The 57671-nt window shown below is 49.7% G+C and carries 53 protein-coding genes (2 of these 53 cut by a window edge); 9 read left to right on the forward strand and 44 right to left on the reverse strand.

Going from position 1 to position 57671, the window contains the following annotated elements:
• The 3 genes from BFJ94_RS07485 to BFJ94_RS07495 all read right to left on the reverse strand — a co-directional run.
• Positions 1-18, reverse strand: the start of a protein-coding gene (locus BFJ94_RS07485) for a hypothetical protein (RefSeq protein WP_240431899.1). Its footprint begins 1239 nt before the window's first position; the window shows 18 of its 1257 coding nt (coding positions 1-18); its start codon is at positions 16-18; its stop codon lies off the left edge, out of view.
• 8 nt (positions 19-26) lie between these two features.
• A complete protein-coding gene (locus BFJ94_RS07490) occupies positions 27-761 on the reverse strand; it encodes a phosphonate ABC transporter ATP-binding protein (RefSeq protein ID WP_120462094.1) in 735 nt (244 codons plus the stop codon).
• Between the two features lie 87 nt (positions 762-848).
• Positions 849-2033, reverse strand: coding sequence for an MFS transporter (locus tag BFJ94_RS07495; RefSeq protein ID WP_229716902.1), 1185 nt, complete (start codon positions 2031-2033; stop codon positions 849-851).
• Positions 2034-2226: 193 nt separating this feature from the next.
• Between BFJ94_RS07495 and BFJ94_RS07500 the strand changes: the two genes are divergently transcribed.
• Together BFJ94_RS07500 and BFJ94_RS07505 are read left to right on the forward strand one after the other, a co-directional pair.
• A complete protein-coding gene (locus BFJ94_RS07500) occupies positions 2227-3144 on the forward strand; it encodes an ArsR/SmtB family transcription factor (protein ID WP_120462096.1) in 918 nt (305 codons plus the stop codon).
• Between the two features lie 143 nt (positions 3145-3287).
• Positions 3288-4067: an HAD family hydrolase gene (locus tag BFJ94_RS07505; protein WP_120462097.1), complete on the forward strand. Its 780-nt coding sequence runs from the start codon at positions 3288-3290 to the stop codon at positions 4065-4067.
• Positions 4068-4929: 862 nt separating this feature from the next.
• Here the strand turns inward: BFJ94_RS07505 and BFJ94_RS07510 are convergent.
• From BFJ94_RS07510 to BFJ94_RS07535, 6 genes are all read right to left on the reverse strand, one after another.
• Positions 4930-7323 (reverse strand): type IA DNA topoisomerase, encoded by a 2394-nt coding sequence (locus BFJ94_RS07510; RefSeq protein WP_120462098.1) that lies wholly within the window; start codon positions 7321-7323, stop codon positions 4930-4932.
• A 362-nt stretch (positions 7324-7685) separates the two neighbouring features.
• Complete coding sequence (locus BFJ94_RS07515; protein WP_120462099.1) at positions 7686-9176, reverse strand: glutamate synthase subunit beta; 1491 nt, start codon at positions 9174-9176, stop codon at positions 7686-7688.
• 176 nt (positions 9177-9352) lie between these two features.
• On the reverse strand, positions 9353-9853 hold the full coding sequence (locus BFJ94_RS07520) for a dihydrofolate reductase (protein WP_120462100.1): 501 nt from the start codon (positions 9851-9853) through the stop codon (positions 9353-9355).
• A gap of 74 nt (positions 9854-9927) precedes the next feature.
• Positions 9928-10722, reverse strand: a complete 795-nt coding sequence (gene thyA, locus BFJ94_RS07525) for a thymidylate synthase (protein WP_120462101.1) — start codon at positions 10720-10722, stop codon at positions 9928-9930.
• A gap of 107 nt (positions 10723-10829) precedes the next feature.
• Entirely contained in the window at positions 10830-11420 is a 591-nt protein-coding gene (locus tag BFJ94_RS07530; RefSeq protein ID WP_120462102.1) for an AAA family ATPase, read from the reverse strand.
• Between the two features lie 131 nt (positions 11421-11551).
• Entirely contained in the window at positions 11552-12415 is an 864-nt protein-coding gene (locus tag BFJ94_RS07535; protein WP_120462103.1) for an undecaprenyl-diphosphate phosphatase, read from the reverse strand.
• A 258-nt stretch (positions 12416-12673) separates the two neighbouring features.
• Here BFJ94_RS07535 and BFJ94_RS07540 point away from each other — a divergent pair, with 258 nt between their 5' ends.
• The 3 genes from BFJ94_RS07540 (at position 12674) to BFJ94_RS07550 (ending at position 15941) form a co-directional block, all read left to right on the forward strand.
• Positions 12674-12964, forward strand: a complete 291-nt coding sequence (locus BFJ94_RS07540) for an ArsR/SmtB family transcription factor (protein ID WP_120462104.1) — start codon at positions 12674-12676, stop codon at positions 12962-12964.
• Positions 12961-15480, forward strand: coding sequence for a DsrE/DsrF/DrsH-like family protein (locus tag BFJ94_RS07545; RefSeq protein ID WP_120462105.1), 2520 nt, complete (start codon positions 12961-12963; stop codon positions 15478-15480). Before BFJ94_RS07540 ends, BFJ94_RS07545 begins: the two co-directional genes overlap by 4 nt.
• 191 nt (positions 15481-15671) lie before the next feature.
• Positions 15672-15941 (forward strand): phosphatidylinositol kinase, encoded by a 270-nt coding sequence (locus BFJ94_RS07550; protein WP_120462106.1) that lies wholly within the window; start codon positions 15672-15674, stop codon positions 15939-15941.
• 95 nt (positions 15942-16036) lie between these two features.
• On the opposite strand, the gene BFJ94_RS07555 is transcribed toward BFJ94_RS07550, so the two are convergent.
• The 10 genes from BFJ94_RS07555 to pdhA all read right to left on the reverse strand — a co-directional run bounded on the left by BFJ94_RS07555 (position 16037) and on the right by pdhA (position 27052).
• Positions 16037-16282: a DUF2164 domain-containing protein gene (locus BFJ94_RS07555; protein ID WP_120462107.1), complete on the reverse strand. Its 246-nt coding sequence runs from the start codon at positions 16280-16282 to the stop codon at positions 16037-16039.
• A 114-nt stretch (positions 16283-16396) separates the two neighbouring features.
• On the reverse strand, positions 16397-17443 hold the full coding sequence (locus BFJ94_RS07560) for a Gfo/Idh/MocA family protein (protein WP_120462108.1): 1047 nt from the start codon (positions 17441-17443) through the stop codon (positions 16397-16399).
• Positions 17444-17464: 21 nt separating this feature from the next.
• On the reverse strand, positions 17465-18025 hold the full coding sequence (locus BFJ94_RS07565) for an AAA family ATPase (protein WP_120462109.1): 561 nt from the start codon (positions 18023-18025) through the stop codon (positions 17465-17467).
• A 630-nt stretch (positions 18026-18655) separates the two neighbouring features.
• Positions 18656-18934: a GNAT family N-acetyltransferase gene (locus BFJ94_RS07570; protein WP_120462110.1), complete on the reverse strand. Its 279-nt coding sequence runs from the start codon at positions 18932-18934 to the stop codon at positions 18656-18658.
• Positions 18935-18939: 5 nt separating this feature from the next.
• On the reverse strand, positions 18940-19176 hold the full coding sequence (locus BFJ94_RS07575; protein ID WP_188831402.1) for a (4Fe-4S)-binding protein: 237 nt from the start codon (positions 19174-19176) through the stop codon (positions 18940-18942).
• A gap of 216 nt (positions 19177-19392) precedes the next feature.
• Positions 19393-21600: a penicillin-binding protein gene (locus BFJ94_RS07580; RefSeq protein ID WP_120462111.1), complete on the reverse strand. Its 2208-nt coding sequence runs from the start codon at positions 21598-21600 to the stop codon at positions 19393-19395.
• 603 nt (positions 21601-22203) lie between these two features.
• Positions 22204-23622 carry a dihydrolipoyl dehydrogenase gene (gene lpdA / locus BFJ94_RS07590; protein WP_120462113.1) on the reverse strand — a complete coding sequence of 473 codons (1419 nt, stop codon included), beginning with the start codon at positions 23620-23622 and terminating at the stop codon, positions 22204-22206.
• A 4-nt stretch (positions 23623-23626) separates the two neighbouring features.
• Positions 23627-24901, reverse strand: a complete 1275-nt coding sequence (locus tag BFJ94_RS07595; RefSeq protein ID WP_120462114.1) for a dihydrolipoamide acetyltransferase family protein — start codon at positions 24899-24901, stop codon at positions 23627-23629.
• A 29-nt stretch (positions 24902-24930) separates the two neighbouring features.
• Positions 24931-25908, reverse strand: coding sequence for an alpha-ketoacid dehydrogenase subunit beta (locus BFJ94_RS07600; RefSeq protein ID WP_120462115.1), 978 nt, complete (start codon positions 25906-25908; stop codon positions 24931-24933).
• A 73-nt stretch (positions 25909-25981) separates the two neighbouring features.
• Entirely contained in the window at positions 25982-27052 is a 1071-nt protein-coding gene (gene pdhA / locus BFJ94_RS07605; protein WP_120462116.1) for a pyruvate dehydrogenase (acetyl-transferring) E1 component subunit alpha, read from the reverse strand.
• Positions 27053-27307: 255 nt separating this feature from the next.
• Here pdhA and BFJ94_RS07610 point away from each other — a divergent pair, with 255 nt between their 5' ends.
• A complete protein-coding gene (locus BFJ94_RS07610) occupies positions 27308-28036 on the forward strand; it encodes an alpha/beta hydrolase (RefSeq protein ID WP_120462117.1) in 729 nt (242 codons plus the stop codon).
• Positions 28037-28091: 55 nt separating this feature from the next.
• Here BFJ94_RS07610 and BFJ94_RS07615 read toward each other — a convergent pair whose 3' ends face one another.
• Entirely contained in the window at positions 28092-28754 is a 663-nt protein-coding gene (locus BFJ94_RS07615; RefSeq protein ID WP_120462118.1) for a trimeric intracellular cation channel family protein, read from the reverse strand.
• A 141-nt stretch (positions 28755-28895) separates the two neighbouring features.
• Between BFJ94_RS07615 and BFJ94_RS07620 the strand changes: the two genes are divergently transcribed.
• Together BFJ94_RS07620 and BFJ94_RS07625 are read left to right on the forward strand one after the other, a co-directional pair.
• Complete coding sequence (locus BFJ94_RS07620) at positions 28896-29537, forward strand: thiamine diphosphokinase (RefSeq protein WP_120462119.1); 642 nt, start codon at positions 28896-28898, stop codon at positions 29535-29537.
• Between the two features lie 288 nt (positions 29538-29825).
• On the forward strand, positions 29826-30347 hold the full coding sequence (locus BFJ94_RS07625; RefSeq protein WP_120462120.1) for a C40 family peptidase: 522 nt from the start codon (positions 29826-29828) through the stop codon (positions 30345-30347).
• 66 nt (positions 30348-30413) lie between these two features.
• On the opposite strand, the gene BFJ94_RS07630 is transcribed toward BFJ94_RS07625, so the two are convergent.
• The 4 genes from BFJ94_RS07630 to BFJ94_RS07645 form a co-directional block, all read right to left on the reverse strand.
• The gene (locus BFJ94_RS07630; RefSeq protein WP_120462121.1) at positions 30414-31088 is read right to left on the reverse strand and encodes a winged helix-turn-helix transcriptional regulator; all 675 of its coding nucleotides are present in this window, start codon (positions 31086-31088) and stop codon (positions 30414-30416) included.
• Positions 31089-31210: 122 nt separating this feature from the next.
• Complete coding sequence (locus BFJ94_RS07635; RefSeq protein WP_120462122.1) at positions 31211-32263, reverse strand: MoeB/ThiF family adenylyltransferase; 1053 nt, start codon at positions 32261-32263, stop codon at positions 31211-31213.
• A 116-nt stretch (positions 32264-32379) separates the two neighbouring features.
• The gene (locus tag BFJ94_RS07640) at positions 32380-33927 is read right to left on the reverse strand and encodes an ABC-F family ATP-binding cassette domain-containing protein (RefSeq protein WP_120462123.1); all 1548 of its coding nucleotides are present in this window, start codon (positions 33925-33927) and stop codon (positions 32380-32382) included.
• 250 nt (positions 33928-34177) lie between these two features.
• A complete protein-coding gene (locus BFJ94_RS07645; RefSeq protein ID WP_120462124.1) occupies positions 34178-35059 on the reverse strand; it encodes a LysR family transcriptional regulator in 882 nt (293 codons plus the stop codon).
• A 167-nt stretch (positions 35060-35226) separates the two neighbouring features.
• On the opposite strand from BFJ94_RS07645, the gene BFJ94_RS07650 reads away from it, so the two are divergent.
• A complete protein-coding gene (locus BFJ94_RS07650) occupies positions 35227-35976 on the forward strand; it encodes an SDR family NAD(P)-dependent oxidoreductase (protein WP_120462125.1) in 750 nt (249 codons plus the stop codon).
• Positions 35977-36032: 56 nt separating this feature from the next.
• On the opposite strand, the gene BFJ94_RS07655 is transcribed toward BFJ94_RS07650, so the two are convergent.
• The 20 genes from BFJ94_RS07655 to BFJ94_RS07750 form a co-directional block, all read right to left on the reverse strand.
• Positions 36033-37013, reverse strand: coding sequence for a hypothetical protein (locus BFJ94_RS07655; protein ID WP_120462126.1), 981 nt, complete (start codon positions 37011-37013; stop codon positions 36033-36035).
• Positions 37000-37566, reverse strand: a complete 567-nt coding sequence (locus tag BFJ94_RS07660; RefSeq protein ID WP_120462127.1) for a hypothetical protein — start codon at positions 37564-37566, stop codon at positions 37000-37002. Before BFJ94_RS07660 ends, BFJ94_RS07655 begins: the two co-directional genes overlap by 14 nt.
• 13 nt (positions 37567-37579) lie before the next feature.
• Positions 37580-37957 (reverse strand): hypothetical protein, encoded by a 378-nt coding sequence (locus BFJ94_RS07665; protein WP_162944216.1) that lies wholly within the window; start codon positions 37955-37957, stop codon positions 37580-37582.
• A gap of 20 nt (positions 37958-37977) precedes the next feature.
• The gene (locus BFJ94_RS07670) at positions 37978-38463 is read right to left on the reverse strand and encodes an ABC transporter permease (RefSeq protein WP_120462129.1); all 486 of its coding nucleotides are present in this window, start codon (positions 38461-38463) and stop codon (positions 37978-37980) included.
• 20 nt (positions 38464-38483) lie between these two features.
• Complete coding sequence (locus BFJ94_RS07675; RefSeq protein WP_120462130.1) at positions 38484-40580, reverse strand: hypothetical protein; 2097 nt, start codon at positions 40578-40580, stop codon at positions 38484-38486.
• Entirely contained in the window at positions 40570-42453 is a 1884-nt protein-coding gene (locus tag BFJ94_RS07680) for an ATPase, T2SS/T4P/T4SS family (protein WP_120462131.1), read from the reverse strand. Before BFJ94_RS07680 ends, BFJ94_RS07675 begins: the two co-directional genes overlap by 11 nt.
• Positions 42454-42455: 2 nt before the next feature.
• Complete coding sequence (locus tag BFJ94_RS07685) at positions 42456-43286, reverse strand: hypothetical protein (protein ID WP_120462132.1); 831 nt, start codon at positions 43284-43286, stop codon at positions 42456-42458.
• Entirely contained in the window at positions 43283-44047 is a 765-nt protein-coding gene (locus BFJ94_RS07690) for a hypothetical protein (protein ID WP_120462133.1), read from the reverse strand. Before BFJ94_RS07690 ends, BFJ94_RS07685 begins: the two co-directional genes overlap by 4 nt.
• Positions 44048-44051: 4 nt before the next feature.
• A complete protein-coding gene (locus BFJ94_RS07695; protein WP_229716901.1) occupies positions 44052-44951 on the reverse strand; it encodes an SAF domain-containing protein in 900 nt (299 codons plus the stop codon).
• Between the two features lie 23 nt (positions 44952-44974).
• Positions 44975-46486 carry a serine/threonine-protein kinase gene (locus tag BFJ94_RS07700; protein ID WP_120462135.1) on the reverse strand — a complete coding sequence of 504 codons (1512 nt, stop codon included), beginning with the start codon at positions 46484-46486 and terminating at the stop codon, positions 44975-44977.
• Positions 46487-46653: 167 nt separating this feature from the next.
• Complete coding sequence (locus BFJ94_RS07705) at positions 46654-47682, reverse strand: SAM-dependent methyltransferase (RefSeq protein ID WP_120465142.1); 1029 nt, start codon at positions 47680-47682, stop codon at positions 46654-46656.
• Between the two features lie 60 nt (positions 47683-47742).
• Complete coding sequence (locus tag BFJ94_RS07710; protein WP_120462136.1) at positions 47743-48096, reverse strand: cyclic-phosphate processing receiver domain-containing protein; 354 nt, start codon at positions 48094-48096, stop codon at positions 47743-47745.
• A 31-nt stretch (positions 48097-48127) separates the two neighbouring features.
• A complete protein-coding gene (locus tag BFJ94_RS07715; protein WP_120462137.1) occupies positions 48128-48982 on the reverse strand; it encodes a deoxyribonuclease IV in 855 nt (284 codons plus the stop codon).
• Positions 48972-49790, reverse strand: coding sequence for an Fpg/Nei family DNA glycosylase (locus BFJ94_RS07720; protein WP_120462138.1), 819 nt, complete (start codon positions 49788-49790; stop codon positions 48972-48974). The genes BFJ94_RS07715 and BFJ94_RS07720 overlap by 11 nt, the downstream gene beginning before the upstream one ends.
• 14 nt (positions 49791-49804) lie before the next feature.
• Entirely contained in the window at positions 49805-50614 is an 810-nt protein-coding gene (locus BFJ94_RS07725) for a TIGR01457 family HAD-type hydrolase (RefSeq protein WP_120462139.1), read from the reverse strand.
• Between the two features lie 257 nt (positions 50615-50871).
• On the reverse strand, positions 50872-51810 hold the full coding sequence (gene rnz / locus BFJ94_RS07730) for a ribonuclease Z (RefSeq protein ID WP_120462140.1): 939 nt from the start codon (positions 51808-51810) through the stop codon (positions 50872-50874).
• 85 nt (positions 51811-51895) lie between these two features.
• Positions 51896-55333 carry a methionine synthase gene (gene metH / locus BFJ94_RS07735; RefSeq protein WP_120462141.1) on the reverse strand — a complete coding sequence of 1146 codons (3438 nt, stop codon included), beginning with the start codon at positions 55331-55333 and terminating at the stop codon, positions 51896-51898.
• Positions 55334-55885: 552 nt separating this feature from the next.
• The gene (locus BFJ94_RS07740) at positions 55886-56170 is read right to left on the reverse strand and encodes a hypothetical protein (RefSeq protein WP_120462142.1); all 285 of its coding nucleotides are present in this window, start codon (positions 56168-56170) and stop codon (positions 55886-55888) included.
• Between the two features lie 255 nt (positions 56171-56425).
• Positions 56426-56839: a FixH family protein gene (locus BFJ94_RS07745; protein ID WP_120462143.1), complete on the reverse strand. Its 414-nt coding sequence runs from the start codon at positions 56837-56839 to the stop codon at positions 56426-56428.
• Positions 56840-56891: 52 nt separating this feature from the next.
• Positions 56892-57671, reverse strand: partial view of an HAD family hydrolase gene (locus BFJ94_RS07750; RefSeq protein WP_120462144.1) — the 3' portion only. It continues 15 nt past the right edge of the window; the window shows 780 of its 795 coding nt (coding positions 16-795); its start codon lies beyond the right edge, outside the window — the gene reads right to left on this strand; the stop codon is at positions 56892-56894.

The following is a 57671-nucleotide window of genomic DNA, read 5'->3' on the forward strand; positions in this document are numbered from 1 at the left end:
ATTACCTTTCAAACTCATCACTCTCTTCATGCCAGATCAATTAATCGTTTCTCCCCGGAAGTCAGCCTTCTCCCCACGATATCCAATTTAAGTTCCCCGGAATGGATGCCCCAAATTCTCGTACAGTATTTCTCAGCCAGTTCTATCGGGAGCGCAGTCACGATCGTCGTCTTCTGCGTCTTGCATAGCTGACCCAGCGTTTCCATCACCCGCTCCGCCGATTTCGGATCCAGTCCCATCGTCGGCTCATCGGCCGCTATAAATTTCGCGCCGTGGACCAGCGCACGGCAGATCGCTACACGCTGCTTCTCACCGCCGCTAAGCTTGCCCGCTTTGACATGGGCTTTGTCGAGCAGACCGAACTTTTCCAGCTCATCCATCGCCCCCATATAATCATCCGAACGAACCATACCAGTGAAGCGGCGGATCGCCGAGACTTGGCCGACTTGACCAATCAGTACATTCTTGAGCGCCGTGCGCTCGGGATACAGAGAAGGGTTCTGTTCCAAATATGCAAATCTGGAGCGCAATTTATACGTTCCTTTGCCGCCGCCCTGGATCAGCTTGTCCTCATTCCAGATATAATCCCCACTATCCCATGGTTCACGAAGCGCCAAGCAGCGTAGCAGCATACTTTTGCCACTGCCGCTAGGTCCCACAATACCGATCAACTCCCCCTGGGCGAATTCCGTGTTAATATCGCGAAGCACTTGCTTCTTATTTCCATCCACCGATTTTTTTAAGTGGCTAACCTTGATCATGTCTGATTCTCCTTTGTAGCGGTAGTTCACTCTACTTTATAGTTTATTGGAAATAGAGATGAAAATCCATTACAGCCTGTTCATATTTCAGGATTTTTCGAGAGAGCGCTTCTTAAAACCAAAGCCTGTCAGTGTAAATAGCATATATAAGCTGCCTAACAGAATAAATAACCAACCCGGTCCAACGCTCTCCATCACCGCCCCGCCAGCATTCGGACCGAGAATACTGCCGATGCTGAAATGGAAAGAGGCGATGACATTGGCGGCCGGAAGCAGCGCAATCGGAAGCAGGTCCGCGGCATAGGCCAGCCCGAGGGAGAAGAAAGAGCCGACCAAGCCCCCCGCCCCCATGAATAGGAGCAAAAGTCCCCAGAAAGAATTCCCGACGAGCGGAACGGACAGGAACAAGAGACCGCCGCTCAGCCCCGCGATCATCAGTACGACCTTACGGTTATAACGGTCACTGAGCATCCCTAGTGGAAGCTGCAGGATCAGTCCGCCGATTCCGAAGAACGGCAGCAGTGTCGCGATCTGCTCTGCGCTTAGTCCAATCCGCAGGCCATAGATCGGGAAGTTGCTGTTCATCGTCGATTCCATATAACCGTATAGGAGTGACGTGAACAGAGCAAACCAGGCCAATCTGTAGATTTGACCATATTTACGAGTTTCCTTCACACTGCGCGCGGTCCTCTCAGGATACATATTCGGCAGCCGGATCAGAACGAGGACGATGGCCACAGCAGTCAGAATAGACAGCAGCACAAAAGGAAGCAGCTGACTGTAATTCAACAGCCTGATGCCAAAAGGACCAAAGCTGAAGCCTAGTCCATAGGACATGCCATATAATGATAGATTACGTCCGCGCCGCTCTCTTGGCGATAACAACAGCAGCCAGAGCTGCGAAGTGAAGTGGATCGCGCTGTCGCCAACCCCTACGAGCAAACGCAGCACAAACCAGATCGATAAATTAGAAACGAGCGGAAATATCGGCAGAGCGATCATCACGGCAACCATCCCGCCCAGCAGCAGCTTCTTGAAGCCTGTGTATCCGAGCACCCGCTCGGCCACGAGCGTCATGGCAAATGAACCGACATACAGAGCAGCAGCGTGCATCCCGTTCACCGAGGAAGGAATCCCCCGCTCCTCCATGAAGATAGCGAGAACTGGCAAGAGCAGTCCTTGGCTTAATCCCGATATAATAATGACCAGGGTCAATAGGAAAAATGGCGATAAACGAATCGGAAATTTACTAGATTTTGTAGTAAGTGTCAAGTTGTCTCCTCCTGCATAACAAAGAAAACCGTCAATACGATATGACGATTTCCTTCCAAGATGTCATATGTAATATGATGCCAACCGGTCCACGGCAGCTGAGCGATTCCTCAAACATTATAGTAGACAAGCCCTATTCCCACAAGCATAATTAAGATGTATAAATTTAAGTTTTTTCTGGGAGGCCTCAATAATGGCTTATGATGTAAAAGTCGACGTTTCGCCGATTTATGAGTTGCTAAGCAGCTTCATGATATATACGACCCGAAAATGGATTAATAATCTGGATGTCGGGCGCGAATGGATTCAGGATATTCAGCAAAGCCTGAGCGAGGACGCAAGACAAGCCTTTGCCGAAGCAGCGGATTATCCGTTCAGTGATTATGATCTGCTCTATGCGCTGGCATTAGAACGCGATGCAGCGGCTGATATCAGCCGCTTCCTGCAGAATTTGGCACATGGAAATGCTTCCGACTTGCTCGCCCAGGTGAACCTTTATATACCGAGTGCAACATTAGAAGATATGAAGCGAATGCAGACCGATTATGCTCCGCTGCTCCATATCTGGCAGCAAAATTATTTCAGCAGCATTGAAGAGCCGTATTCCGTTATGCTGGAAGAGGACGCCTTGGAGAAGCAGGGCCTGCTTGAGAAGATGGACCACGAACCCTTGATCGAATTGGCTTCAGGCGGTCTCGTACTGGAGCAGGAGCTGCCCGTTCAGCATATCATTCTGGTTCCATCGATTCATTTTAGACCTGTCAATACGTATTGCTTCTATGAAAATGCTCTGCTGATCCAATATCCGATCGACATTCCCGAGGTGGATGAGGACGAGCCGCCGATTTGCCTACTGCGCCTGACACAGGCCTTATCCAAGCCGGAGCGCCTGCACCTGTTGCGTTATTTGGCAAATGAGCCCAAATCGATGCAGGAGCTGATTCGCGACACGAATGAGTCGAGAGCGCAATTGCAGCATGAACTGATGATTCTCAGATCCGCTGGCTTGCTTCGCGTACATTTACCGGACCGCACGACAGAGAAATTCAGCATCCGGCCCGATGGTGTATCCGAGCTGCAGATGTTCCTGGAATCCTATATTCGCATATAAAGCTGTAGTCACAAGATTCTATTCGCATAATTCTATCCGCATGATTCTATTTGCTTAATTCGCATATTTGCATTTTCGCTGCCGCTTCTGCTAAGTTAGGATAAATATGATAGTAGCGTCAGGTGTAAGAAGGAGTGATAGAGATGAAACAGACTATGCGGCAACAAATTATTTTTGATCTGGACGATACTTTGATCTATTGCAATAAATACTTTGATCTGATTCTCAGCCAGTTTGCCGATCTCGTCTCGGAATGGTTCAGCGAGCATCAGTTAGCGATTCAGGAGATTCGCGACAAGCAGATCGAAATCGATGTAGCCGGAGTGCAGCAGGTCGGATTCGCCAGCCAGCATTTCCCGGAATCTCTGATCGACACATACCGCTATTTCTGCCAGAGATTCGGTCAGCGGCGCGATGAGTTCAAGGAGAAGCAATTGATGAAGCTTGGACTCAGCGTATATGAACAATCCGTCGAGCCCTACCCGGGCATGGTGGATACCCTGGATTTCCTGCAAAGACGGCAGCACGAGCTATATTTGTACACCGGTGGCGAGACCGTAATCCAGCAACGTAAAATCGAGGAAATGAGGCTGGCTGATTATTTTCAGGACCGGATCTATATCCGTCAGCATAAAAATATCGAGGCCCTGGAGGAAATTCTCTCCTCCCGCTCGTTCGACCGCCTGAACACCTGGATGATCGGGAACAGCCTACGCACTGATATTTCACCGGCCTTGTCGGCAGGAATCCACGCCATCCATATCAAGCATCCCGATGAATGGTCCTATAATCTCGTCGAGCTGGCACCACGAAGAGATTCCCACTTATATACCGTCGCTTCGCTCGACGAAGTGCCCGGCATCATCGTCGGCTCTGGCCAAGCACACAGACGCTCCGCCAGAGTATCGCATCGCTCTTTATGACCTCGTAGCTGGCATGTATTTACGAACAGTCTCGCGATCTGCTCAGACTGTTGAGCAGCCTGCTACGAACGTCGAGGGGTTGATCATTGTTCTATTGTTCTAACGAAACACAGAACGTTATTGGCTTCAAAACAAGGGCTCTGCGAATCTAACGAAACTCCATAGCGCTATTTGAGCTAAAAGACAGCTTTCAGCAGCTATTTTAGCGATATAACGTTACCCTGTTTCGTTACATTTTCCGCAGGCCCTTTTGGGTCTGAATAGCGTTACCACGTTTCGTTAGAGCTCGCTTGTGATCCTATATAGCACAAATCCCCGTCTCCAACCTGCATTTGCCCCATGACAACTAGTTCCTTCTATCTGCTTTCTACCCTCACTCGACCTATAATAGTAGAATAATACATATTTGCACAACACGCCCGGTTTATCAACCTATATCCGACCTGCCATAGCAAATTCCTGCGTTTATGCAGGAATTTCACCTCCGTTCCAGTCTGGAATGATAAATTCCTGCAATAATGCAGGAATTCTCTCCAGATTGGCTTGATTCGAAGGAAAATGGAGGAAAATCCTGCACTTTTTGCAGGAATTGGTGTAGAATAGGTGACTTTAGGCGATAAAGCCTGCATATTTGCAGTTTTCGTTGCGTGCCGGGTAGGAGTTGGTGCGAGAGTCATTACTAGTTTCGTGGATGTAAGATCTGGCCGCCAGTTGCAAGGCCATATTCTCACACCGCACGTAGTACACAGTAAGCAGCACGCAGTAAGCAACTCCCAGCGCGGTGTTTCGCCGTATGACAGGGGCCACGGTCGACCATAATGCGACTGAGTGCTCCAACCGTCATAGACTGAGCAGACCACCGCTAACTATCCGTCCTTTCCACGCCCAGCTTGCCGCTCATACGATCGAGCAGGACAATCCGGCCCTTGTAATCGCCGGACGCATGCTTGAACGATAGGAGCTGGGTATGGCCCTTCTCCAGCAAGGAGAGCAGCATCGTCCGAGAGATCTTCTTGCCGGCATGCTCCTTCCAAATGACAAAGCCGCAGCCCTGCTTGTAATGCGTGCAGCCGTAGCCTTTGCGGCCCTCGATCAATTGGCCGCCGCAGCCGCTGCGCGGGCATGGGGCGAGCGCTTCGAAGCCGCCGATGGCGCCGGACGCGCGGGATGCACTAGACGTGCTGGATGAACCTCCAGCACTGCTGGCTTGTCCGGCGGCCGCTTGCCCGGAAGCCCGGCCGCTGCCGGACTTCCCGCCGCCCGATGCCTCGGCAGTCCCAGCGGACCTGCCGGTTCTGCCCGAGCTGCTTCCCTGCCTCACGGCCGTCGCAGCTCCCGAAGCAGAGCCGCCCCCTCCCTTGGAGCGTGAGCGGCTGCCCCGCTTGCTCTTCTCCTTCTCCTCGGGCCCGCCAGCAAACAAGGAAGCGTCCGCCTTCGGCTGCACACGCACCTTCTCGATAATCGAGATCGTAAATCGCTTCACGTTCTCCATGAACTTCTCGCCGGTCGCCTCGCCCTTCGAGATCTGATGCAGCCGTCTCTCCCATTGTCCGGTCATCTCCGGCGAAGTTAACAGCTCTACTCCGGCATGCCTGATCAATTCGATGGCTGTACGCCCCTTCTGCGTGACTGTGATCCTCTTGCCCTGCATCGTAATATATCCGACGCTCTTCAGCCGCTCGATTGTCGCCGCCCGGGTCGCTGGCGTACCGAGACCGGATTCCTTCATCGCCTCGCGGAGCTCATCGTTCTCCAACTGCTTGCCCGCACTCTCCATCGCCTTCAACAGAGTCCCCTCTGTATAGGGCTTCGGCGGCTGTGTAGCCTTCTCCTTGGCCTCGGCCTCCTTGCATAGCACCGCCTGATTGCGATCCACCGAGAATGGCTCGCTCACCAGCTCCGCCTGCTCTTCCTCTTCATCCTTCTTGCCGCGGCGCTTGCCCGATTTATGATCATCGCCGGGCAGACACACCTTCCAGCCTAGTGAGAGCAGTTCCTTGACATTCGTCTTGAACAATTCCTGCTCCACTTCCGTCATCACCGTATGCTGCTTATATTCCGCTGCCGGATAGAAATGCGACAGGAAACGGCGGACGACGAGATCATAAATATTTCCCTCTTCCTTGCTGAGCGTTCCCGGTCTTCTCAAGGTCGGTAGAATCGCATGGTGATCCTCGACACGGGAAGGATTGCAAACCGATTTATTATTCACATGCACCAGCTTCTGATTTCCGCCCTCGGCCAAATCCTTGTAATCGGTAGATTTCAGCATATGCAGCGTCTTGTGCATACCCTCAATATTTTGCTCCGTCACATAATTGGAATTTGTACGCGGGTAAGTAATCAGCTTATGGCGTTCGTATAAAGCCTGGGCGAGATCCAGCGTCTTCTTGGCGGAATAGCCGAACTTCGCGTTCGCATCACGCTGCAGCAGAGTCAGATCATACAGCTTATAAGGATACTCCCTCGTCTCCTTAACCTCATATTCCGCGATCCGCCCCACTTTGCCCCGCACTTTATCGGCCAAGGCCCGCGCCTTCTCCGCATCCGTCAGGCGGTCGCCTTGCCAGGTTCCGACGTAAGAGCGCTCCGCCTGCTCAAATTCAGCCTTGATCTCGTAATAGGTCAGTGAATCGAAGCTCTCGATTTCCTTCTGACGATCATAGATCAGTGCAAGTACAGGCGTCTGCACACGTCCGACCGACAGCAATGTATTATGCTTGGTCGTGAAGGCTCGCGAAGCATTCATGCCGATAAGCCAATCCGCCTCGCTTCTCGCCCTCGCCGCCTTCGTCAAATTGGCGAACTCCGCACTATCCCGCAGCTCAGCAAACCCCTTGGCAATGCTCTCTGAGGTCAGATCGGAGATCCATAGCCGCCGCACCGGCTGCATCAGCTTCAGCTGCTGCTGGATCAGCGCGAAGATATACTGGCCTTCGCGCCCGGCATCGCAGGCGTTGACAATAGCGTTACACCGCTTGGACAACTCCCCGATCGTCTTCAATTGATCCTTCGTCTTCGGGTTCGGCACTATTTTGAATTGCTCCGGCATAATCGGCAGATCATAGAAATTCCATCTTTTATACTTGTCATCATAGGCGTCAGGCTCTGCCAATCCAAGCAGATGTCCAATCGCCCAAGTAATAATATATTGCTCTCCTTCCAGATAGGAACGATTATTCTTCGCTCGCGGCTCAATCACCGCAGCAATAGTCCGCCCCATATCCGGTTTCTCAGCAATTACGAGCGTTTTCATATTTCAAGCGCCCCTCTTTCCTAGCATTGCAGTTTTACAAGTTTCACAGATAAAAAGGGCCGCGCTCCGCGCAGCCCTGTAGCTAACTCATATTATAACATATTTTCACTCGTCCTCGTAAGTGCGTCGTATTTCTCAGGACAGATCGTCCCTCTCCGCCTAACGAAACTACTAATCGTTATTTCATCAAAAACAACGCTATTTCAAATCTAACGAAACTCCATATCGTTATTTGAGCGAAATCCCCCCATAACACCCCAAATCAGCTGCAATAGCGATACCCAGTTTCGTTAAAATCTACAGAAGTCCATTTGCCCCTAAATAACGATACCACGTTTCGTTAGCGCTTAAAGCGATTAAAATCAAGGAAGCAGCGAGCTTCCCGTCAACAAATACTTATCGACTTCTCTGGCGGCATCGCGGCCCTCCTGAATCGCCCAGACGACCAGGCTCTGACCCCGGCGCATGTCACCGGCGGTGAATACTTTGTCAACACTAGTGCTATATTGGCCGTAGCGCGCTTTGACATTGCTGCGTCGGTCCGTCTCTAGCCCCAACTCATCGATTAGCGTCGCCTCCGGGCCATCAAACCCGATGGCGATCAGCGCCAGCTGAGCCGGGAATACCCGCTCCGTTCCGGGAACAGGCTCATAGCTTTTGCGGCCTGCTGCATCCACCGAACGCTGGATCTGGACCGTATGCAGCTCTTGCAGATTCCCCTGCTCATCACCGACGAACCTTGTCGTCATGATCGAGAACTCCCGTGGATCATGACCATACAGCGCTTTGGCTTCCTGCTGAGCATAATCAAGCGTGTAGACATTCGGGAATTGCGGCCACGGATTGACTAGCGAATCGCGCTCCAGCGGAGCCTTGGCATGGGTGCCAAATTGCGTAATGCTACGGCAGCCGTGACGCAGCGCAGTAGCGACACAGTCCGAGCCGGTATCACCGCCGCCGATCACGATCACATCCTTACCTGCCGCTGAAATATATTGCCCATCCCGCAGCCCCGAATCCAGATAGCTCTTGATCGTGCCGTTCAGATAAGGCATCGCATAATGCACTCCCTGCAAATGACTGCCTTCAATCTCGAACTGACGCGGCTTGGTCGCCCCGCCGCACAGAACGACGGCATCATATTGCTCGACCAGCTGCTGCGCCATGATATCCTTACCGATCTCCGTACTCGTTACGAACTTCACGCCTTCTGCCGCGAGCAAATCAACACGGCGCTGCACGACCGCTTTATCCAGCTTCATCGTCGGAATCCCGTACATCAGCAGACCGCCGATCCGATCCGAGCGCTCATACACGGTAACTTCATGTCCCGCCTTATTCAATTGCGCTGCACAGGCGAGCCCGGCCGGGCCAGAGCCGACAACAGCAACTCTACGGCCTGTGCGCCGCGCAGGCGGCTCCGGGACGATCCAGCCCTCGTCGAAGCCCCTGTCAACGATCGCTTGCTCGATCGTCTTGATCGTCACCGGCTGGCCGATGAGGCCCACCGTACAAGAGCCCTCGCAAGGAGCCGGACAGACTCGTCCGGTGAACTCCGGGAAATTATTCGTTCTGTGCAAGCGGTCCAGCGCTTCTCTCCATAAGCCGCGGTAGACGAGATGATTCCATTCGGGGATCAAGTTATGAAGCGGACAGCCCGACGTGCCCCCACTCATCTCCATCCCTGTATGACAATAAGGAGTTCCGCAATCCATACAACGGGCTCCCTGCCTCTGCAATTCCTGATCCGTCAAGTGCTTGTGGAACTCCTGCCAGTCCTGCACCCGCTCCAGCGGACTGCGATCTCCTGGTAGCTGACGGGTAAACTCCATAAATCCAGTTGGTGTAGACATTTTATTTCCCCCATCCGTTGCCAACAAGAGCATTCAAGCCGGATCGGCTGATCCGGCTTGTCTATGCGGTGCATATCCACAATGCGACCGCTTAGCGAACCCTCCCGTTTTTGTGTAACTTGATGTTAGCACTCCGGGGGAACGTTATTAATGGATTTATAAATTGATATTTTGTACTATTCTGCACTCGGATGTTGTCTTACATAGGTCATAAACCGATAGTGATAAGGGTTCTTCTCATCACGAATCCCTTCCGTCTCCTGCTCCAGCCGGAACTGGCTCCAGTCGATCTCCGGGAAGTACGTATCCCCTTCGATCTCCTCATCGATCTTCGTGACATGCAGGCGGTCCGCATAAGGAATCAGCAGCTTATAGATCCCGGCTCCGCCGATTACCATCAATTCCTCGCCAGCCGCAAGAGCTAATACTTGCTCCTCCGAGTGCACCACTTCCGCGCCCTCAGCATGATACCCGCGATCATTCGTCATGACGATATTGCGGCGATTAGGCAGCGGACGACTGCGCATGGACTCCCAGGTTTTACGGCCCATTAGCACGGTCTTTCCGGTCGTCTGCGCTTTGAAGAAGGCCATATCCGCCGGCAGGCGCCAAGGCAGATCATTGTTGCGGCCGATCACTCCGTTCCTGGCCATGGCCCAAATGAATGTCATTCCCATAGAGCTTCTCCACCTTCCTGGAATTCGTTAGTTATCTTTTCGCTCCTAAGACTAGTCTGTTATTCTGCCCAATTTCATATCGCTACAGGGGCTTTAATTCCAGGGTGATGCTGGTATCCGACGAACTCGAAATCGTCATAGACATAATCGAAGATCGAATCCGGCTTGCGCTTGATCACAAGCTGCGGCAAAGGATATGGCTCCCGCTGCAATTGCGTATTCACTTGCTCCAGATGATTCTTGTATATATGCACATCCCCACCGGACCAGATGAACTCACCAACCTCAAGACCGCATTGCTGGGCTACCATATGAGTCAACAGAGCGTAGCTGGCGATATTGAACGGCAGACCAAGGAAGGTATCGACCGATCGCATCGTCAGCATGCAGGACAGCTTCCCGTCAGCCACATAGAACTGGAATACGAAATGGCAAGGCGGCAGCTTCATCTCATCAATCTCCGCTACATTCCACGCGCTGACCAGATGCCGACGTGAATCCGGATTATTCTTGATCGAGTCAATCACTCTCGAAATCTGATCGATCCTTCTCCCATCCGGCGTTGGCCAGGAACGCCATTGCGAGCCGTATACAGGACCTAAATCCCCGTTCTCATCCGCCCATTCATCCCAAATCGTAACTCCATTTTCCTTCAAGTATTTTATATTAGTGTCCCCTCTCAGGAACCAGAGCAGCTCGTGAATCACCGACTTCAGGTGAATACGCTTAGTCGTCATCAGCGGGAAGCCTTCACTCAGATCAAAACGCAATTGTCTGCCGAATACCGAATAGGTGCCTGTGCCTGTCCGGTCTTCTTTCTCTGTTCCATGGTCCAATACATCCTGCAATAAGTTCAAATAGTTCTTCATCTATCAAACACCTCAATCACTTGTTTAAAATGGCATGTCCTAACCATTATAGCAGACTGTTTTGTACAATGGAGCAGAATATAAATCCGACTTAGCAGCGAGCGGCATCACAGGCGAATATGCTTAATCGTAATCAGCTTACGGTCGAGCGACCTCCTGAAGCGACTTCTCGTATCAGGCGGCAGCGTAATCCCACAGATAGAAGCGATGCGCTCCACGACCTCATCCACATGCATATTATCAGTCTGTATCTGCTCTGCAAAGGTCGGCTCAGACAGGCTGGCAAGGCAACGGTCTATCTGCTGAATCGGCCAGGAATCCGCCCTTTCCCCTCGACTTCTAAGGCGCTTGAACAGAGTTTCCCTGGAGGCAAGTAAGGTCACATGCTTCACTTCAATCCCTTCCCCCCTGAGCCTGCCAACTATTTCTGCAAAATATGAAAAATCAGTTATCGTCATCGGCACAATCACTGTCCCGTCATATTCCTCGCTTAAATGCTTCAGCATCATATAATTGATCTGCCTCCACATCGGGTAATCCTGAAAATCTGCTAGATGTATAGATTTAGGCAGCTGTTTTCTAATGAAGAAGCCAGTATTCTCGGGATCATACACGATGGAATTCAAGATTCTTCCCTGTAATTCATATGCGGTTGTCGTCTTTCCTGAACCGAAGGCTCCATTAATCCACAGAATCATGTTCCACCATCCTGACCTTATTTTGTTAATTATGAGGAATCGCCCGTCGTCTAGGCCATCCACATAAAAAACGAAACCCGAGCCGAAAAAGTTTCTCTTTCGACCCGGGTTCTATGCTTCAAGCTCAAGATTCAGTTCGTGGAAAAGATTCCCGCGATCCCTGCTACAAGCACGAAAATAGCGAAAATCATACGGTAGATCGCAAACACCTTCATCGGCTTCTTCTGTAAATAAGAGATAAATTTCTTAATTACGGCCAGCGCCACAACGAAGGAAACGACAAAGCCGATAATGAGCGAAATGATCTCAGTGCTCGTCAGGCTCGTCAACCCGCCAATCTTCAAAATCTTCAGTAGACTCATACCGACCATCACCGGAATGGCCAGGAAGAAGGAAAATTCCGCAGCCGCGACCGTAGACAACCCTGCGACCCAGCCGCCGATGATCGTCGATGCAGAACGGGACATGCCCGGAATGATCGCCAGACACTGGAAAGCACCGATAATGATCGCTTGCTTCACCGTCACATTAAGCTCATCACCGCCCACTCCCGGCGTGCCATTGTTACGGAATCTCGATTCGGCATACATCATCCAAATCCCGCCAAAGAACAGAGTAATGGCAACTACCACCGGCGTGAATAAGTATTTATCCGACAAGTCATTTAACAGGATACCGAATACCCCGCCTGGAATGCAGGCGATAGCCAGCATCAGCCAGAACCTGAACCCGGACCGTTCAAACCCGACCTTCCGCGGGAAGAAGTTCACCAGGGTGTCCTTGATTTTGGCCCAATAGAGGAAAATAACCGCCAGAATTGCGCCGAGCTGAATGACGTAAGTATACATTTCTACAAAGGAGGGAGTCGTACCCTCAAAGCCCATCAGGTTCTCGAAGATAACAAGGTGACCTGTGGAGGATACCGGCAAGAACTCGGTAATCCCTTCTACAATGCCTAGAATAATCGATTTCAAAAAGTCCAAAATATTGTCCATTTCCTGCCTATTCTCCTTTTCAACACGTTCGTTCTCATCCTATTAACAAATTTGGCACGTTTCAACTTTACCAGTTCACTGTATAAGAAATCAAGCATTGTCTATGATCTGCTATTCTGGCGTGTCGATCGCTTCTATATATACCTCCACCAAATCTATATGCGGGCTTGGCTAGGAAATATGAAATTGACTTATATATCTATATATCGTAATATTACGATATAACGAAATAGATTGAGGATCGAGGTGTTATTCCCTGTGGACAACAATTTCAAAGCCTATCATCAGGCAGCGGAAATATTGAAGGCCCTGGCGCATCCTGTAAGGCTCTGTATCATCCGGGGACTGATGGAGAAGAAGCAGTGCAATGTTTCTTATATGCAGGAATGCCTGGATCTGCCGCAATCGACGGTATCCCAGCATTTGCAGAAGCTGCGCAGCGCCGGGATCGTTGAAGCGGAGCGCAACGGACTGGAGATTCACTACCGAATCGTTGATGAGAAAATTCAACAGCTGATCACTGTATTATTCAAGGAGGAACAAGTATGAGTAGAAAAGTATTAATCGTCGGCGGTGTCGCCGGAGGAGCAACAACTGCAGCCCGCCTGCGGAGACTCGATGAGGATGCGCATATCGTCATGTTCGAACGGGATGCCTATATCTCCTTCGCCAATTGCGGACTGCCTTATTATATCGGGGACTCCATCAAGGAGCGCTCCAAGCTGCTGGTGCAGACACCGGAGGCCATGTACCAACGCTTTAATATCGATATCCGTACGGAGAGTGAAGTGGTAGAGCTGCGCCCGGACACCCAAACAGTGCTCGTCCGCAGCAAGGAACGCGGCGAATACGAGGAGAGCTATGATGCGTTAATCCTCTCCCCGGGTGCCAGACCGATCCGCCCGAATCTGCCGGGGATTGACAGCCCGCGTGTCCATACTCTGCGCAATATCCCCGATACAGACCGCATCAAGGCGCGCGTCGTCCAAGAGAAGGTTCAATCGGCGATCGTCATCGGCGGTGGCTTCATCGGCATAGAGATGGCTGAGAACCTACGTGATATCGGACTGGATGTGACCCTGATTGAAGGCGGGCCGCAAATTCTTGCTCCATTCGATCCGGAGATGTCAGCCGAGCTAGCTAAAGAACTGGAGGAGCAAGGCGTGAAGCTGCTCATGTCCCAGACGGTGACCTCCTTCCAGGACGTAGACAACCGTATCATGGTACAGACCGCAAGCGGCGATGCATTAACCAGCGATATCGTCATTCTCGCCATCGGCGTTGCACCGGACACTGCCTTCCTGAAGGACAGCGGACTGGAGCTTGGGCCGCGCGGCCATATCATTGTCGACGATCATCTGAAGACCAATCTGGATCAAGTGTATGCTGTCGGAGACGCGGTTGAAGTCGTGGATTTCGTGAATGGGAGCAAAACGGCGATTCCACTGGCTGGACCGGCGAATAAGCAAGGGCGTATTGCTGCGGACAATGTCTGCGGTCTTAGCACGAGTTATAAGGGTTCACAGGGCACTTCCATCATCAAAGTATTCGGCCTGACGGGTGCGGCAACGGGCAATAACGAGAAAATTTTGCAGCGACTGGGATTACCCTACCACGTATCCTATATTCATCCGAATTCCCACGCCGCATATTATCCGGGCGCTACCCCGCTATCATTGAAGCTGTTATTCGATGATCAAGGAAAAGTGCTCGGCGCCCAAGCTGTCGGCTATGACGGTGTCGACAAGCGTATTGACGACATCGCAACCGTCATCCGCTTCCGCGGTAATGTCACGGATCTGACAGAGCTGGAGCTGGCCTACGCCCCTCCCTACTCCTCAGCGAAGGACCCGGTTAATATGGCCGGCTATACCGCCGAGAATATTCTCAGCGGCCGAACCCATGTGTTCACCGCACATCAATTAGAGATGCGGGATCAGGCGAGTACGATCCTCGTTGATGTCCGCTCTGAAATCGAGCATGCTAATGGCCATATTCCTGATTCTCTGAACATTCCTGTCGATGAATTACGCAGCCGACTTGGTGAATTGGATTCCTCGAAGGAGATCTGGGTATACTGCCAGGTCGGGTTAAGAGGGTACACCGCTAGCCGTATTTTGCAGCAGAAGGGCTATAAGGTTCGCAATCTGAGCGGCGGCTACAAGACATATCAAATGGCAAATTATAAGCCTGGTAAAATAATCGACACCCCCAAGCAGCCACCAGTCAAGACGGAAGAAGCCAAGCGGGAGGGAACTGAAGCTAAAGCGCAGATCGCTTCTGCTGCTGAACCTGTGATTCAAGCGACAGCCGAGCTGGACGCCTGCGGACTATGCTGCCCGGGACCGTTAATTCAGTTGAAGCGCAAGATGGATGAGCTGAATGATGGCGAGATCCTGCATGTGAAGGCGACGGATGCCGGCTTCTATGAAGACGTTCAAGCCTGGGTCAAAATGTCCGGGAACCAAATCAGACAGGTTAGCAAAAATCCGAATGGTACAGTGGAAGCCTATGTGGAGAAGGGGGCTCCTGCTATTGGCGAGGCTGCTGTCTCCGTCCCGGCGCAAGCCTCCACTTCCCCCACATCTGCATCTGCTGAGGGAAGCTCGATGATCGTCTTCAGCGGCGATCTGGATAAGGCGATCGCTTCGTTCATTATCGCTAACGGAGCCGCTGCGAGCGGGAAGAAAGTGACGATGTTCTTCACCTTTTGGGGATTGAACGTCATCCGCAAGCCAGAGAAGGTCGCGGTCTCCAAGAATATGATCGGTCGCATGTTCGGCGCGATGATGCCGCGCGGCAGTAAGAAGCTGTCCCTATCCAGAATGAACATGATGGGGATGGGCGCGAAGATGATCCGCTCCGTGATGAACAATAACAATGTCTCCTCCCTGGAAGAATTGATTCAATCGGCGATTCAGCAAGGCGTTGAGATCGTAGCCTGTCAAATGTCGATGGACGTGATGGGCATCAAGCAGGAGGAGCTGATCGACGGCGTTAAAGTCGCTGGCGTTGGCTACTATCTCGGCAAAGCCGATCAATCGGGCATCAATTTATTTATATAAAATCAAGCAAAAGGCTATCCCGGTCTTTCCTAGTGAAAGTGGGATAGCCTCTTTGCTATAATCCAACTTATGTAAATCTTGCTCGACTCACAGCATAGTTATTTATCTTCAAGATAGGCAAATGTCGTGAGCACTCTGGGTCAACATCCATAGACTATAGTTGAGACCATCCCTGAGTAAGGAGGATAGCTATGGATTATCAACAAATTTGCTGGAACTGTATGAATAAATATGTTGGCATTACGACGAATGACGGGCAGAATTATGACGGCTTCATCGCCCATGTCGATAATGACTTCGTCACTCTGGCCATACCAACCGATGAGATGATGGCGGGGATGCCCGCGAATAAACGACAGTTCGGATTCCATCCCGGCTTCTTCCCGCGGCGTCGCTTCTTCCGCAGACGGATACCGTTTTACGCTATTAACAGTATATTTCTGCTCCCCTTCTTCTTATAGAGAAAGTTGTAAGGATAAGACTGTATGTGTGGCCCTGATTAAGGGATGTGGAATTTCCATATCCCTTTCTTGTAAGTCTAGCGGCCAGCCAACGATTAACGCAGTGGCTTCTTTAAGGAATACAGTTCCTCCTCGATCGATGCCCATTTTTGCTCCACAGCTTGCCGTGCATCCTCTACCGCCTTGTTATAGACATAGGGCGCCAGTTCTTTGAGCATGAAATCGAGCAACTGCTCCGCCGCGATATCCCCGATGCTCTCCGAACGCTCTAGCTCAAAATACTCCTTCACCCGCTCCACAATCTCCTGCTTCTGCTCTCTTGGCAGCTTAATCGGTATCATAATGCTACTTCTCCTCTCCCATGTTTAATGCTTCAATAACTGACTGATTCATTTCTCCGCCTCTGAGCTATCTGTCTGCAGGCCCGCCTCCGAGAATAATCCACTTCCATATCTTCATAGGCATTTCCCCTCTCCTGATGGGTTCAATATCCGATCGATGAGCTTCTGATTCTCATGCCCATCCTTAACAGTCGGCAGGTCAGGGTCTAACCGATCTTCCGCCACATATTGATAGACCTTTTCCACGAACGGATAGAGGGCCGGGTAATAAGCTCTTGCTTCCATAGATAATAGTGCCGGGATAGGATCAGACTTGGGGAGATGCAATTCTTCGAGCAATCCGTTTTCTTTTCCAAGACAAAGCACTCGGTCATCCGTCAATTGGATAGTTCCAGCGCTGCCGAACAACCTTAATTGCGAGCCAAAACTATGATGAATTCCCGATAACAACTGTATGGAGAAGGTAAAGCTGTCCCTCATCCTCCCGTGGATCAAAAAAGCATCCTCCGCATCTCTTACTTCTGAAGCTCCTTCAGGCACATGCGTATGAATTAGACCGTTCAGCTTCTCTATTTCGCCTCGGCCGCCGATCCATAGCAAACAATCAATCATATGCGTACCCAACGCACCTAACATACCACCGAAGCATTGCCTTTTCCCCATCCAGCCGATCGCTGTTGAACGAAGTCGCTGATATTGGGCACTGGATATATGGTATTCAAAATGAAGAAGCCGGCCGATCTCGCGATTTCTTACCAATTTTTGTACTTTCTGACGTAAAGGGTGGAATCGCCACTCGAAATCAACAACTACCTTGGCATTATATTGCTCGGTAAGCCTTAGCAGCTCCGCAGATTCATTACTGTTCATTGTAAATGGCTTTTCACATACAACATGAATTCCTTTGCATATTGCATACTTAACCATTTCAAAGTGATAGACTGGCAAAGTGCTAACAAATAATAACTCCAAATCCTCATACTCAAGCATATCCTTCCAAGCGGTGTAATGGATAGGGGTGCACTCCCAGCTCGACATTTCTTCAGGGATCACATGACGGGTCATTGTGCTGACCGCGACCACTTCCAGATCTGGATGGGCTTGAATGATTGGAGTCTGAACCTTTAGGCCAAAACCGCCCCCAATGATTCCAACTCGCATTCGATCTTCCCCCTTTGATGATCATAGTTTGAAATGTTCTTTAATCATCTTGGCGACATCTTCTGCATGAATCGCTGAATTGTTAATACGTAAATAGTTGTCCTTCTGGATTTCTCCGTCGTAGGAGTTCAATCTGTGCCTCTCCAGCGTCTTTTTTAGTTCCTGTTCAGACCATTCGGTATTGCGCTTAGAAGGCTTATGCTCCAGTCGATGCGGTGTCTTATTGCGCTCCAGCCGCTGTTCCAGATCCGCTTCCAGCTCAACATAATAGACCTCGGCTCCACGGGACTCGAACATCTCACTAATTCGCTCGATATATGCCCAATCATCTGCTTGATCAAAGGCCCATACATATGTAAAAATCATGCCGGGTAAATCACTCTTGGACACTTCCTCAAAGATTTCTTCACGGAATAGATTAACTAATCTCTTGCCTGGCTTGCTTCCATAGCTGAAAAAGGGCGTCACCAGTTCGATCGTCATATGGTTATGAAACAGCTTCAGATCCGTGATCTTCTCAAGCTCATGTCCGACGGTCATCTTGCCGACAGCCTGCGGCCCGAACAAAATTATCAGTTTCACCAGACTCCCCTCCCCCATATGAATTTCAAAGAATATATCAACAAAATAGAGTCAGGTCAACCCTTTTAAAACTAGAGTCTTCACTCTTTTTCGTGCCCAAAGATGTGAACATCCCCCTGTTCTGGCCAGATCACTCGGACACGGACATAAATGTCCGTTAGCGTTGATTCTGTGGCATCCCGCCCTTGTAATGGACATTATTGTCCGTTACAAGGGAAATTGTCGTGAAAAATGGCATTTTGTGCTTCTAAGGGTCAAAAGTGTCCGTTAGAAGCGGGTAGTGGTCGTTTTCAGGCTCTAACGGACATTTTTGACCGCTAGAGTCCTGACCGTCCGTGTTTGTCTCTTGCGCTACGCAAGCTTAATAGATGGTACAAGGATCGAAGCCGACGCGAATAAATACTGAGTTTGGGATTTTGGGATTGTGGCTTTGGTCCACAAAAAAGTTGGACGAAGAACATGACGTTTCCCCACCCAACTTTTTATTTTGGAGGCTTATTGGACAGCCCCATCATTTAGATCAACGAGATTATTCCCGCAGCTGATCGATCTTATCGGGAGTGAAGACTGTGGCAGCTGCGATGACTGAAGCATCTCCTTTCACATTATTAGAGCCTGCCCCAGCACACTTTAATATTTCACATCTGCGTATTCTGACCGAGTATCCAGTTGCCTCTTGGCAAATGGACATAGTCCGAATAGCTTGATCTCATGCTGTCTTGCATAATCAACCACGGTGGACATCAAATCCTCAGCCAGTCCTTGTCCACGGTAATTATCATCCACATAAGTATGATCAATAATATACAGGGTTTCGCTCGACACACTATAGGTCATTTCAGCGATGACATCCCCATTATTTTGAATGAAAAATTGATGTTCCTGCGCATTATGCTCAACTTTACTCATTAATCTCACTCCTTATCCGTCTTGTTCTCAGAAGTTTTCAGCTTGTAAGTCAATGCTCCACTAGGGCAAGTATCGATATGGGCAGCGATCTTATCTGCCGGAGCGCCAGCCGTATTGACCCATGGCCGCTTCTTCAGATCAAAGACCTCCGGCATTCCCTTCACGCATACACCCGAATGAATACATTTCTCCGCGTCAAAATACACTTCAATTTCCTCACCTTTATACACTTTCTTACTCATGATGAACACAACCTTCCCCTAATGAAAATGTCAAAAATGCCAAACTTCACACTCATTACAGATCATAATGATCATACTGGAATGTAAATATAGTTACTGCGTAAAGTATAGCTGTCGAGATTAAGTTTGCCTATATTCTACATTATGGCATGGTTGCGCGACATGGTTGTATATAAGCATTTATCGCCTGGACAAATCGCCACTATACACGACGACTCATCCTCCCTGCTCCACATCTTCTGCGTTTTCAGCTTCCTCAGTCTCTTCACGCTCGCGGCTTGCCACGCCTGGTGGTTCGAGCATGAGCTTTACCTGTTTATTGCCGCTATCCTCAAAGACCGTCTGTGAGACGACGAAGCCTTCCCCCTCAAAGGTGACAAAAATATTCAGCGCAGACAGCAGTTCAAGTGCGTCTCGCAGAGACTGTCCCTTGAGATCCGGAATCTCAATATGTTCCGCCTCCTCTGTCAGCAGATACACCTGCTGCCCTTGGATCAGCGAACTGCCTGGCTTCGGAAATTGCGACACTAGCTCCTGCCCGTTCCCTAGCAAGGCATAGGGGATATTCTTATTGCGAAGCTCGGTCAATGCCTGCTTCAGAGAGAGCTCGCTTAAATCCGGGGTTCTGAGCATGGGGGTACCTTGGAGCGGATCTTTGTTCCCGGACTGGGTTACTTTCTTCCGTACGCCCATATATTGGAGCGTCTGATTCATAATTTTCTTGAAGACCGGGGCTGCCGCCTTGCCTCCGCCCAATTCGGAGTCTCTCGGTTCATCGATCAGAACCAATAGCGCCACCTTAGGATCGTCAACCGGAGCATATCCGATAAAAGATACAACCTGCTTGTTGTAATCGTATTTGCCTTTGACAGGCTTAACAGCCGTACCCGTCTTGCCGGCCACCCGGTAACCTTCAATATAAGCCCTGCGCCCGGTTCCATACTCACTGTCGGATACAACCTGCTCCAAATATTTCCCGACCTCTTTGGCCTTATCCGCGGATAATACTTGACGGATCGGCTCGGGCTTCGTCTGAATGACTTCTCCAGACTGCGGATCTGTCAGCGATTTAACGATATGCGGCTTAAGCAGTGTTCCTCCGTTAGCTACAGCGCCTACCGCAGCTAGCTGCTGCAGAGGCGTAACCATTAATTTACCGTGTCCATAAGCCACGGTCGCATATTCAGAGGGCTGTTCTGGATTTACTACCCCTGCGGCTTCACCGGGCAGCTCGATGCCTGTCTTTTTGCCAAATCCGAAGTCATCCACGTACTGCTTCAAACGCTCTGGACCGAGCATCTCATAGCCCAGCTTGACGAAAGCCACGTTACTGGAGAGCTTGACCCCTTTCAGATAGCTGATCTCCCCCCAGCCTGAACGCTTGATGTCATGTAATGTCTCGCCCGGCACCCGGATACTTCCCGACATATATGTAGCCTCTGGATTGAACAGCTTCTCCTGGACTGCTCCGGCCAACGTTACAATTTTGAAGGTCGAGCCCGGTTCATACACCGACATGATCGCATGATTGTAGAAATTCCCTAGGTCTTCCTCCATCCAGTATTCATTCGGATTATAGGTGGGCAAGTTCGCCATGCCCAGTATTTCCATCGTCTGCGGATCTGCGGCAATCACCGTCATGCTGATCGGATTCAGTTCCCCGAAGGCCTCTCTCATCGCTTCTTCAATATAATATTGAATCGTATGATCAATCGTCAGCTTGATATTCAATCCGTTCTTGGCAGGGTTATAGATCTCATCCGCGCGCGTAACCGCAATTCCTCGGCCATCACTTTTATATTCAAAAGATCCATCCTGACCCTTCAATTCCTCATCGTACAACGCCTCAAGGCCAGACACCGCAGCTCCATCACGATTCACATAGCCGAGAACATGCGCCGCCAGGCTCTTCCTCGGATAAAAGCGCTTCTGCTCCTTCGTTAGATAGATGCCCACATCATCCACTTTATGCTTGTCCTTCAATTGCTGGACAAATGCCTCCACTTGATCACGAAGCTCCTGATCGATCTTATAGCCCTCATAGCGCACCTCGCGCTGTACGTAGTAATTCCCATCCTTGCTCTTCGCACTCATCAGCTTGACCAGATCAGTTCTGTTCTTGCCAAGCACTTTACTAAGACCGTCCGCTACTTCATCCTGCAGCTCCAGATTGTGAATCAGCCTCGGATTCACCACTACCGTATAAGCAGGGACCGTCATAGCCAGAACCTCCCCGCCCCGATCCGTGATCGTCCCCCGAGTCGCAGTCAGTACCTGTCGTCTAGACCATTGCTTCTCCGCATAGGCCTGCCAGAAATCTGTCTCTATCACCTGCACCCAGAACACCCGGAACATTAATACAAGAAAGGCAACAGTAATACATCCGCCGATCACCAGCGTTCGTAATCTCAATCTCTTGATCATACCCGTACCTCTTACATTGAATTAATAGTTGCGATCACATACATTATATTTCATAAAAATCCACAATCAAACCGTTTTTCGAAGATTGAGAGATAATCCGATGACGATGCGACTAGTCAACATAATGATTAGGATGAAATAATTAGGAACTCACACCCACTATAGATTAGAAAGAGAATATGTCCGTGTGGAGCGGGGCTAAGTGCCAAGGTTCCAGAAAAGCCTGCGTTTATGCAGGAATTTCGTAAAAAATTTGGCCCGGAGAGGGTAAATTCCTGCGATAATGCAGGTTTTTTCTAAAAATCAGCCTGATTCGATAGGAAAAGATGGAAAAGCCTGCATATTTGCAGGAATTTCCTCTGAACAGGTGGTTTTGGGACAAAAAGCCTGCATATTTGCAGTTTTTCGAAGTTTGCACGGGGGAGTTGCGGGTGGCTCCCGCCATTAAGCAAGTTATCACGGACGGTTTATGCGAATACGCAGGTAACGAGTGGTTCCGCCGACCATAAAAAGAAGGCAAGACCGCGGACGGTCTTGCCTTAAAATAAGCTTAGGAGAAATCCTGCTAGAGGATTTTGAGTTGATGAATGTTAGAACTTCGTATTAACGAGAAATCATGTGAATTGGATGGCCCTCAACGAGTTCAGCTGTCTCCATAACAATCTCACCAAGGGTTGGGTGAGCATGAACCGTCAGGGAGATATCTTCGAGCGTTGCACCCATTTCAACCGCAAGACCAAGCTCAGCGATGAGGTTGGAAGCTTCGATACCGACGATTTGCGCGCCGATTACAACGTCGTTCTCTGCGTTAGCTACAATTTTGATGAAGCCATCTGGAGCATTCACGGAAGTAGCACGTCCGTTAGCTGCAAATGGGAATTTGCCGGCTTTAACCTTGAAGCCTTTTTCCTTAGCTTCTTTTTCAGTGTAGCCCACGCTTGCGCATTCAGGATCTGAGAATACTACCGCTGGCATACCCTTGTAATCAATTACAGATGGCAAGCCAGAGATTGCTTCTGCAGCAACCTTACCTTCGTACGAAGCTTTATGAGCCAGTGCAAGCCCTGGAACGATATCGCCGATAGCGAATACTTTAGGGTTGCTTACACTGCGACCTTGATGGTCTACTTTCACCATACCACGATCTGTTAATTCGATGTTCGCCAGATCAAGACCAAGATCACCGTCTGTATTAGGACGACGGCCTACAGTTACAAGCAGGTAGTCCGCGGTAATTTCTTTGGATTCACCATTAACAGCGTATTTAACCGTAACGTTCTTATCCGTTTGCTCAGCACTTTCAGCTAAAGCATTTGTTACAATTTCAATACCTGTCTTCTCCATGCCCTTCGCAACAAGACGAGTCATGTCCTTATCAAGGCCAGGAAGAATAGCGTCAGTGCCTTCGATGATCGTTACTTTCGTACCAAATTTCGAGAACATTTGGCCGAGCTCAGCACCGATAACGCCGCCACCGATAACAACAAGGCTACCAGGGACTTCTTGCAGGTTCAAGGCTTCTGTCGAGGACAGGATGCGTCCGCCGAATGGGAATGGCTTCAATTCGATAGGACGGGAACCTGTTGCCAGGATGCAGTGCTTGAAGCGATAGCGCAAGGATTCATGATCATTGAAAGCGCGAGCTTCCGAATCATTGATGAACATGATTTCGCCCTTGAACACTTCAACTTTGTTGCCTTTCAGCAAGCCCGTAACACCTTGAGTCATTTTGCTAACGACGCCGTTCTTGAATTCTTGTGTCTTGGCGAAGTCTACAGTTACATTCTCAGCAGTAACACCAAAAACGTCAGCATGCTTAGCAGACTCATAAGCGTGAGCAGCAGCGATCAATGCCTTGGAAGGGATACAGCCGCGGTTCAAGCACACGCCGCCGAGTTCCGATTTATCAGCGATAATTACCTTTTGTCCCAGCTGGGCGGCACGAATTGCCGCCACATATCCACCAGGACCAGCACCTACAACCAATGTATCTATATCAATTGAAGCGTCTCCTACTACCATGCTGTTACACCTCCATAACAAGCAGCTCAGGATTGCCAAGCAGTTGTTTAATGTAGTTCATAAAGTTTTGAGCTGTTGCACCGTCGATCAGACGATGGTCGAAGCTAAGAGACAGAGCCATTACCGGAGCAACGACAATTTCGCCGTCCTTAACAACCGGTTTCTCAGTTATACGACCAGTACCCAGAATAGCTACTTCAGGGTAGTTGATGATCGGAGTAAAGAACATACCTCCAGCAGAACCGATATTCGTGATCGAGATCGTGCTGCCCTTCATCTCTGCAGCAGACAATTTACCTTCACGACCGCGAGTTGCCAGATCTGTGATAGCTTCAGCGATCATCCAGATGCTCTTACGATCCGCTTCTTTGATAACAGGAACGATCAAGCCGTTGTCTGTATCCGTAGCGATACCGATGTCATAATGCTTCTTGTATACAATTTCATTATTAGCTTCATCAATTGTAGCATTGAGAGCCGGGAATTTACGGGAAGCTGCAACGAGTGCCTTCACGATAAATGGCAGGTAAGTTACCTTAATGCCCTTCTTCTCAGCTACTGGTTTCATACGTTTGCGGAAAGCAACGAGATCCGTTACGTCCACTTCGTCCATAATCGTAACATGTGGAGCGGTGTAAGCCGATTTAACCATCGCATTAGCGATTGCCTTACGGATTCCTTTAAACGGAACGCGCTCTTCTTCACCAGCAACAGTCGATACGGCTGCCGGAGCGGATGCTGCTGCTTGACCAGCGTCTGCGGATGCTGCTGCAGGTGCTGCGCCGCCATTCTTGAATGCTTCAACATCTTCGCGAGTAATCTTGCCAGCTTTGCCTGTGCCTGTTACTTGCGCAATATCGATACCTTGTTCGCGAGCGAACTTGCGAACGCTAGGAGTAGCCAATACTTCACGGTTCGGAGCTGCTGGAGCTTCTACCGATACAGCCGCAGGTGCTGCTGCAGAGGCAGGAGCCGCTTCGGCCGCAGGTGCTGGAGCTGCTTCTTCTTCAGCCGGAGTATCTTGCTCAGGGATATCGCCAGTTGCATCGATGATCGCCACGACTTGACCCACGCGGAAAATCGCGCCGTCCGTACCGAATACTTCTTGAACTGTTCCTTCTACCGGACAAGGAACTTCAACGACCGCTTTGTCGTTCTGTACTTCCATGATAATATCTTCATCAGTTACTTTATCGCCAGGCTTGATGTGCATTTTAATAATTTCGCCTTCATGCAACCCTTCACCAAGCTCTGGGAACCGATATTCAAATTTTGCCACCTGGAGGACCTCCTATAACTTACGTTTTATTAAAATTCGAGTACTTTATTAACACCTTCGATAATACGGGCAGGTGTTGGAAGCCATTGATCTTCAATTTGTGCGAACGGATATACTGTATCTGGAGCAGTTACGCGAAGCACTGGAGCTTCCAAATGCAGAATCGCATGCTCATTGATTTGAGCGATTACTTCTGCAGCAATACCCGCAGATTTCTGAGCTTCCTGAACGATAATGACGCGATTCGTCTTCTTCACGGAAGCAAGAATCGTATCGATATCGAGCGGTACCAGGGTGCGCAGGTCGATAACTTCAGCTTTCACGCCGTTCTTCTCCAGCTCATCAGCCGCTTTAACAGCAGTATGAACCATCAAGCCGTAAGCAAGAATCGTTACATCGGAACCTTCGCGAACCACATTAGCTTTGCCAAGCTCAACCGTATATTCACCTTCAGGAACTTCATCACGGAACGCATGATACAGGTTCAAGTGCTCCATGAAAAAGACGGGGTCGTTATCACGGATCGCCGAAATCAGCAGACCTTTTGCATCATAAGGATTCGAAGGAATGACCAGTTTAATACCTGGAGTTTGTGCGATCAACCCTTCCAGGGAGTCTGTGTGTAGCTCAGCTGCTTTTACCCCGCCACCAAAAGGTGTACGGAACACGATCGGCGAATGATAACGGCCGCCGGAACGATAACGCATCCGTGCAGCTTGAACAAGAATCTGATCAAGTGCTTCAAAGATAAAGCCTACGAACTGGATTTCCGCGATCGGGCGGAAGCCTTGAACGCCAAGACCTACCGCCATACCACCGATAGCAGACTCAGCGAGCGGAGTATCGATTACACGTTGCTCTCCGAATTCTTTTTGCAAACCTTCTGTTACCCGGAATACGCCGCCGGCATGACCAACGTCTTCGCCGAAAATAAGTACGTTCGGATCCCGTTTCATCTCTACGCGCATCGCATCGCGAATTGCTTCTTTCATATTCATTTGTGCCATTGCTTCATTTCCTCCTCACTAGAACTAGAACAATCAATCAGCATTTATTCAAGATCAAAATTCATTATTATTTTTATTTTTGAAAATCAGCCTTTTGAGCTTCCAAATGTTTAGGAGTTGTCTCGAACATGCTGTCGATCAAACCAGGAATTGTCATTTTCTCAGTTTGTTCCGCTTTCTTGATTTGTTCGTTAACCTTCGCCTTCGCTTCGTCTTTTACGCGAGCTGTATCTTCTTCAGTCCAAAGACCTTTCTTCTCCAGATATTTAGCCAGACGAGCGATCGGGTCCTTCTCGCTCCATTGTCCTTCTTCTTCCTTCGTACGATATTTCGAAGTATCGTCAGACAGGGAGTGTGGACGGAAACGATAAGTTACTGCTTCGATCAGAGTTGCCCCTTCTCCATTCCGAGCGCGTTCAGCAGCTTCACGTACCGCACTGATAACTGCGAATACGTCCATGCCGTCAACCTTAACACCGCGGATGCCGGCAGCCACTGCTTTATGGGCGATCGACTTAGCTGCAGTCTGTTTAGCAAAAGGAGTTGTAATGGCATAGCCATTATTTTGCACAAAGAAAATAACCGGCAGATTGAATACACCAGCGTAGTTCAACGCCTCGTAGAAGTCACCTTCGGAAGAACCGCCGTCACCTGTGTAAGTGATAGCAACATGCTTCTGCTGCTTCAATTTGAAGCCCATCGCAATACCCATAGCATGAAGCACTTGAGCACCGATGATAATTTGCGGCATCAATACATTAACGCCTTCAGGGATTTGTCCACCGTGTTGATGTCCACGGGAATACAGGAATGCTTGATACAGTGGAAGTCCGTGCCATACAAGCTGCGGCATATCACGGTAGCCCGGGCAGACGAAGTCTTCCTTGTCCAGAGCGAATTCACTACCTACCATCGTAGCTTCTTGACCAGAGACAGGCGCATAGAATCCCAGGCGTCCTTGACGGCCCAGGTTAACTGCACGGTCGTCCCAAGTACGGGTAAATACCATGCGATACATAAGTTCTTTCAATTGATCATCGGTTAAGTCAGGAGCTTTCGCTTTGTTTATGATTTCACCGTCAGGCGACAATACAGTCAAAGCTTCGACATCCTCCGTATATACTTCATAAGGAATCTTGCTCATTTTTTTCACCTCGACAAAAGATTTGAATATCTTGGTTCTCTGTTATAGAATTATTATACAACTGTTTTAGTCGTTAAGTCAAAGGAAATGCGCTTAAATAACTAAAATATTTATTTTTGTTTGTATAACAGGATGCTGATATTTGTATAACAGAGAGCCTTATTTGCAGATGTATGTAACCCTTGTCCTCATGGTTATGATACCTTAAATACATCAGCAAAGCCAAACCAACAATAAGGAGCGAAACATGTAAAAATGACAGATTCACGTTATCTGAAACGGACCATTGTTAAAGAAGAAATCGCTAGTAGCTATCTGGGAGAGAAACGGTCTCTGCGCATCTACCTGCCTCCCGGCTATAATGAAGTCATTAGTTATCCGGTAGTCTATTGCCAGGATGGAGAAGAGTTCTTCAACTTCGGACGTATTGCTACGACAGCGAATCGACTGATTCTAGAAGAGGATGTAGACCCTTTCATCATTGTCGGGGTAGAAGTAGACACCTCCATTCGTACTGCGGAATATTCTCCTGAAGGAGATCGGTTTGAAGCCTATACGTCTTGTTTCACTGAAGAAATTATTCCCTTTGTAGAACGCAATTATCCCGTTCGCCGTACGGCTCAGGAACGGATTCTCGCAGGAGACTCGCTCGGTGGTTCCGTCTCTTTGCATATCGCTATGAAAAACCGCACACTGTTTTCCAAAATCATCAGCTTGTCCGGTGCATACTATGAACCGTCCCTGAAATTGATCGCCGCTGAACAGGATTTATCGTATCTTTCCCTATATATGATTATCGGCTTACAGGAGGACAAGTTTACTAATTCCTTCGGAACTTATAATTTCGTGGAGTTAAATCGCGAAGCGAAGAAGCTGCTTGAAGAGCGCGGTGCTAAAGTGGAGTATTTCGAGAAGGATGGCCAGCATTTATGGGGATTTTGGCAGAAGGAGCTGCCTGAGGCGTTGATGTATTTTTTGAAGTAGATATTTAGAAAAAGAGCGGACCGCGCGTGGTGATTATCTGCGATCCGCTCTAACTTTACATTTTCATCTGTTCATTCGTGTTGTCCTCATCCGCCGAAACGCCGGAGGTCGTCCCCAGCTTCAACGAGCGGCGCGGCAGCTTCCATTTATAATATACGGACAGCATCCGGAAGCATACAACCAGAACGAATAGCACCAGCAGGCTTGCCGTTGATTTGGCGATACCGAGCCCAATAGCCAGTCCAGCTACGATAGACCATACGGCATAGATCTCCTCACGCAGCACCAGCGGCTTGCGTCCAGCCAGCAAATCGCGAATAATCCCCCCGCCGATCCCTGTCAGCATCGCAGCGACGACCACAGCAAGGATAGGATGCTTCATACCGGTCGCATAGAGTGCGCCTTGAATCGCAAACGCCGCCAGACCGATCGCATCGAACCAGGCCTCCGTCTTCTTCCAATGACGAATCCATGATAATGGCAATATAAATACGACGACAATCGATGTGATCGCCAGCAGCAGCAGCCCACCCTGAGACCATATGGTTGTAACCGGGACACCGATCACGATGTTGCGGACGATCCCTCCGCCGAACGCCGTAACCAAGCCTAATACTAGCACGCCAAGAATATCGTACTCCTCTTCCATCGCCACATAAGCTCCGGACAATGCAAAAGCAACCGTTCCTATGACGCTAAAGATTTCAAATAGTTCCATGCCCCGTATTTCACTGCCCTTTCTTTATGCTCTGATCGCTTAATTCATTGTAGTCCCGCTTCCTTTAATTGTGCAAGACCAAAATTTAAATTATACTGAACAAGGGCGCTCTAGCGAGGGTAGAGAAAGGAAGAATAGAAGATGAGAGCAAAACGGATACTCATTTTTGCCGGAGGATCGATCGATCCTTCTATAATAGAAGAAATAAAATCAGAGGACATCATTATCGGTGCAGATAAAGGGGCTTTATTCCTGGTTGAGCACGGGATCAGGCCGCATTATGCCGTCGGTGATTTCGACTCTGTAGATGCGGCTGAACTGGAGATAATCGAGAAGCACAGTGAACAACTGCTCGCTTGCGACGCAATAAATAAAGACTTAACGGATACCGAGCTGGCCTTCGATATCGCACTGGAGCAGCAGCCTGAGCAGATTCTACTGCTCGGCGTTACCGGATCGAGGCTCGACCATACGCTGGCTAATATCCACCTATTAGTAAGAGCTCTGGAACAGCAGATTCCATGTGCAATTCGAGATCATAACAACTATGTAACCTTGACGGATTCCACCAGTACTATTCAAGACCAGGGCTTCACCTATATCTCCCTACTGCCAGTCACCGCAGAGGTTACTGGGATTGATCTGCAAGGGTTCCAATATCCATTACATAACGCCACCTTAAAAATGGGACAATCTCTTGCGGTCAGCAATCGTCTGGATGAACCAGAAGGGATCATTTCCATCCGCAGCGGCTTGTTATTAATCATTCAAAGTAAAGACTGAAACTTAAATAATACAATTTTGTAACCTTCTAAAACTGCATATAATCATGTATAAAAGCCTTGATATTCAAGGCTTTTTCATGTTTTTCATAGGTTTATAATTGTCAATATATTAATTTTTTGTAACTTTAATCGTATTTTAATAATTAGTCCTGAAGTCCTGTCGCCCTTCATCCTAAGCACCCTTTGCCAATTATTAGGATATTAAAATTCTGTTATAGTTTATCTCGAGCCGGTTAACAAATATCCGGTCAGCAAAACAATCTAGCATTTTGGAGGTAACTACAACATGAAAATGAACAACATATCCAAAAAAATACTGGCTGTCGGCCTTGCTTCTACTATTGGTTTTGGAGCTTTGATGGTAACTGGCGTTGATGCCGCTTCCGCATCCTCTTCCAATACTACAGCAGAGAGCGTAGCCGTTTCCAAAGGAACACAGGTTGTAAACTACGGTAAAACATTCATGGGAACACCTTATAAATTCGGCGCTTCCACTTCAACTACAAAAGTATTTGACTGCTCTTCCTTCATGAAGCATATCTTCAAGAAATACGGCGTGACTCTTCCGCGTACTTCTGCAGCACAAGCGAAGGTCGGTAAAGCCATATCCAAGAGCAATCTTAAAGCCGGCGATCTGGTCTTCTTCTCTAGCGGCAGCCGGGCCACTGGCAGCAACGTAACTCACGTTGCGGTTTATATGGGCAATGGCAAGATTCTGCATACTTACGGTAAACCAGGAGTAACGATCTCCGATCTGAACTCCGGCAACTGGAAGAAAACTTACCTGAAAGCTCGTCGCGTACTCTAGTAATATATAGGCACAACCCAGGGCTGCTCCCGCAAATGCCATTTACGGCGAGGGAGCAGCCCTTTTTCATTGGATCATATACCCTGTCCCTCGCACGGTGTGAATCAATTTACGCCCATGGCCCTTATCAATCTTCTTGCGCAGATGGCGTATATAAACATCTACCACATTCGTGCCCGTGGCAAAATCATAGCCCCATACCTCCTGCAGAATCGAATCTCTTTGGCAAACCTCACCTACTCTTCTCAGTAAATGCCGCAGCAGATCATATTCCTTCGGTGTCAAGCGGACCAATTCTCCCGCGCGGAACACTTTGCGGCTCTTGAGTTCAATACGTAAATCTTCAAACGACAGCTCATCCGAGTGTACCTCCATAATGCGCCGAAACAGCCTGATGAAGCTGACGATCCGAGCATTAAGCTCTTCAATGGCAATATTGTCACATACGACATCCGTCGCACCATGCTGGAAGGCCGCCACTACATCTGCGGTTCTAGCTGATCTCTGCAGGGCAATGACAGGAAATACCGATTCATCCCCACCAAGCATCGGCATAATCCCAGTGAAATAAGCTAATTCCCCGGTAACCAGAACGACTTCAGGCGTCTCGCCAGTAATTTCCCGTAAAATATCTTCAGTATCGAGACATAATTGCACTCCGAAGCCCATTTTTTTCAGAACATTCTGCCATTTCGCCCCAAAGTCCCCATCATCTGCGATCAATAACAGGCTTGCCTTCATGGCTGTCCACCCACCTTTGCGCCGTCAGACTAACTGTATAGTATTAAAGTGGTCAAAACATGGACAAACCATTCCCCTAAATCAGGAATGACTGTCAATGAAGGAATGAATACAGGATTGGCTTAACCAAAATAACGGTCATAAAGAGTTTTGGCTTCCGCCAATTCCTTAGTTCCGTGAACAAGCGCTCTTCCGTCGGCGAACAAGACGATCCGTTTATCCCTCAGCGAGAATGAAAGAAGGAACGGGTTCAGTTCTACCTGCCCTTCGTCCAAACTGTTTAAAGTCTGCGCCACCTCGGACAAATTGAGCTTCCTTGGCTGTGCGGGTCGGATCTGCACCGTATCCCTGCCGCAGAGCACCTCCGCTTTCCTTGTTCCAGCAGCCGTTAAATACGGATACACCGGCTCGGCCCCGCAGGAATCGCAGTCGGTTCGCTTGGCCGAATCCACCTTGATCGATATTTGCTCATTCTTCCATAGATCAAAGGTGAGCAAGGTTCCGCGCAAGGAGTCGCTATTCCCTGTCAACAGCTTGAGCGCTTCCGCCGCCTGGTGTGCCACAACGATCTGCACAGCGGAGGGAATGACTCCGACGGTATCGCAGGTATCCCCACCGAATGGCATCGTGCCGAGCAAACAGTTCAGACAAGGGGTCACTCCAGGAATGATCGTATAGGTGATCCCGTAGCTTCCGACACAGCCGCCATAGATCCAGGGGATGCGATACTTCTGGGACATATCATTGATCAATAGTCGCGTATCGAAATTATCTGTCGCATCTAATATGAGCTGGACGCCAGGAAGCAGTGATTCCAGTTCCTCCTTGGTAACGTCCAGCACATGCGCATCGATTCGCACCTCGGAATTGATCGCCGCCAGCCGCTCTTTTACCGCGATCGCCTTCGGCTGCCTTGAAGCAGCATCCGCCTCCGTGAATAACTGCTGACGCTGGAGATTGCTCCATTCGACATAATCTCGATCCGCAATCACCAGCTGGCCGACTCCGGAACGGACCAAACTCTCGGCCAGCCCCGTTCCTAGCGCACCAGCGCCGATAATGAGCACCTTGGCATCCTGCAGCATCTGCTGGCCTTCCGCACCGATTGGCCGAAACAGTTTCTGTCGCGAATAACGATCTTGCACCGGAATCCCCCTCTTTCTTCTATAGATCATGCGAACATGTTTAAAAAAATGGAACGAAACACCCTATCGTTATCGGGAAGTATCGTGACTATTAGCCCCAAACTTGCCACCATAACGATACCACGTTTCGTTACCATTTCTATCGCTTATTTATTGGACCATGCTTCAACATCCCATACCTTCGTCACCCAATCTTCATAGAAATCAGGTTCATGGGACACGAGCAATACGGTGCCTTTAAATTCCTTCAGCGCCCGTTTCAATTCTTCCTTCGCTACGACATCCAGGTGATTCGTCGGTTCGTCGAATAGAATCCAGTTCGTCTCGCGCATCATCAGCTTGCAGAGCCGTACCTTGGCCTGTTCGCCACCACTGAGTGCCCTAAGCTGTCTCGTAATATGATCATTCTTCAGCCCACAGCGAGCCAGGTGAGCGCGTACCTCATGCTGGTTCAAATGCGGGAACTCATTCCACACATCATCAATCGGCGTCAAATTGCCAGGACGCACCTCCTGCTCGAAATAAGCCGGGAACAGGAAATCACCTTGATAGGTTTTGCCACTAACAGGCGGAATGACACCGAGAATTGTCTTGAGCAAAGTCGATTTACCTACCCCGTTGCAGCCGACGATCGCGATTTTCTCACCGCGTTCAATCGTCATCGACATCTTCGGCAACAGCGGATGGCTATAACCGATCTCGAAATCTATACCTTCAAATACCGTCTTGCCACTCGCTCTGGACTCTTTGAAATTAAAGATAGGCTTAGCGGCCTCTTCCGGCTTATCGATCCGTTCGATACGGTCCAATTGCTTCTCCCGGCTCTTGGCTCGTCCAGAAGTAGAATATCTCGCCTTATTGCGCTGGATGAAATCTTCCTGCTTTTTAATATACTCCTGCTGTTTCTCATAAGCATCAATATGCTGATTCTTGTTGATATCCGCCATCTCCAGGAACTTGTCATAGTTCGCAGAATAACGGGTCAGCTTGGCGAACTCCAGATGATAAATCACATTCACGACCTGGTTCATAAATTCGGTATCATGTGAAATGAGCATGAATGCATACGGATAGTTCTGCAAATAGTTCGTAAGCCACTGGATATGCTCTACGTCCAGGTAGTTGGTCGGCTCATCGAGCAGCAGCACATTCGGCTTCTCCAGCAGCAGCTTGGCGAGCAGCACCTTCGTACGTTGACCACCGCTCAGAGCGGATACGTCGCGATCCAAACCGATCGCGGCCAGGCCCAGCCCGTTAGCCATCTCCTCCACCTTGACATCGATCAGGTAGAAATCACCGATTTCCAGCTGCTCCTGAATATCCCCCATCTGGATCAGTAGTTCCTCCAGTTCCTCCGGAGTGGCATCCGCCATCTTCTCGGTGATCGCCATCATCTCCTGCTCCAATTCAAGCAGCGGCAGGAACGCATCCTTAAGCACATCGCGTACCGTCTTCCCTGGTGTCAGCTTGGAATGCTGATCCAGATAGCCATACCGTACCTTCGGCATCCATTCGACCTTACCCGAATCCCTTAATTGCTGTCCGGTCAGTATGTTCATTAATGTAGATTTTCCAACTCCGTTCGCCCCGACCAGACCTACATGCTCTCCGGCCAGCAAACGAAAGGATACGTTCTTGAATAAAGTGCGATCCCCGAAATTATGGGACACGTTCTCGACTGTTAATAAGCTCATTGAAACTGCATAACTCCTTTATCTAATAGTTCATTATGATTGAATCCATCATTGTCCAACAAGTTCATCCCGAGCGGTTTGTCCCAGGTGGACATTCAAGAATTTATTGTAGCATAACAAGCGTTCGTTCGTAACCTATATAATAAGTACAAATATAATAGGTAAAAATTGAACTAATGATTCTCAAGCAGGAAAACAACATGTTTCGGATATAGGCACCCGACCGAAATGTTCTTCAGATCACTGTCGCTCAGGCATGCTTCAACCGCTGAATGAAGCGTTTGATAATCGGGTTCGCCTGGTTCTGTGCAGAGCTAACCCAGCCGTAGTATACGGGATGCGAATTCTCCAGCTCAATCGGAACAATGTGGGTAGGGAAGTCCTTGTTCTTGAACGAATAATCAAGACCTACCGTCAACGCCAGCCCCCCGAGCACCGCCTTCTGGATCGCCGGAACATTGTTAGAGATGAACAGAATATCCAGTTCGCCGAATTGGGCGACAAATTCCGTCATATACGCCCGGATATATTCATCGTCGTACAAAACGAGGGTATATTTCAGCAGTTCTCTCGGATGGATGGACTTCCGCAAGGCGAGCGGAGAATCGGCTCTGACTCCAACGACCATTTTGCCGGTAAATATTCTCTCGAATCTCAGCATTCGATTCTGATTGATCAGCCGCTCATTCATCGCGATAAAGCCGATGTCGATCTGATTGCTATGAAGCTCATCGAGAATATCCTTCGGCCCCTTCTCTATAATCTGCACCTTCACATACGGATAATCCGTCTTGAAGTCAGCGATCAGCTCCATCAGCAGATGCATGGGCCCAGGGATCGTCCCGATGAACAACTCACCACTTAATTTCTCACTGTAATTCCCCGCTTCATCCCGCAGCCGCTTCACAAGCGTAATAATCTCCCCGGCAATTTCAATCAAAGCCTGTCCCTCTGCCGTCGGAACAGCGCCAATTCCACGCGAGCGATGAAACAACACTACCTCTAGCTCAGATTCAAGCATAGATATCGATTGGCTCACGGCCGACAAAGTAACATGCGCGTGCTGGGCCGTCTTGGTCAGCGATTTCGTCTTGGCCACATCCACTATATACTCCAGTTGCTCCAGATTCATTTACTACTCGCCCCTCGCCACTATTCTCTATCATTATCCCATTTTTTACCGACATTATTAAGTAATATTAAATTGCAGATAAATATATATAAATTTTATTAAACAATGACATTTGTTACAATGGTTTTAGGAATTAATTACAACTTCTAGAAAGGTGGAGTTCTCATATGGATACAAAAAGAGTAGCAGTTATTACAGGTAGTGCAAGCGGGATTGGTAAATCAACCGCTTTCAAATTTGCCGCCGAAGGTGATCGCGTCGTCGTTGCCGATTTCAATGAACAAGCCGGACAAGCTGTAGTCGATGAGATCAAAACAAAAGGCGGAGAAGCTATTTTCGTTAAAACAGATGTTTCGAAGTTCGAAGATGTTGAGGCATTGGTCGAGAAGGCTGTGAAAACTTATGGCAGAATCGATGTTATGTTCAACAACGCCGGGATCGGCCGCCTGACCCCTGTACTGGATCAAAAGCTGGAAGATTACCATGCCGTAATCAATGTCAACCAGCATGGCGTGCTGCACGGAATTATCGCCGCAGGCAAGAAAATGAGAGAACTGGGTACACATGGCGTAATTATTAATACCGCCTCCGTATTCGGTTTCCTCGCTTCGCCAGGAACCTTCGCTTATCATGCCAGCAAGGGCGCTGTCATCATGATGACCAAATCCGCAGCTCTGGAGCTCGCTCCTCATGGCATCCGCGTAGTTGCCGTAGCTCCGGGCGCTGTTGATACGCCGATCATTCAAGGCTATAAGGATCAAGGCTTGACCGATGCGATGAAATCCAAGGTAATGGGCAATAAACTAACTCAACCTGAGCAAATCGCCGACACGGTATACCTTCTGTCCACGCCGGACGCAAGCGCTATCAACGGCAGCGTCGTCATGGCTGATGAAGGATATGCTTCTTTTAAATAAACATAACATACAAAACAAACAGGCGCACTCTTACTCAAGAGTAGCGCCTGCTTCTATTACAGCTCACATCTCGCCTCAAAATATCCCCGGGCCGCCGCTTCCCGCTTGCTGGAGAAGATCTCTTCCCTCCTGTAGGGCAGCTTGCATTCTGCGTAGTAGTAATACTTGATGTTCGTCACTGGATCGACTCCTCCTGTAATCATCTTCTGCCTCGTTAACCGCCCTCCGCCAAGAGCGAAGTTATTATAATAACGGCTGCCGACCGGAATACCTTGCAGAAACACGATTATTCCTACATCATCCAGTGTATTATTCCATTCTTCCTGAGAGATTGTCGGTAAAGTAAAGGTATAAGTATAACCCAGTCTGGCGGTATGTTCATTATGTAATGCGATCACCTGCTCCAGTTCATCTTCAATCTGATGCACGATGACAGACCGTCTGATCTGCTCGAAGACTTCTGCATCTTGCAGCAGCGGAATCGGAACCTGTGAGCTAATATCTGCAAATAAGCCGCGAACTTCCTCTCCGCTAGAAGGAGAGATCACCCGGATCATCTGATCGAGCGTAAAAGCGACGCTATTCCCCGCCGCATCCACATAAACATAAGGCTTCTTCGGCCGCCAATGATGCTTCAGGCTGGGTTCACCATCCGAGCTTACCCCTTCATCCAGGGCATAGACCCAATAACCGTCATAATCAATGACTACAATCGCAGGAATATAATTAAATAAAGTTTCCATAGCCAACGGATCATCGGCAATGCCGAAGTTTAGCGACAGCGTATGCCGCAATACCTCTAACGCCAGTTCCTTATCGGCCCGCATATATTTGTCAGAGCCGTAGCCCGTCTCGAACTGCTGCAATTCATTTCGACTCAGTACGCTGGCTGTATCCTGTACGGCTGTACGCAGCGCTGTGGTATAACGGATCTGCAGCCGATTAACTTCCTGAAGATCCGCAGCATATAGAGCTATGACCCAGAGCAGCGGCCCGGCGATCAGTACAAAAACGACAGCCCAGTCAGTGATCTTCATTCAGTACCATCCCTCCGTAAAGCAGCACTTGCTGGCTCCGTCCCAGCGCAGAACCGGCATATAGGAACCCGGACAATATCTCATATGGAGTAACCGAACGCCTTGTTAATGAGACTGAGAAGAAATCACCCGTTTCGAGCTTGTACAGTCTGTCTGCACTCTGCTGTACACCGTCAGATTCAGGCACGGAGTCAGGGAATAATCGGCTTAACAGATCCGAAGTATAGTAGGAATCATACACGACACTGAAGCGATCCTGAAAGGAAGTACTGTCAGCCGGGTCTCTGTATTCAGGGTGGTATTTCTTGTACCTGTGCTCCAGCTCCACCTCATAGATTCGCCCGGAGACAGCCAAGTCACGCATGAAGTCCTCATACATACCCGCAGATAAGTACCCCTTATTCCGCACCGCATCCGTGAACTGGACCATCGTATTGTATGCTGCAAGCACCGCAATATCCTCTTCCCGCTCAGCGGCCTGCACTGCCGGAAATAGCAGCAGCAGAGCCACTGCCAGCAACGCCGCCATAATTTTGGATAGCGGATTACTCATGCATCAACGCCCCCTATAGGCTGTAAAATGAGAGACTGCGCAGTTGTCCCCTATCATCATAACCTCGATCACAGGAGTAACTACGATCCAGGTGGATCAAAGTATGCAGCAAGGTTTGTGAATCATCCGTATCTGTAATCTGAACCTGATCGACCTGGAGCGCCACCCCTTGATCAAACCAGGCCTGAAGACTGTATAAAATCTGCACACCTGAATAGATGTCTAGGGTCGGATTTACTTGATTCGCCCAAACCCGGGTATGGACACTGGCCTTCTGATTCTGAATGAATGGTACCATCCCCTCCAATACCAGCATCTGCCTTGTATTGTAATCCAGCGTGAAGATTAGAGCGCTCATGCACAGAGTCAAAGCACCCAGCAGCCATATCATTTCCTTAAGCGTCCGGAGCATCAGGAATTTACGGCCGTCTGCGTGAAGATTAACCCGCGCACGACATTGGAATTATCCTTAATTACTCTGGCCTTGAACTTCCCGCTCGGATTCACATATTCATTCAGACTCTCATTCCATGAACTACTGATATCTGCCAAGCTTCGGTTGATGACGGAGCCGAAATCATCCGAATTGCCGCTGATATTCAAGATACTGCCATACCATTCGCCCTGATGATTCTTCCCGGTGATCACTTGTATACCGAACTGGTCCCGGTCCTTAAATTTGCGCAGCGCATTCGTCACTTGAGAACCGCTGACAGTCGTATCATCATACACCGTGAAGGATGCCTGTGACAGTTCGGTCTGAATGTCAGAGAAATTGTTCTGCGCGGTCTTCGTCGCCTCCTGGGCCGAGACGAACAGGACAACCACAATCGTGATCAAGGCGATGGTCAGAAATATACCTGCTGCTACTTTTAATGCAGATGAAGCGTTATTCATATTTACTTCCTCCTTCAACCCTATAAATTTTGAATTTGCTGAAAATACACATCCATTTGCTTGAAGCTCATCCAGATCAGCGGAATAACCAAGTAAGCAAAAATTAAGGAGTACATGGGCAAAAAGCCGATCATCCGTCCCAGCTCCGCCTTCATATCCAAATCCTTCTCATAATCAAGCCGTCTGCGCTCAAAATGGAACCCCATCTCGCTCTGCAAATCATCAAATGCTTTTCGAACCGCGATCTTCTCCTCCGCTTGAATCAGATGCTCAACCAAACGTTGGAACTCCTCCAGCGCAATCTCATTCCTTAATCCGTGCAGCGCTGCCTCCGCTCCCGCATCATAATGAGCCAGACATTTCTCAAGCGGCACCTTGAAAATAACAGCATAGCTATACAGCCATTCCAAAATAACTTCCACGGAGATTCGCTCAAAATCCCGCAAAATCAAAATCATCGTCTGAAACTGATATACTTCATGTCTCATATCTGTCAGGCGTAATCTGCGCTGAAATTGCAGTGTCCATAGCGGGCCGTAATACCCTGCTATTGCAATTAAGAGAGCCAGCAGGAGCTCCCACCATTTCCAATACTCCGTTTGATAACGCTCCAGCTTGTCCATAATGCGTTGGATCGTTGCGGCCTGCTCTTTATTAAGCTCTATTCCTAGATCTTGTGCTGTGGTAGCTATGCTTGCCGCAACCGTAGCCTGATCTGTACTCGCTGACATCCCTGCGCTGCGTAGAACCTGACGATCAAGCTCCGCCATCTCGCGCGCAGCATCCTTCTCCTCCTTCGAGAGAGTACCGAGAAATACGTAGCTCGCCGGAGGCTCCGCTATAATCCAGACCTTGCTCTTCCAATGTGCCCAGGTGATTGCAGATACCGCGATGAGAAGACAGCCAAGGAATAGCGCTAATCGCCTGACCTGGAGTAATTCGACCCGCAGCATCTGGTTCGTCTGCTTGAGCAATTCAGCCAGATGGTCATAACGAAGCGTGCCCGGAGCGGGGCTGAACCAGCTAACGGCCGCTCGCACCACTTTCCAGCGGTAAGCCTTCGCCTCCCAAATTGCTTTTTCCGTACTAGCCCGATAAGCAGTAGCCTCCTCACTTCTTAATTTCTGCAGCAGAATATAGCTGAGCAGAATAATAATGAACAGAGTAATATGAATAGCAATTCCGAGCTTGCTCAAATAGAAGCGATCCATCAACGGAAAATTACTGCGCGCCCAAAGTTCAATCGGCTTGGTGAAGAAGATAGGTATGAGCGCGATCAAGCTTAGGCCTTTGAGCAAATAATCAAGCTTGTTCCTGCGGATCAGTTCGAGCTGGATCTCCTCAGCCAGACTGGATATCCCTCGCAAATATAGCGAACCCGCCTGCTCATCCTTGCGATCACCATATTCCATAATCAGTCTGGAGATCGCGGCAAATCCTCTGAGAAAACGGTTCGGTGCCGTCTCATAATACTGATCCAGCTCTTTATCCGGCTCCGCGGAGATAAGAGCTTCATAGATTCGCCCCCCGTGCCGGGCGATTTCCTCACCCGATGTCTCATTCGCTTCATCTATGGCATCCGCCACCATCTCATGGCTATGATAGGCATGCCTGACGGCCGAGAACCATTGCAGCATTTGCTGCAGCAGCTTCTTCTCCCATCTCGCTACATAACCTTCCAAGATCAAGTTGTGAATAACGACAACAGTAATGAGCGTAGTTATGAAGAACAATACACTGGGATGTATCAGGGTCAACAAGCTAACCGCCAATCCGGAAATGCTCAGCAGCAAATAGACAAGCTGCATAGTCTGCTGTCTTAATATCAATTCATCGGAAGACCGTAGCAAGGCTATCCGGCTGCGCACCTTGAGTACATACAAGCGTAAAGGCGCGAACTTCATGGCCAGAGCATAGGATCTTAACAGAAGGGATGAACTTGCAGCCTTGAGCCTTGACGCTATACCGAGTTCTGCTTCAACGGCCGCTGCACTTATCCCCAGTTTCTCGGCCCGCTTCTCTTCACGTCTGCGAAGCTCCAGCGCGATCAAATATATAGCACCAAATGATAAAAATGATATAAGCGCGACCCATAACAAGACCGAATTAAGCTCCAACCCGCTCCCCCCAATACTGCGACAGAAATTGCTCGAAGCGATCCGCATCCTCCGGGAGCATCTCACGCTGCATCTCCTTGCGACAGCGCTCCGTAATCGGCTGAACAGGCCGGTATTCACCATCTACATACTCAATGATTGTTCTTTCCTGATAGGTTCGCTCCCATAGATGTCTATTAAGAGCAACAGCTGTATTATAGGTATCTGTAAACTCGCTGCTACCCCGCGCAATCTCATGATCAATACGCTGGCAGCACTGGGTAATCCGTTCAATATACCGATGCCCATGTATGTCTCTACGCAAATGGATGTCAAAATCGATAACCCCCGCCACCTGCAACTCAGCGACCCGTTCATCCCGGAACACACCCGTTTTCAGCAAAGAGTTGCGCAATGAATCTACCAGATCAGGGAACGTCTTGGCATGATGCGTAAACACGGTAAATAGACTGGCCACTTGCGCCATTTGAATCATCCAGGATGCTACCTCATCTGTAGCAACCTCGCCCAGAATATGCACAGTCCCATCCGTCTTCTTCTGCAGATCAAGCCCGGCCTGACCGCTCACATACTCCGTCTCCCGGAAACTGAGTATATTTCTCGCGTTATACAGCTTCCGCAAATTCAACTCGAAGGACATTTCTTGCACACGAAGCGTGTAAGAAGCATAAATATGCTTGACCAGCGCCATTAACAGCGTCGTTTTGCCCGAGCCCTGCGATCCGGTGATAGAGGTAATGCGGCTGCCCTTCATCAAATACTTCAGCAATTGTATGGGAAGCTCGGCCCGGCCGCCCTGGATTAACTGTTCAAGTGCAGCCCCGCGGGTATCGAATTTGCGGACGAAAAAGGCCCATGACTCAGCGAAGGGCGGACGCACTACGACGACCCGCGAGCCATCCTTCATATCGTTTACCTTATAACCGCTCGCCTCAGACAATTGCCCCGGCAAATTGTACTTGTAAATATTTTGACAAATCCGCTTGAGCTCGAATTCACTGCCGAAGGATAGGAAGGGGAGCCTGATGCTCTTACCTTTATAAAATATCCAGACACTCTCCCAGACCTGAGAAAAATCGCGGCCATCTTCATCCACATTCGCTTCAATCCCATTCATATAACTGTAATCGCTCGGTGAATTATCCAACTGGGCGGATGCCGAAATTCCGCTCACTCCGCCGCTTACCCCATCGATCCGCTGCTCCATGATACTGTCGATCACCGAAAAACCCTTATAGGATTGGTACACACGCTGCACAATAATATCCAGCTTCTCTTCGAAGCTCAACTGCCTATATTCCCGGCCGAAGCAATAATCGATATCTTCACCGCTAATTTCATACATATAGCTGCCCTCTTCATCTGTGGACGGCTTCGGTTCATCCAGTTCATAGTCCTCGATCAGAGCGGATAGTGCCTCATCGCCATACCTTTGGCGGTACAAGTAGAATACAATTTCAAAGCGATCCTGACAGGTTAGCCTGACAGGCTGCTGAAACGGAATGATCCGTTCCATCCTGTCCTCTGTCAATTTATAGCCATCTATCAGCAAATCGCGGATATAGGCTTGAACGAAGCGCTTATCCTGGCGATCTCCCAGGGAGCAGCCCCGCAAAGCCTGACGCAGCTCCGTCCTCGCTTTCACTTTACGGTTCCAGGCTTCCTCGCTCATTCCCCATTGATTGATCTTGTTGCGGCTCAGCTCATGCAGCTGAAATTTCACATACTCAATGAGATCCGGCAAGCTGTATGGCTCATGGGCCGTCCCCTTCCCTGATTTATCACTCGAAACTGCTCTAGCCCTAAGCCATACGAGAAGAAGCGCCAGCAGCGAGATCAAGGCAATACCGATGCCATTCGCAACTCTTTCCATCGCTACGCCCCCTTGTCATTGGACGGAGATCGCGAGACCGTGTACTTGCCACATAATTTAATTACTCCTTCAGCAAGCTCCTGCAGCGCCTCCAACAGCGTCCCTCGCTTCGTCCCCGTTCGGCCAGGTAGCTGGATCCTTCGGAAATAGCGGAGCAGATCGCGCTCATTCCACGCATCTGCGAACCCGGTCTCATAACAGATGCCATAGATCGGGAGATCGCAATCATAATATCGTCTGATATTGGCTATATTCCACTTGGCCTGCCGATCATAGTTACGGAGAACGATGCCGCTAACCCGATTCGCAGAATTCTGGAGAGATGATCTATATAATTCAAAAAAATGATCAAGCTCCGTCCGATTCTGATGCAACACCGGAAATAACAGCTCCGGCTCCAACTCTTCATTCGGTATGAATCTGCCGCTTCGATGCAGTAGCACGAGCTCATAGGAATCCTCAGCAATCGCGTATAGCTGCTGCAGCAGCATTTCATCCACCTGCTTGTCCATCCCTCCTCTGGCACCAGCCACCAGATCAAGGCGGCCATTAATCAGTGGTCTCGTATAATCTGCAAAATTGTGGCGCGATAGACGCCGATTATGGAGCAAGCGAAGTAAAGCCTCGGTTCCTGTCTCGGCTACCATCTTGCCATCGCCTGCAGCAGCAATATGATCTTGCGCCGGGAAGCCTTGCTCTACCCCATATCCAGCCTCCGCTTCATTAACCAGCAAGATATGCTGCCTATGATAGAGTGCTACAGCTATAGCCACTGCTGCTGCAATCCCTTCCGCACCGCCATGACCGAAATCCCAAAATACGATTCGACTCATAGGTCCCTCCTTTGCGCACTGCGCAGCGCCCTCTTCGCTTCGCCTCTCGTCCAGCCAGCTAATTGGACGAGCAGTGACACCAGCGCTCTTTTGTAAGAACGAGTGACTTTATGTATGGCAAGTGTATGCTCATGCCCATTCTCGAAATGAACGGCTGCATCGATCTCATTCCAGGGAATACAGGTTACCTCTGCCTCCCAATGAATCGGTAAATCCTCTACAATGCTCATCATGTAATCAGCGGTCAAATAGCTCTCCACCGTTCTTACCAGAACGGGTTCAATGCTGATCTCTCCTAGCTCAGGGTCGGCTTGAAGTAATTGTCTGAACCAGGCCGCACTTCGTTCCACCTCATAGTGATCAAAGGTCGTCACCCATATGAAACGATCGATTTGTGGCCACAGCCACGCTCTAACCGGCAGCTCCGGCTCGAAGTCATACAGCACATAATCATAGCCGCTATGCTGTTCAGCCTCCGGCTGCCCCTTGAATGTCTCCGCTTCCCCCACCACTTCCGGTAAACCGGCCGATATATCAAAGCCGCAGAATTCAATCAACGGCAAATCGCCCGTGCTATTGCGAGCGAGATATTGATACTTCCTTCCGGCTGTTCCGTCTATGAGCAGGACGCGATGTCCCGCAGCGGCGAGCAGTCTGCAAATATAGAGAATTAGCTCTCGCTTATCGCTCACCCCGGCGAATAGCCAACGTTGCATCTGATCCCCCTCCATTTCAGCTGGCTCCAGCGAGCCAGTTCTCAAAATGTCACTCTCCCTGCGCCCCATCAAATACAAATGAATCGGTTGTTGACTGAGCAGGTTGAGCAGCCTTCATACCGGACTTACCGCCGACAAATTCAGCAGCTCGCTGTGGAGATACCGCCGCCAAATCCCCCTCTAGTCCCGCTCTTAACGAAGAGGTCAATGCATGCTCGGCCTTTTCCACAATATTCGGGTCCTTGCGAATCACCTGTAGAACAGCATCGCTAGGCGGATAAGTCGGGATGGCCTCGCGCTGCAAAAAGGGTTCTACGTATTTAAGGGCATAAATCGAAGCCTTATGTAAATAAGCGTCTACAATCCCGCTTGAGAGCAGCAAGATCTCCGCTTCATCCAAGGTTGCCGTGATTACTCCCGGAGATAATGACTCGATCCGCTTCTTGGAGAGCAGGATATAGTCCTGCCCTGTCGGGAATTGAATCCGCACATCCACAACGTCCTTTGCCTTCAGTTCACCCGGCAATTGAATGAAGCCCATTTCCCGGTAACGCAGATCATCCGGCACAGCCCCTTCCTCGTACAACAACGACTCGGTAATGATCGTGTTGGGGGAAACTGTAATCTTTACAGCCTTGCCAACGATCTGCTCAGAAGCTCTGATCCAATTGTCAGGCACATGGTTGACCGCCATTGTAACCGATGCGAGATCCTGCCTTGTAATCCGTTCTCCGGCAGTCTTCTCCCGGGCCAGGGTCCATCCCGCAACAAGATCTTCGGAAGCCTGATTGAGCATGGATATCTCGGCTTCATATTGCTGCTTCAATGAAGCTCGAACCTCCTGTAAATGCTTGGATGCATGTACGGCATAGCCGGCGAATAAAATGCCGATAATGCCCGCCCCTACCATTCCGGCATAGAGAAATTGCCTGGTTCGTCTTCTGAACATGTACACACCTCACTTCCTCTCATTCATTTCCTGCCTGAGAGCCAGAACCCGCGCTTCAGCGGACGCAGCACTTGAGGCAGCACCTCACTGCATACCTGCAATAACGCCATTTCGATCGCTTGCCCGGGGGAGAAGGGATTGCTCTCAGCCGGCAAAGCATACACCTGCTTCGTCCCCAGCCTCCTCTGCAGCCTGCCGATATCTGCGGCAGAAGCGAGCGGGAGACAATAAATCGGCGGTCGCTTGCTCTGCCCCAATGTCTCTGCAGCGAACATCTCCAGCTCATCGATCTTCCACACGGTTGCCGAACCGACTAATATCGCCAGGTCAGCTCTGACGAATTCCTCCAGCAGATCCTTACGCTTGCCCGCGCCAAGATCACAAATCATATAAGTGTAGTTCTCGGCGAACAAATCAAGCAGTTCAACCCGCGAGCTGGTTCTAATATAGTCGACCCCCTCGATCCGGTTGCGCTGATAATGCGATGACTTGGCTGGCCTGCTCCCTAGCTCCAGCCTATGAAAAATTCGTTCGAATGCAGTTGCCCGTGGATCCAGCTCCAACACAGCCACTCTTCGCGAATATCTAACCAAGGAATGGGCCATCGCTATCGCCGCATGCGTCGTACCCACTCCCGGGCCTGCACCCATCAATGCGATCACAATCGAGCGCCCGGGAACGAATATGCCTCCCTCTTCGGCCCGGTCTCTATCCTTAGATTTAACACTCCCAAGCGACCGCTGCTCAATCAACTTGGCCAGTACAGTCCCAGCCTCCTGCGCGGATTGAAACCTATCTTCAGGGCTGCTCCTCAACAACCTCTCAATTACAGGACCGAGGAGCGAGAAGCCCTTCTTGTCTAGCCACTGCTTGGCCTCGGTCGTATACTCTGTATATTGGAATTTCGTAGCCAAATATAATAACACCGCGCCAAGGGAGTACAAATCTGCACGTCCATCACTCTGACGTCCGCCATACTGCTCAGGCGCCGCAAACCCGATCGTTCCCAGCTTCACGGTATCATCATCCCTATCGAACTTGAATTTTCTAGCGACACCAAAGTCTACTAGCCGGATCTCACCCTTAGTATCGATCAGCAGATTGGATGGCTTCAAATCGCGATGGATAATCGGCGGTTGCCGTGTATGCAAATAGTGCAGCCCTTCACAGATCTGTACCCCCATCCCGATCAGCATCTCCGGCTTCAAGCTCCGTCCAAGCTGGCGAACATATTGATCCAGATGAATCCCCTCGATGTAATCCATGACAAGATAGGAGCAGCCCTCCGAGGACCAGTAATCCACAATGCGCGGCAGGCGATGGTGATTCATCGCAATAAGCAGCGCCGCTTCCTCCTCCAATTGTGCCTCTAATGGGGCACTTGCTGTCGTCACTTTGACCGCCCATCGTTTGCCTGGAAGCTTCATATCGGCGGCCAGATAGACATAGCTCATCCCGCCCCGCCCAATCAAGCGTTCGATCCGATACCGCCCCGCGATCACCTCTCCTTGAGTCAGCACTGCGATATGCGGCAATCCATTCCCTCCTTTGCAACGCAAAAAGGGAAAGCCCACGTCCAGCCCGGAATAACCGAGACTAAACGGGATGCTTTCCCATTGGTTGTTTTGTATAATTTTGGAATCAGTATACCATATTTCAGCAGAATGTAAAGCTATATTTTCTAAAAATATAATTCATTCCGTTAATATTTAATCATATATAGAGTGATCTCATCACGGTTATGGAACAGCTGCTTAGCCCGCTGTACCTGCATTTGTGCCGCTTCGAACAACGAGATTACTTCTCCAATTAACGCCATCGGTTTCTTGCTCATCAGCTTTACAGTAACGACCGCTGTTCCGCCAGGAACGAGGGCATACAGCAAATCGATAACCATTTTGGCCGTCTGCTTCGGACTCCAGCTCATATCACATACGAGCAAATCGAACTGTCCTTCCCGGAACTTAACGCTATCCGCGTTCTTCCGTATATGGGTCAATTGGGGAGAGGCCAGCACCGACGGATGCATCTTGGCCGGATCAACTGCAGTCACCTTAAGTCCGCGTTCGAGCAGGAAGGAGGACCAACCTCCGGGAGCAGCACCGATATCAAGTGCCTCATGAAAGGCTGCAAAATCGATACCAAAGACCGCTTCCGCCTCCAGCAGCTTGAATTTTGCCCGTGAAATCTGGCCTTCCTCGCGCTGAAAGCGAATCGCACCGCCACTCCAGTCCGATAAATTCTGCTGCGGAGTGGAGATCCCCGCCAGAACGGAATCCTTGCTGGCAAATACGGAAATAATCCAATCGGCATCTCTGACGACAAACTCAGCCCCGGAATCCCCCAGTCTCGTTTGCAACATATCCCTTAGCGCCGACGCGCTCTCCTGCCATAAAGAAGCCTCAGACTTGCGCGGTTGGATCGCAATCTTGGCCCCATTTAACCGCCCATCCTCCAAAATAAAGCGGACAAGCCCATCAACCCAGACTTGATCCTGAGCGGCTTCATTCTCCACCCACTGCCACTGCACCGGGAACATATGCCGCAGAAACCTCGGCTCGGCCAGGCCTAATCGTCTCTCGATCTCATCGGACTCCTGCGGTAAGGTGACTAGCAATACCTCACCAGGAATAAGAACCGTACTCTTAACCGATCCGAATAATCTGCGTAATTCCTCCTGAGCATAAGGGGCGAATCCATGGTTCGCAGTACAAATATATTTTGCAGACATTTCGCCTTGAGCCTCTGCTGTATTCTCTTCTATGTGAATATTCAATTTGTGCAACCTCTCTTACTTTCCAGCACGTTGCCCTGCCTGACGCGCAATCTCATCCAACCGCTCGAACGGAATCGGGCAATTATGCAGCACGACGTGCTCCGGTTTATTCTGATATAAAATTTCGTACATGCTCTTCTTGCCACACATACTCGATGTATGCAAATAGATTTCACGCGGATACAGTCCCTCCCGGGCGATAGCAGCCGCTACCTCCGTACCTGTCTTCTCATCAGGGCCCATATCATGGTCCAGCGATAGAATATCTACCTCAGCCAAGCGCAGCAGTTCAATACATTCATCCACCGAGCGCGCTAATGTAAATCCTTCTGGACATCGTCGGAAATCGTCCATATATACATGAATCACATTCTTCTTCCTTTCTGCTGTTTTTCCAGCACTAGCTCTCTACCCACCGCCTTACCAGCTCCATATCCTCTTTATGAGTTCCATCCGCTCCAGAAGCGGTCTCTAGTATAAACGGTTTATTCCTGATCGCATCTACCTGTAGCAACCGTCTGAATCCTGATTCTCCAATGTATCCTTGCCCGACTCTAGCATGGCGGTCTTTGCGCGAATGAAGCGGGTATCTGGAATCATTCAGATGAACGACGGACAGAGCCTCCCAGAAGCCAAGCCGCTCCGCCTTAACAGCAAATTCATCATCCTGCGTTCCACGCCACATTCCTGAAGCAAAAGCATGGCAAGTATCAAGGCAAAAACCGATCTGCTGCGGAGAATCACAGAGCTTGCGAATTTGCACCATCTCCTCAAGCGTCATTCCCAGATCTCCATGATCTCCTGCCTGGTTCTCAATCAGCAGCTTCGCTTGACCCTGCCAATTTGCAAGCACTTTATTTATACATTGTATAATATTTTGATAACTTTGTAAGGGGCTTCCAGTCTTATTTGTGCCAAAATGGACTACAATTCCAATTGAACCGCAGGTCTCGGCGATTTCAAGGTCATTTCGCAGCGATTCTACTACCCGTTGGAACTGCCCATCTCCACTCTGCGGATCTGAAGCCAGATTACTAGGATAAGGCGTATGGGCCACAGACATGATGTGATTGTTAAGACAAAGCTGGCGGCATATTTCAGCGTCCCGCGCATCGAATGCCTTGACTGTCAGACTCCGCGGATTTTTGGGAAAATATTGAAAAGCCCCCGCCCCCATCTGCAGCGCAGTTCTAGCAGCGCCGGAATACCCGGAACGTATACTGAAATGTCCGCCGATCTTAATCTTATCTATCATGCTGACAGCCCGGGCTATAGAATACCTTGCGCCCGCTCATCTCCGTCTTCACAATCTGATCACCGCAGCGGGAACATCTCTCCCCGCCCCGGTCATAGACCTCGCAAATGTCATTGGACCCACCTGTCAGGGTATCCCCCTTGATGACAGGCATCTCCATATATCCTCCGGCCTCCGTCGCCTTAATTAGCACATCACGCATCGCTTGATACAAGCGGGAAAAATCAGCCGCATCGAAGTTCTGCAGCTTAGCGGAAGGGAGCAGTTCTGCAGCAAAGGCGATTTCATCCGCATAGCAGTTGCCGATCCCGGCGATAATGTCCTGATTGATCAAGGCTGTCTTCAGGCTGCCACGCCGATTCTGCAGCAGGCTGATGAACCTCTCTTCATCCATTCTCCGCCCAAGCGGCTCTGGACCAAGATGGGATAACGCTTCTTCCGCTTCTTTGGCGCTGAGGATATGTAAATAACCGAGCCTTAATCCCATGAAATATAGGATAAGATCCTCACCGAAGGTAATCTCGATCTGGGTGTTCCGCTCCGGCCGATCCTCGGATGAGCCTAAATAAATCAAGCCTCCCAGCATTAAATGCAGCAGGAGACGCCGTCCGTTATCAAGATGGAACAGCAGATGCTTCCCGCGGCGTTCTATAAACACGACTTGTCTGTCAAGCAGCTCCGAACGGAAAGCCTCCGGCTCCACATTAATCGACTTCTCGCGGTTAACGGTCACGGAAGTGATCGGCAAATCTAAGATATGCTGTGATAGTTGTACTTTATAATTCTCCATTTCCGGCAATTCCGGCATGGCTCATCTTCCCTTCATTCTATATTCACACACACCAGCTTGCGAACCTCCTCCAGGTCCCAGCAAATCACATCAGGGCGAATCCCTGCGCTGGCCACATACTTCTCCAAATTATGCTCCGTAGTCACACCGGTTAAAGTGAGGATCGTACCGCAACCCGCATTGACCCCTGCGGAAATATCGGTGAGCATATTATCTCCAATAACTGCAACTTCTTCATTCCTGAGACCGAGGCGGTCGATCGCGAACTTCATCAGAATCCCCGATGGCTTGCCGATGACTACCGGTTCACTGCCCGTCGCCGCCTTGATTGCTGCAGCGATCGTCCCCGCTCCCGGCATTAATCCGTCCTGTGACGGCAGAAGTAGATCGGGATTGGTCAGTACATAGCGAGCTCCACCGGAGATCAGGCGGGCCGCCTTCGTTAATTTCTCATATGTAAATGAGCGGTCAATGCCCTGGATAACGACATCTGGATGTTCTTCATCATATTCCACACCCGCTTCACGCAACGCTTCCAGAAGCCCGGTCTCTCCAATCGGGGCTACTGTGCTGCCGGGATATTGCTTAGCGATATATTGCGCGGCTGCTACAGCCGATGTACATACTTCAGCTTCCCCAGCCGGAATCCCCATACTCTGCAGGCTGGCAGCAACCTCAGCCGGTGTACGCGAAGAATTATTCGTGACGAACAGATAGGGAATACCGGCAGCCTGAAGCCCGGTTATCAAGCGATCTGCACCCGGTATCATACGGCTTCCATGATATAAAGTTCCATCCAAATCTATAAGATAAGCCTTCCAGTCGGCTCTTAATTTGCTCATCGTTTTATCCTCCTCTGTATCAATAATCATTGTACATGGAAAACAAAAGGACAAGCAAATTTCCGAACATTACGCTGACAAAAAGACCTTTGGCTCCAGGCAGGATTCTGTCAAAACGTTGCACCAAGCCGTCTGGATGCGTCGAACAAAATCGAAGTGCTGATCTCGGATTTGATGGATATAGCAAACTTTGCAATCGCCTGTCATTTCCTGCGCTTTCCCGGAAAATAATTAATAAGTGCCTTTATTTCCCGCCCTTATTCCTCCCCATCAGCCCGGTTCACCGGATACAGGATATGCTCCCTCGCCAGCTCGCTATTAGCAAATACTTGCCGCGCTTCAACTAGCAGTTGCTGGAGCTGATCCTCGGATTTATATCTGGAGCTGAAATGGGTGAGATAGAGCTGCTTCGCTCCCGCTGCTTCAGCTGCCTCTGCAGCCTGCTTCGCGGTGCTATGATGATAATCATATGCCGTCTGGGCCAGTTCATCGAGAAAAGTGGACTCATGAACCATTGCATCGGCTCCTTCGGACAGACTGATCGCTGCCGGACAAGGGCGAGTATCGCCCAGAATCGTAACGATCCTCCCTTGCTTTGGACTGCCCAGCACTTCTTCCGGCTTAATGATTACGCCATCTGGCGCCTCTACGCTCTCGCCCCGCTTAAGCTTGCCATACAGTGGCCCCGGCTTGATTCCATGACTGGACAGCAGCACGGAATCGAGCTTGCCCGGCAAATCCTTCTCAACTATGCGATAGCCATAGCTGGCAATCCGATGATCGAGCAGGGCCGACTCGACCCGGAAGGTCTCATCCTCAAATAGATGACCGCCTACATGCTCGACGATATCAAGCTGATAATCGATCCGGGACTCGCTGATATTCAGTGAAGTCTTGATATATTGCTTCAACCCCGTCGGTCCGTATATCGTCAGCGGAGTGTTGCCCCCCTGATAAGCTCGGCTCGATATAAGCCCGGGTAGACCGAAGAGATGATCACCGTGAAGATGGCTAATGAAGATCTTCTCCAGCTTGCTAAGCTTCAGAGGAGAGCGAAGAATCTGATGCTGGGTTCCTTCCCCACAATCGAACAGCCAGAAGCTGCGCCGTTCATCGAACAAGCGAAGCGCCAGCGATGTTACATTGCGTTCTAATGAAGGAACTCCCGCATTCGTTCCCATGAAGTATAATTCCATAACTCTAACCTCCTTAGGGCAAATGCCCTGCTAATTGCCCGAGAACCCTCCGTAAGCCGGAGGGTTCTCGAATTATATTCAATCCTTAGGCTTTCTCTACATTGAAGTATTGCGCCTGAGGATGCGCAAATACCATCGCCGATACAGAAGCCTCCGGCTCCATCATAAATCCTTCCGTCAGCTCCACACCGATATCCTCTGGCTTCATCAGCTCGAACAGCGGCCCTTGATCCTCCAGATTCGGGCAAGCCGGATAACCGAAGGATACACGAATCCCTTGATAACGGGCACCATGACGCTGCTTCATCGTCATATCCTGCGGATCCGGGAAGCCCCATATATCGCGCATAATATGATGCACCCGCTCGGCAAGCGCCTCCGCTGTCTCCAGCGCAACAGATTGCAGCGCATGGGAGCGCAGATAATCGCCGCTTTCCTTCCATTTCTCAGACAATTCCCGAACTCCCTGACCTGCGGTAACGACAAGGAATCCTACATAATCCATCATACCGCTCTCGACCGGCTTAAGGAAATCTGCCAGGCATAAATAAGGTTCTACCCGCTGTCTCGGGAAGCTGAAGGTTTTGAGGACAGTACTGTGATCCTGCGGATCATACACTATAATATCATTACCAGACGACTGCGCCGGGAAGAAGCGATACATCGCATTTGCCCGAATAATCCCGTCACGGACCGCATGGCCGAGAATTTCATCCACCGTCTCCTTCAGTTGAATGGCCTTGGGATCGCCCTTGGCCAGAAGCTGCTCTACCGAGCCGCGTAGTCCCAGATGATGCCCGAGCAGCATCTGCATATTAATATATGGAATAATGTGCTGAACCGGATACTCTCTTAGAATATGACGCTCCAGATCAGGCGGTTGGTATACCGGTACGTCGAGTGATATCTTCGAACGTTCCACCCGGGTTAACTGCGGCAGCGGGGCTGCTTCGGTTTTTTGGGCGTCGGCTTCTTTCTCCGCTTCCATCTCCAGCCGCATCTTCTCTCGATGCTCCTCATTCATCAGCTTATTGGCCAAATCCAGCCCTTCCATCGCATCCTTGGCATAGACGACCATGCCATCATATTCAGGGCGAATCCGCGTACGTGTAAATTTACGGGTCAGAGCAGCCCCGCCGACCATAATCGGCACATCGATGCCCGCTCCCCGTAAATCCTGGGCTGTAGTCACCATTTGCTGCGCCGACTTAACGAGCAGACCGGACAATCCTATCGCATCCGCCTTCTCTTCGCGATAGGCTTCGATAATTCGCTCCGGTGGTACTTTTATACCCAAATTCACGATCTTGTAACCGTTATTAGAGAGAATGATCTCCACCAGGTTCTTGCCGATATCGTGGACGTCGCCCTTCACGGTTGCCAGCAGGATTTTCCCTTTGACCGATGTCTCGTTCTTCTCCATGAAATTCTCCAGGAAAGCAACGGAGGCCTTCATCACCTCTGCACTCTGCAGCACTTCCGCCACAATCAGTTCATTGTTGTTGAACAGGCGTCCAACCTCTTCCATACCGGTCATTAACGGCCCGTTAATGATCTCAAGCGCGCTGTACCGGTTCAATGCTTCCTCTAAATCTGGAATCAGGCCTTCCTTTGTGCCCTCCACAACATAAGATGCGAGTCGCTCCTCCAGCGACAGGTTCACGGTCTTCTCCTTCTTCTCTACCTTCTTGTTGCGGAATGCGGCGACAAATGCGGCTAATGTCGCATCATTCGTATGATAGATCAGCTCTTCAGCCAATCTGCGTTCTTCTTCTGGAATGGAAGCGTAACGCTCCAGCTTCTCGGTATTGACGATGGCATAATCGAGCCCTGCCTTCGTACATTCATATAAGAAGACGGAATTCAGCACCTCGCGTCCCGCCTCCGGCAGGCCGAAGGATACGTTACTGATCCCAAGAACAGTGTGGCATGCAGGCAGCGCCTGCTTAATCAAACGGATCCCCTCAATCGTCTCGCCGGCTGAACCGATATACTGCTCATCCCCTGTACCTACCGGGAACACCAGTGGGTCAAAAATAATATCCTCCGCAGCAAGCCCATACTTGTTCACGAGCAGATCATGGGAACGTTTGGCGACCTCCAGCTTATCCTCGCGCTTGATGGCTTGTCCCTTCTCATCGATGGTCCCGACGACGACCGCCGCACCATACTTATGGATCAGCGGGGTCACATGCTCGAATTTTTCTTCACCATCTTCAAGATTAATGGAGTTAATTATTGACTTTCCCTGACAGTATTTCAAGGCCAATTCCAGCACCTTCGGATCGGTTGTGTCGATCATTAACGGTACCTTCACCTTTTTGGCCACCAGCCCGAGGAATAGCTTCATATCTTCAGCTTCATCCCGATCCGGGTCCTGGACGCAGACATCGATTACCTGAGCCCCATTCTTCACCTGAGCACGAGCGATCTCCGACGCTTCCTCATATTTCCCTTCCACGATGAGCCGTTTGAACTTCCGCGAACCGAGTACATTCGTTCTCTCACCGATCATATACGGACGATTGTCCGCTTCCACATACACCGGTTCAATACCGGATAATGCAGGTGAATGCTCACCGCTGATAGTCCTAGGCTTATACTGACTCATCTTGTCCGCCATCGCGGCGATATGAGCGGGCGTCGTTCCGCAGCAGCCGCCAGCGATATTCAGCCAGCCCTGCTCAGCGAATCCGGCCAGCTTCTGAGCCAGGGATTCCGGTGATTCATGATAATTTCCGTTCTCATCAGGCAATCCTGCATTCGGATAGCAGCTGACGGCTGTTCTGGCCATCTCTGACAATGTTCTGATATGGTCACGCATAAATTCCGGTCCGGTAGCACAGTTCAAGCCCACCGAGATCGGCCTTAAATGCTCCAGCGAGATGTAGAAGGATTCAATGTTCTGCCCGGCGAGGGTTGTACCCATCGGCTCAATCGTCCCTGAAATCATCAGTGGCAGTCTAATTCCCGACTTCTCATAAGCCCGGCTAATTCCGATGCTTCCCGCCTTAACATTAAGAGTATCCTGAGAGGTCTCTAGTAGCAGCACATCAACTCCTGCCTCAATTAGAGCCAGCGCCTGCTCCTCATAGCTGTCCGTAAGCTCATCAAAGGTCACGCCGCCTGTAACCGATAATGTCTTCGTCGTCGGTCCAAGTGCTCCAACTACATAACGCGGATGCTCCGGGGTGCTATATTTATCAGCCGCTGCAATCGCCAGCTGCGCAGCCGCCAGGTTAATATCGCGCGCGCGATCCTCCAGCCCGTATTCAGCCAGGACGATGGAAGTAGCACCGAAGGTATTGGTTTCTATGAGATCGGCTCCCGCCTGCAAATATCGCTCATGAATATTCTGAATCACATCCGGACGGGTGAGCACAAGCATTTCATTACAGCCGTCCAGATCCTCTCCGCCGAAATCGGCTGGTGACAGGTTCTCCTGCTGAATCATCGTACCCATAGCCCCGTCGAGGATTAATATTCGTTCTTTCATTCTGGACTCCAGACTCGGTTTACTCATGTTCTATCCCTCCCGCAAAACGTTACGTTTTAGTTTATCAGAAGTAGCCCATTAAGAAAAGATGCAATTATCATTCGGTGATTCCCGCGCCAGCACTGCACTTTCAACTATCATTCACCCCGTGAAGTAACTTTCTCCGGTAGCGGATAAAGAGGATTTGGGTCAAATAAAGGTATGGGTAAAGTTGTGTAATCCTATGTTAGTTATGAGGATTATAAATGCGAACAAAAATTTAATTGTATCGGGAAATGTTCGTGATTACTCGGATTGGCAGGGGGTATTTGTAAATGTTGAGGAGTGGGTGGGGAAAGCTTAGGTGTCGGGATTAGTGCCGGGATCCTTGAATGAGCATTGGGAAAGCGATGGTGAGGACTGACTGATGAGAATCGGTAAGTGTGGGTGAGCATTAGTAGGTGTGGAAGTGCGTAGATGGGGCGGGGCGGATAGGCTCTGGTAAGGGCCGGGTGTGCATTGATAAGGGCTGATGAGCCCCGGTAAGGGCCGGATGTACAGCGATAGGGGCGTGGGCTATGATTATGTGCGAATGTGCGTTTATAGGTGCTGGTGGAGAGCCATGGTATGGTATATACGGATGTGCGATGGGTTCCGGTAAGCCAGGGTATGATGGATTTGCAGCAAGTGGTGGGCCATGGTATGTCCGGATGTACAGCGATAGATGTGGTGAGCCCCGGTAATCGCTGATAGTTTTAATCGAATATCCAAACTTTCCTTCAAAGCCTGCATTTTTGCAGGTATTTTGCCCAATACCCCGCCGCCAACCAGAAATACCTGCAAATATGCATCCTTTTGTTCAAAAACATCCGAAAACACGCTCATCGACCCAAAATTCCTGCATATTTGCAGGTATTTACCCAATATCGGGTATTATAAGCATAAAAACATGCATTTTTGCATCTTTTTTCTATATATCTCCACCAGACTAGCCAATAAATCAATCAAAGGGCCCAACGATTGTATTTAGGAATCCCGGGTTGCACCGCCAAGCACACAAAAACTGCCCTTCCCTAAGAAGAGCAGCTTCTGCTTATTAGAACATTTATATTATAATAGCGAGATAACGAATGAACGATCTTACTCCTTAACGACAAACTCTGCAGAGGGCATGGAATGCTGATCTCTGGCCGTTACATGGGAGATGACATGGTAGCTACCCGGCGCTTTGAAGGATTTCTCAAGCACATACTTTCCTTCTCCTGCACCCTTAACAGTAATTTTACTATGGTCATCTTCGCTGTCCCCATCTTTCCAGATTTCGAACATTACCTCTTTAGCATCATCCACGGGCTTCCCCTGATGGGTCACCAGGGCTTCAAAACGGATTTTCTCGCCTGCTTGGATCTCAGTCGGATTCACTTGAAGTTGAACCTGAATCGGTTCCAGAGCCATGTTGTTGTCTCCATGGTTGCCAGAGTTCTTATCTCCACAACCACTGATCACGATGAGAATCAGCGCGAATAACAGTACACTCCAGCGTCTTCTTCGCATGTAATCTTCCTTCCTCATAAATGAATCTGGTGGCGAGGACTATCCGCAAATTTTAAGACAGTTCCTCGATAATTCGATGCAATTCGGACAAATCAGCTATTTCATAATCCGGTACAATCTCATCATTGCGGGTCTTCTTATCCCGATTAACCCATACGGCAGTGATGCCAACGCTTAAGGCCCCGCGAATATCGGTTGTAAGCTTGTCCCCGACCATTAAGGTCTCTTCCGGCTTCGTACCTAATTGCTCCAACGCATGCTTAAAGATCGATGAATCCGGTTTACCTTTGCCAAAGCTGCCGGAAATAATAATTTTATCAAAATAACTCGAGAGCTCCGGTACCCCGTCCAGCTTCTCTTGCTGCAGCGCAGGGCAGCCATTGGTCAACAGAAGCAGCTTCACCTGTCCCTTCAACTCCTGTAAAATCCGAAAAGTCTCTTCATAAACATAAGGGCGTGATCTGCGTTCCTTGGCAAATGCTTCAGCAAGGTCGGCGGCCAATTCATCATCAGAAATACCAAGAGCGAGTAAGCCACGGCGCCACGACTCCTTGCGATAAATCGGAGCCAATTGCTCAAGTTGGCGGAATTCCGGCTGTTCTCCGGCAGAGAAGTTAGCCCATAATCCTTCGAAAGGATTAATCCCGATCATTTTTGTGAACGGAAACGTCTCATAGGACTCATATAATTCTCTCGCTTCCCTGCGAACTGCAGCTTCCAGCTCGGCCGGATTGCAGCCAGTCACCGCTTCAGCCTTGCGGCAGGTCTCCACAAAAGCCTCTCTAACACTCCGATCATCCCATAGCAATGTATCATCCAAATCAAAACATAC

The sequence above is a fragment of the Paenibacillus aceti genome, from assembly GCF_003614185.1.
GTDB lineage: Bacteria > Bacillota > Bacilli > Paenibacillales > Paenibacillaceae > Fontibacillus > Fontibacillus aceti.

Bases quoted from the DNA above. Each gene is read 5' to 3' on its own strand.
- BFJ94_RS07490 (WP_120462094.1), bottom strand. From the start codon at position 761: ATGATCAAGGTTAGCCACTTAAAAAAATCGGTGGATGGAAATAAGAAG.
- BFJ94_RS07500 (WP_120462096.1), top strand. From the start codon at position 2,227: ATGGCTTATGATGTAAAAGTCGACGTTTCGCCGATTTATGAGTTGCTA.
- BFJ94_RS07505 (WP_120462097.1), top strand. From the start codon at position 3,288: ATGAAACAGACTATGCGGCAACAAATTATTTTTGATCTGGACGATACT.
- BFJ94_RS07510 (WP_120462098.1), bottom strand. From the start codon at position 7,323: ATGAAAACGCTCGTAATTGCTGAGAAACCGGATATGGGGCGGACTATT.
- BFJ94_RS07515 (WP_120462099.1), bottom strand. From the start codon at position 9,176: ATGTCTACACCAACTGGATTTATGGAGTTTACCCGTCAGCTACCAGGA.
- BFJ94_RS07520 (WP_120462100.1), bottom strand. From the start codon at position 9,853: ATGGGAATGACATTCATTTGGGCCATGGCCAGGAACGGAGTGATCGGC.
- thyA (WP_120462101.1), bottom strand. From the start codon at position 10,722: ATGAAGAACTATTTGAACTTATTGCAGGATGTATTGGACCATGGAACA.
- BFJ94_RS07530 (WP_120462102.1), bottom strand. From the start codon at position 11,420: ATGATTCTGTGGATTAATGGAGCCTTCGGTTCAGGAAAGACGACAACC.
- BFJ94_RS07535 (WP_120462103.1), bottom strand. From the start codon at position 12,415: ATGGACAATATTTTGGACTTTTTGAAATCGATTATTCTAGGCATTGTA.
- BFJ94_RS07545 (WP_120462105.1), top strand. From the start codon at position 12,961: ATGAGTAGAAAAGTATTAATCGTCGGCGGTGTCGCCGGAGGAGCAACA.
- BFJ94_RS07550 (WP_120462106.1), top strand. From the start codon at position 15,672: ATGGATTATCAACAAATTTGCTGGAACTGTATGAATAAATATGTTGGC.
- BFJ94_RS07555 (WP_120462107.1), bottom strand. From the start codon at position 16,282: ATGATACCGATTAAGCTGCCAAGAGAGCAGAAGCAGGAGATTGTGGAG.
- BFJ94_RS07560 (WP_120462108.1), bottom strand. From the start codon at position 17,443: ATGCGAGTTGGAATCATTGGGGGCGGTTTTGGCCTAAAGGTTCAGACT.
- BFJ94_RS07570 (WP_120462110.1), bottom strand. From the start codon at position 18,934: ATGAGTAAAGTTGAGCATAATGCGCAGGAACATCAATTTTTCATTCAA.
- BFJ94_RS07575 (WP_188831402.1), bottom strand. From the start codon at position 19,176: ATGAGTAAGAAAGTGTATAAAGGTGAGGAAATTGAAGTGTATTTTGAC.
- BFJ94_RS07580 (WP_120462111.1), bottom strand. From the start codon at position 21,600: ATGATCAAGAGATTGAGATTACGAACGCTGGTGATCGGCGGATGTATT.
- lpdA (WP_120462113.1), bottom strand. From the start codon at position 23,622: ATGGTAGTAGGAGACGCTTCAATTGATATAGATACATTGGTTGTAGGT.
- BFJ94_RS07600 (WP_120462115.1), bottom strand. From the start codon at position 25,908: ATGGCACAAATGAATATGAAAGAAGCAATTCGCGATGCGATGCGCGTA.
- pdhA (WP_120462116.1), bottom strand. From the start codon at position 27,052: ATGAGCAAGATTCCTTATGAAGTATATACGGAGGATGTCGAAGCTTTG.
- BFJ94_RS07610 (WP_120462117.1), top strand. From the start codon at position 27,308: ATGACAGATTCACGTTATCTGAAACGGACCATTGTTAAAGAAGAAATC.
- BFJ94_RS07615 (WP_120462118.1), bottom strand. From the start codon at position 28,754: ATGGAACTATTTGAAATCTTTAGCGTCATAGGAACGGTTGCTTTTGCA.
- BFJ94_RS07620 (WP_120462119.1), top strand. From the start codon at position 28,896: ATGAGAGCAAAACGGATACTCATTTTTGCCGGAGGATCGATCGATCCT.
- BFJ94_RS07625 (WP_120462120.1), top strand. From the start codon at position 29,826: ATGAAAATGAACAACATATCCAAAAAAATACTGGCTGTCGGCCTTGCT.
- BFJ94_RS07630 (WP_120462121.1), bottom strand. From the start codon at position 31,088: ATGAAGGCAAGCCTGTTATTGATCGCAGATGATGGGGACTTTGGGGCG.
- BFJ94_RS07635 (WP_120462122.1), bottom strand. From the start codon at position 32,263: ATGATCTATAGAAGAAAGAGGGGGATTCCGGTGCAAGATCGTTATTCG.
- BFJ94_RS07640 (WP_120462123.1), bottom strand. From the start codon at position 33,927: ATGAGCTTATTAACAGTCGAGAACGTGTCCCATAATTTCGGGGATCGC.
- BFJ94_RS07645 (WP_120462124.1), bottom strand. From the start codon at position 35,059: ATGAATCTGGAGCAACTGGAGTATATAGTGGATGTGGCCAAGACGAAA.
- BFJ94_RS07650 (WP_120462125.1), top strand. From the start codon at position 35,227: ATGGATACAAAAAGAGTAGCAGTTATTACAGGTAGTGCAAGCGGGATT.
- BFJ94_RS07655 (WP_120462126.1), bottom strand. From the start codon at position 37,013: ATGAAGATCACTGACTGGGCTGTCGTTTTTGTACTGATCGCCGGGCCG.
- BFJ94_RS07660 (WP_120462127.1), bottom strand. From the start codon at position 37,566: ATGAGTAATCCGCTATCCAAAATTATGGCGGCGTTGCTGGCAGTGGCT.
- BFJ94_RS07665 (WP_162944216.1), bottom strand. From the start codon at position 37,957: ATGATATGGCTGCTGGGTGCTTTGACTCTGTGCATGAGCGCTCTAATC.
- BFJ94_RS07670 (WP_120462129.1), bottom strand. From the start codon at position 38,463: ATGAATAACGCTTCATCTGCATTAAAAGTAGCAGCAGGTATATTTCTG.
- BFJ94_RS07680 (WP_120462131.1), bottom strand. From the start codon at position 42,453: ATGGAAAGAGTTGCGAATGGCATCGGTATTGCCTTGATCTCGCTGCTG.
- BFJ94_RS07685 (WP_120462132.1), bottom strand. From the start codon at position 43,286: ATGAGTCGAATCGTATTTTGGGATTTCGGTCATGGCGGTGCGGAAGGG.
- BFJ94_RS07695 (WP_229716901.1), bottom strand. From the start codon at position 44,951: ATGTTCAGAAGACGAACCAGGCAATTTCTCTATGCCGGAATGGTAGGG.
- BFJ94_RS07705 (WP_120465142.1), bottom strand. From the start codon at position 47,682: ATGTCTGCAAAATATATTTGTACTGCGAACCATGGATTCGCCCCTTAT.
- BFJ94_RS07715 (WP_120462137.1), bottom strand. From the start codon at position 48,982: ATGATAGATAAGATTAAGATCGGCGGACATTTCAGTATACGTTCCGGG.
- BFJ94_RS07720 (WP_120462138.1), bottom strand. From the start codon at position 49,790: ATGCCGGAATTGCCGGAAATGGAGAATTATAAAGTACAACTATCACAG.
- BFJ94_RS07725 (WP_120462139.1), bottom strand. From the start codon at position 50,614: ATGAGCAAATTAAGAGCCGACTGGAAGGCTTATCTTATAGATTTGGAT.
- rnz (WP_120462140.1), bottom strand. From the start codon at position 51,810: ATGGAATTATACTTCATGGGAACGAATGCGGGAGTTCCTTCATTAGAA.
- metH (WP_120462141.1), bottom strand. From the start codon at position 55,333: ATGAGTAAACCGAGTCTGGAGTCCAGAATGAAAGAACGAATATTAATC.
- BFJ94_RS07740 (WP_120462142.1), bottom strand. From the start codon at position 56,170: ATGAGCGTGTTTTCGGATGTTTTTGAACAAAAGGATGCATATTTGCAG.
- BFJ94_RS07745 (WP_120462143.1), bottom strand. From the start codon at position 56,839: ATGCGAAGAAGACGCTGGAGTGTACTGTTATTCGCGCTGATTCTCATC.